This window comes from Amycolatopsis sp. NPDC059235 (assembly GCF_042754125.1).
GTDB lineage: Bacteria > Actinomycetota > Actinomycetes > Mycobacteriales > Pseudonocardiaceae > Amycolatopsis > Amycolatopsis albidoflava.
The window spans coordinates 1-51,492 of record NZ_JBHZAG010000073.1; the positions used below are offsets into that span (position 1 = coordinate 1).

Annotated in this window: 45 protein-coding genes; 22 read left to right on the forward strand and 23 right to left on the reverse strand. The window is 69.8% G+C overall.

Going from position 1 to position 51,492, the window contains the following annotated elements; genetic code table 11:
- Positions 1 to 394: 394 nt before the first annotated feature.
- Positions 395 to 1,372: a LacI family DNA-binding transcriptional regulator gene (locus tag ACFXI3_RS34985; protein WP_344286480.1), complete on the reverse strand. Its 978-nt coding sequence runs from the start codon at positions 1,370 to 1,372 to the stop codon at positions 395 to 397.
- A gap of 92 nt (positions 1,373 to 1,464) precedes the next feature.
- On the opposite strand from ACFXI3_RS34985, the gene ACFXI3_RS34990 reads away from it, so the two are divergent.
- A complete protein-coding gene (locus ACFXI3_RS34990) occupies positions 1,465 to 2,943 on the forward strand; it encodes an FGGY-family carbohydrate kinase (protein ID WP_378405407.1) in 1,479 nt (492 codons plus the stop codon).
- 144 nt (positions 2,944 to 3,087) lie between these two features.
- Here the strand turns inward: ACFXI3_RS34990 and ACFXI3_RS34995 are convergent, their stop codons facing one another.
- Complete coding sequence (locus ACFXI3_RS34995) at positions 3,088 to 3,816, reverse strand: helix-turn-helix domain-containing protein (RefSeq protein ID WP_378405409.1); 729 nt, start codon at positions 3,814 to 3,816, stop codon at positions 3,088 to 3,090.
- A gap of 39 nt (positions 3,817 to 3,855) precedes the next feature.
- On the opposite strand from ACFXI3_RS34995, the gene ACFXI3_RS35000 reads away from it, so the two are divergent.
- The 3 genes from ACFXI3_RS35000 (at position 3,856) to ACFXI3_RS35010 (ending at position 5,935) form a co-directional block, all read left to right on the forward strand.
- Positions 3,856 to 4,254 (forward strand): NUDIX domain-containing protein, encoded by a 399-nt coding sequence (locus ACFXI3_RS35000; protein WP_354744838.1) that lies wholly within the window; start codon positions 3,856 to 3,858, stop codon positions 4,252 to 4,254.
- 198 nt (positions 4,255 to 4,452) lie between these two features.
- Complete coding sequence (locus ACFXI3_RS35005; protein ID WP_344286484.1) at positions 4,453 to 4,932, forward strand: MmpS family transport accessory protein; 480 nt, start codon at positions 4,453 to 4,455, stop codon at positions 4,930 to 4,932.
- 232 nt (positions 4,933 to 5,164) lie between these two features.
- A complete protein-coding gene (locus tag ACFXI3_RS35010; protein WP_378405412.1) occupies positions 5,165 to 5,935 on the forward strand; it encodes an ABC transporter permease in 771 nt (256 codons plus the stop codon).
- Here the strand turns inward: ACFXI3_RS35010 and ACFXI3_RS35015 are convergent.
- Together ACFXI3_RS35015 and ACFXI3_RS35020 are read right to left on the reverse strand one after the other, a co-directional pair.
- Entirely contained in the window at positions 5,911 to 6,597 is a 687-nt protein-coding gene (locus ACFXI3_RS35015) for a histidine phosphatase family protein (protein WP_378405414.1), read from the reverse strand. The two genes, ACFXI3_RS35010 and ACFXI3_RS35015, sit on opposite strands and share 25 nt — an antisense overlap.
- Before the next feature lie 32 nt (positions 6,598 to 6,629).
- On the reverse strand, positions 6,630 to 8,507 hold the full coding sequence (locus tag ACFXI3_RS35020; protein ID WP_378405416.1) for a Na+/H+ antiporter: 1,878 nt from the start codon (positions 8,505 to 8,507) through the stop codon (positions 6,630 to 6,632).
- A 59-nt stretch (positions 8,508 to 8,566) separates the two neighbouring features.
- On the opposite strand from ACFXI3_RS35020, the gene ACFXI3_RS35025 reads away from it, so the two are divergent.
- Positions 8,567 to 9,976: a carboxylesterase/lipase family protein gene (locus ACFXI3_RS35025; RefSeq protein WP_378405418.1), complete on the forward strand. Its 1,410-nt coding sequence runs from the start codon at positions 8,567 to 8,569 to the stop codon at positions 9,974 to 9,976.
- 27 nt (positions 9,977 to 10,003) lie between these two features.
- Here the strand turns inward: ACFXI3_RS35025 and ACFXI3_RS35030 are convergent, their stop codons facing one another.
- From ACFXI3_RS35030 to rnhA, 4 genes are all read right to left on the reverse strand, one after another.
- Positions 10,004 to 12,643 carry an exo-beta-D-glucosaminidase gene (locus ACFXI3_RS35030; protein WP_378405474.1) on the reverse strand — a complete coding sequence of 880 codons (2,640 nt, stop codon included), beginning with the start codon at positions 12,641 to 12,643 and terminating at the stop codon, positions 10,004 to 10,006.
- 160 nt (positions 12,644 to 12,803) lie between these two features.
- Positions 12,804 to 13,178, reverse strand: a complete 375-nt coding sequence (locus ACFXI3_RS35035; protein ID WP_344286489.1) for a YchJ family protein — start codon at positions 13,176 to 13,178, stop codon at positions 12,804 to 12,806.
- Positions 13,175 to 13,525 carry a DUF1801 domain-containing protein gene (locus tag ACFXI3_RS35040; protein ID WP_378405420.1) on the reverse strand — a complete coding sequence of 117 codons (351 nt, stop codon included), beginning with the start codon at positions 13,523 to 13,525 and terminating at the stop codon, positions 13,175 to 13,177. Before ACFXI3_RS35040 ends, ACFXI3_RS35035 begins: the two co-directional genes overlap by 4 nt.
- Before the next feature lie 163 nt (positions 13,526 to 13,688).
- A complete protein-coding gene (rnhA, locus tag ACFXI3_RS35045; RefSeq protein WP_344286491.1) occupies positions 13,689 to 14,168 on the reverse strand; it encodes a ribonuclease HI in 480 nt (159 codons plus the stop codon).
- Positions 14,169 to 14,259: 91 nt separating this feature from the next.
- On the opposite strand from rnhA, the gene ACFXI3_RS35050 reads away from it, so the two are divergent.
- A complete protein-coding gene (locus ACFXI3_RS35050; protein ID WP_378405423.1) occupies positions 14,260 to 15,045 on the forward strand; it encodes a DUF1684 domain-containing protein in 786 nt (261 codons plus the stop codon).
- A gap of 33 nt (positions 15,046 to 15,078) precedes the next feature.
- Here the strand turns inward: ACFXI3_RS35050 and ACFXI3_RS35055 are convergent, their stop codons facing one another.
- Positions 15,079 to 15,744, reverse strand: a complete 666-nt coding sequence (locus ACFXI3_RS35055; protein WP_378405425.1) for a hypothetical protein — start codon at positions 15,742 to 15,744, stop codon at positions 15,079 to 15,081.
- Between the two features lie 155 nt (positions 15,745 to 15,899).
- Positions 15,900 to 16,415 carry a hypothetical protein gene (locus tag ACFXI3_RS35060; RefSeq protein ID WP_378405427.1) on the reverse strand — a complete coding sequence of 172 codons (516 nt, stop codon included), beginning with the start codon at positions 16,413 to 16,415 and terminating at the stop codon, positions 15,900 to 15,902.
- Positions 16,416 to 16,600: 185 nt separating this feature from the next.
- Between ACFXI3_RS35060 and ACFXI3_RS35065 the strand changes: the two genes are divergently transcribed.
- Both ACFXI3_RS35065 and ACFXI3_RS35070 read left to right on the forward strand, forming a co-directional pair.
- Positions 16,601 to 17,113, forward strand: a complete 513-nt coding sequence (locus tag ACFXI3_RS35065) for a hypothetical protein (protein ID WP_378405429.1) — start codon at positions 16,601 to 16,603, stop codon at positions 17,111 to 17,113.
- A 371-nt stretch (positions 17,114 to 17,484) separates the two neighbouring features.
- On the forward strand, positions 17,485 to 21,048 hold the full coding sequence (locus ACFXI3_RS35070; RefSeq protein WP_378405431.1) for a toll/interleukin-1 receptor domain-containing protein: 3,564 nt from the start codon (positions 17,485 to 17,487) through the stop codon (positions 21,046 to 21,048).
- A 648-nt stretch (positions 21,049 to 21,696) separates the two neighbouring features.
- Here the strand turns inward: ACFXI3_RS35070 and ACFXI3_RS35075 are convergent.
- Together ACFXI3_RS35075 and ACFXI3_RS35080 are read right to left on the reverse strand one after the other, a co-directional pair.
- A complete protein-coding gene (locus ACFXI3_RS35075; RefSeq protein WP_378405433.1) occupies positions 21,697 to 21,906 on the reverse strand; it encodes a hypothetical protein in 210 nt (69 codons plus the stop codon).
- Between the two features lie 94 nt (positions 21,907 to 22,000).
- Positions 22,001 to 22,678, reverse strand: a complete 678-nt coding sequence (locus ACFXI3_RS35080) for an MBL fold metallo-hydrolase (protein WP_378405476.1) — start codon at positions 22,676 to 22,678, stop codon at positions 22,001 to 22,003.
- A 78-nt stretch (positions 22,679 to 22,756) separates the two neighbouring features.
- On the opposite strand from ACFXI3_RS35080, the gene ACFXI3_RS35085 reads away from it, so the two are divergent.
- A complete protein-coding gene (locus tag ACFXI3_RS35085) occupies positions 22,757 to 23,587 on the forward strand; it encodes a YwqG family protein (protein ID WP_378405435.1) in 831 nt (276 codons plus the stop codon).
- On the opposite strand, the gene ACFXI3_RS35090 is transcribed toward ACFXI3_RS35085, so the two are convergent.
- Positions 23,571 to 24,287, reverse strand: coding sequence for an RNase H family protein (locus ACFXI3_RS35090; RefSeq protein ID WP_378405437.1), 717 nt, complete (start codon positions 24,285 to 24,287; stop codon positions 23,571 to 23,573). The two genes, ACFXI3_RS35085 and ACFXI3_RS35090, sit on opposite strands and share 17 nt — an antisense overlap.
- A gap of 340 nt (positions 24,288 to 24,627) precedes the next feature.
- Here ACFXI3_RS35090 and uvrA point away from each other — a divergent pair, with 340 nt between their 5' ends.
- Positions 24,628 to 27,489 carry an excinuclease ABC subunit UvrA gene (gene uvrA / locus ACFXI3_RS35095; protein WP_378405439.1) on the forward strand — a complete coding sequence of 954 codons (2,862 nt, stop codon included), beginning with the start codon at positions 24,628 to 24,630 and terminating at the stop codon, positions 27,487 to 27,489.
- 100 nt (positions 27,490 to 27,589) lie between these two features.
- Here uvrA and ACFXI3_RS35100 read toward each other — a convergent pair whose 3' ends face one another.
- Positions 27,590 to 28,234, reverse strand: a complete 645-nt coding sequence (locus tag ACFXI3_RS35100; protein ID WP_378405441.1) for a fibronectin type III domain-containing protein — start codon at positions 28,232 to 28,234, stop codon at positions 27,590 to 27,592.
- A 115-nt stretch (positions 28,235 to 28,349) separates the two neighbouring features.
- On the opposite strand from ACFXI3_RS35100, the gene ACFXI3_RS35105 reads away from it, so the two are divergent.
- Positions 28,350 to 28,820, forward strand: a complete 471-nt coding sequence (locus ACFXI3_RS35105; protein ID WP_378405443.1) for an SRPBCC family protein — start codon at positions 28,350 to 28,352, stop codon at positions 28,818 to 28,820.
- A 63-nt stretch (positions 28,821 to 28,883) separates the two neighbouring features.
- On the opposite strand, the gene ACFXI3_RS35110 is transcribed toward ACFXI3_RS35105, so the two are convergent.
- Positions 28,884 to 30,323, reverse strand: a complete 1,440-nt coding sequence (locus ACFXI3_RS35110) for an MFS transporter (protein WP_378405445.1) — start codon at positions 30,321 to 30,323, stop codon at positions 28,884 to 28,886.
- 116 nt (positions 30,324 to 30,439) lie between these two features.
- Here ACFXI3_RS35110 and ACFXI3_RS35115 point away from each other — a divergent pair, with 116 nt between their 5' ends.
- Entirely contained in the window at positions 30,440 to 30,841 is a 402-nt protein-coding gene (locus tag ACFXI3_RS35115) for a helix-turn-helix domain-containing protein (protein WP_116204536.1), read from the forward strand.
- 7 nt (positions 30,842 to 30,848) lie between these two features.
- Here ACFXI3_RS35115 and ACFXI3_RS35120 read toward each other — a convergent pair whose 3' ends face one another.
- From ACFXI3_RS35120 to ACFXI3_RS35135, 4 genes are all read right to left on the reverse strand, one after another.
- Positions 30,849 to 31,358, reverse strand: a complete 510-nt coding sequence (locus ACFXI3_RS35120) for a flavin reductase family protein (RefSeq protein WP_378405447.1) — start codon at positions 31,356 to 31,358, stop codon at positions 30,849 to 30,851.
- Positions 31,355 to 32,638 (reverse strand): cation:proton antiporter, encoded by a 1,284-nt coding sequence (locus ACFXI3_RS35125; protein ID WP_378405448.1) that lies wholly within the window; start codon positions 32,636 to 32,638, stop codon positions 31,355 to 31,357. The genes ACFXI3_RS35120 and ACFXI3_RS35125 overlap by 4 nt, the downstream gene beginning before the upstream one ends.
- A gap of 26 nt (positions 32,639 to 32,664) precedes the next feature.
- Entirely contained in the window at positions 32,665 to 34,218 is a 1,554-nt protein-coding gene (locus ACFXI3_RS35130) for a tryptophan halogenase family protein (RefSeq protein ID WP_378405450.1), read from the reverse strand.
- 158 nt (positions 34,219 to 34,376) lie between these two features.
- Positions 34,377 to 35,432, reverse strand: a complete 1,056-nt coding sequence (locus ACFXI3_RS35135) for a pyridoxal phosphate-dependent aminotransferase (protein WP_378405452.1) — start codon at positions 35,430 to 35,432, stop codon at positions 34,377 to 34,379.
- Between the two features lie 137 nt (positions 35,433 to 35,569).
- Between ACFXI3_RS35135 and ACFXI3_RS35140 the strand changes: the two genes are divergently transcribed.
- Positions 35,570 to 36,403 (forward strand): MBL fold metallo-hydrolase, encoded by an 834-nt coding sequence (locus ACFXI3_RS35140; RefSeq protein WP_344286515.1) that lies wholly within the window; start codon positions 35,570 to 35,572, stop codon positions 36,401 to 36,403.
- Between the two features lie 5 nt (positions 36,404 to 36,408).
- Here the strand turns inward: ACFXI3_RS35140 and ACFXI3_RS35145 are convergent, their stop codons facing one another.
- Positions 36,409 to 36,879 (reverse strand): MarR family winged helix-turn-helix transcriptional regulator, encoded by a 471-nt coding sequence (locus tag ACFXI3_RS35145; RefSeq protein ID WP_378405454.1) that lies wholly within the window; start codon positions 36,877 to 36,879, stop codon positions 36,409 to 36,411.
- A 94-nt stretch (positions 36,880 to 36,973) separates the two neighbouring features.
- Between ACFXI3_RS35145 and ACFXI3_RS35150 the strand changes: the two genes are divergently transcribed.
- Positions 36,974 to 38,362 carry an MFS transporter gene (locus tag ACFXI3_RS35150; protein ID WP_344286519.1) on the forward strand — a complete coding sequence of 463 codons (1,389 nt, stop codon included), beginning with the start codon at positions 36,974 to 36,976 and terminating at the stop codon, positions 38,360 to 38,362.
- Between the two features lie 16 nt (positions 38,363 to 38,378).
- Here the strand turns inward: ACFXI3_RS35150 and ACFXI3_RS35155 are convergent, their stop codons facing one another.
- Positions 38,379 to 39,347 carry a LysR family transcriptional regulator gene (locus tag ACFXI3_RS35155; protein ID WP_378405456.1) on the reverse strand — a complete coding sequence of 323 codons (969 nt, stop codon included), beginning with the start codon at positions 39,345 to 39,347 and terminating at the stop codon, positions 38,379 to 38,381.
- Between the two features lie 192 nt (positions 39,348 to 39,539).
- On the opposite strand from ACFXI3_RS35155, the gene ACFXI3_RS35160 reads away from it, so the two are divergent.
- From ACFXI3_RS35160 to ACFXI3_RS35175, 4 genes are read left to right on the forward strand one after another with little or no spacing between them, the layout of a single operon-like run.
- Positions 39,540 to 40,775 (forward strand): acyl-CoA dehydrogenase family protein, encoded by a 1,236-nt coding sequence (locus ACFXI3_RS35160; RefSeq protein WP_378405458.1) that lies wholly within the window; start codon positions 39,540 to 39,542, stop codon positions 40,773 to 40,775.
- Positions 40,772 to 42,262 carry an aldehyde dehydrogenase family protein gene (locus ACFXI3_RS35165; protein ID WP_378405460.1) on the forward strand — a complete coding sequence of 497 codons (1,491 nt, stop codon included), beginning with the start codon at positions 40,772 to 40,774 and terminating at the stop codon, positions 42,260 to 42,262. The genes ACFXI3_RS35160 and ACFXI3_RS35165 overlap by 4 nt, the downstream gene beginning before the upstream one ends.
- Entirely contained in the window at positions 42,240 to 43,844 is a 1,605-nt protein-coding gene (locus ACFXI3_RS35170; protein ID WP_378405462.1) for a thiamine pyrophosphate-dependent enzyme, read from the forward strand. Before ACFXI3_RS35165 ends, ACFXI3_RS35170 begins: the two co-directional genes overlap by 23 nt.
- An 8-nt stretch (positions 43,845 to 43,852) precedes the next feature.
- Positions 43,853 to 44,698: a hypothetical protein gene (locus tag ACFXI3_RS35175; RefSeq protein WP_378405464.1), complete on the forward strand. Its 846-nt coding sequence runs from the start codon at positions 43,853 to 43,855 to the stop codon at positions 44,696 to 44,698.
- An 18-nt stretch (positions 44,699 to 44,716) separates the two neighbouring features.
- Here ACFXI3_RS35175 and ACFXI3_RS35180 read toward each other — a convergent pair whose 3' ends face one another.
- Positions 44,717 to 45,358: a DUF6875 domain-containing protein gene (locus ACFXI3_RS35180; RefSeq protein ID WP_378405466.1), complete on the reverse strand. Its 642-nt coding sequence runs from the start codon at positions 45,356 to 45,358 to the stop codon at positions 44,717 to 44,719.
- 165 nt (positions 45,359 to 45,523) lie between these two features.
- Between ACFXI3_RS35180 and ACFXI3_RS35185 the strand changes: the two genes are divergently transcribed.
- Positions 45,524 to 46,549 (forward strand): BTAD domain-containing putative transcriptional regulator, encoded by a 1,026-nt coding sequence (locus tag ACFXI3_RS35185; protein WP_378405468.1) that lies wholly within the window; start codon positions 45,524 to 45,526, stop codon positions 46,547 to 46,549.
- 92 nt (positions 46,550 to 46,641) lie between these two features.
- On the opposite strand, the gene ACFXI3_RS35190 is transcribed toward ACFXI3_RS35185, so the two are convergent.
- A complete protein-coding gene (locus ACFXI3_RS35190) occupies positions 46,642 to 48,015 on the reverse strand; it encodes a cation:dicarboxylate symporter family transporter (protein ID WP_378405470.1) in 1,374 nt (457 codons plus the stop codon).
- 165 nt (positions 48,016 to 48,180) lie between these two features.
- Here ACFXI3_RS35190 and ACFXI3_RS35195 point away from each other — a divergent pair, with 165 nt between their 5' ends.
- From ACFXI3_RS35195 to ACFXI3_RS35205, 3 genes are all read left to right on the forward strand, one after another.
- Positions 48,181 to 49,785: a sensor histidine kinase gene (locus ACFXI3_RS35195; RefSeq protein ID WP_344286523.1), complete on the forward strand. Its 1,605-nt coding sequence runs from the start codon at positions 48,181 to 48,183 to the stop codon at positions 49,783 to 49,785.
- A complete protein-coding gene (locus ACFXI3_RS35200) occupies positions 49,782 to 50,450 on the forward strand; it encodes a response regulator (protein WP_344286526.1) in 669 nt (222 codons plus the stop codon). Before ACFXI3_RS35195 ends, ACFXI3_RS35200 begins: the two co-directional genes overlap by 4 nt.
- A 97-nt stretch (positions 50,451 to 50,547) precedes the next feature.
- The gene (locus tag ACFXI3_RS35205) at positions 50,548 to 51,315 is read left to right on the forward strand and encodes an SDR family NAD(P)-dependent oxidoreductase (protein WP_378405472.1); all 768 of its coding nucleotides are present in this window, start codon (positions 50,548 to 50,550) and stop codon (positions 51,313 to 51,315) included.
- The last annotated feature ends 177 nt before the right edge of the window (positions 51,316 to 51,492 follow it).

Here is a 51,492-nt window from a genome sequence, read left to right on the forward strand (position 1 = left end):
TTTCCCGCCCTGGGGTGGGGCCGGTGCTCGGCGGTCGGGGGGGTTTGCGGGGGGGACTGGGGGGGGGGGGGGCCGGGCGGCTCGGCGGATCTCCGCCGGGCCGCCAGGCACGTCGTTTCCCTCGGATTCCGTTTTCGCCCTGGGCGTGCTCGCCGGATTTCGCCGCGCGGTCCGGCGTCGGCGTTCCCCGGGGCTGTCGGCGGCAGTTGCGCGGCGTCCCTGCCGATCTAGTACGCGGGTTGCGCGACGACGGTCAGCGGCGGGTCGGTCAACGTCGTCCGCGGCGGAAGCCAGGGATGGGTGTGCCCTCGGATGTGCTTCTCGCCCGGGATCTCTTCGGATTTCGCCGCGTTTTGCCGCGCGGCATGGCGTCGGGGTTCCCCGGCGCGTCCGGTCAGCGGTGCGAGCTTTGCCGGTCGATCAGCTGTGCGTCCAGGGTGGTGGTGACCGGTTCGCGGGTGCTGTCGGCGATGCGGGCCAGCAGCAGTTGCGCGGCGACCCGGCCGATCTCGTACGCGGGTTGCGCCACGACGGTCAGCGGCGGGTCGATCAACGTCGTCCACGGGGCGTCGTCGAACGAGACTATGCCGATGTCCCGCCCGGCCCGCAGGCTCCGCTCCGCGAGCGCTTCCAGCACCCCGATCGCCATCGTGCTGTTAGCGACCAGCAGCGCGTCCGGCGGCGTCGGCTGGTCCAGCAGGTCCCCGGCGGCGCGGCGGGCGCCTTCCGCGCGGTATTCGGCGCGCCGGTAGACCGCGTTCTCCTCGCCGACCGCGTCGAAGTAGCCGGACAGCCGGTCGTCGGCGGTGCGCACGCCCGACGGCCCGGTCAGGCACGCCACCTGCCGGTAGCCGTTCGCGACGAGGTGCCGGGCCGCCTGCCGCGCGGCGCGGCGGGTGTCGACGAGCACCTGGTCGCCGTCGGTGCCGGGCAGCGGCCGGTCGACCGCGACCACCGGCGTGCCGAGCCGGCGCAGGCGGGTGACGTTCGTGGCCGGGCCGGTCGGGGAGAGCAGCACGCCCGCGACGCGTTCCTGCAGCGCGACGTCGAGGTAGCGGCGTTCCTTGTCCTCGTTCTCGTCGGAATTGCAGAGCACGACCGAATACCCGGACACCTGCGCGAGATCCTCGACCCCGCGCGCGATCGAGGTGAAGAACGGGTTCTCGACGTCGGAGATGATCAGCGCCAGCACCGCGGTTTCCTGGCGGCGCAGATTTCTCGCCAGTCCGTTCGGGTGATAGCCGAGTTCCTCGGCGGCCTCGAGCACCCGAGCGGCCAGCTCGGGGTCCACTGTGGACTTGCCGTTCAGGGTCCGCGACACCGTGGCGGTCGAGACGCCTGCCCTGGCGGCGACGTCGCTGATCGTGGCCACCGAGCCTCCTCGTCCTGGCTTTCTTGACACCCCGGTGAGCGCAGAATACCTTGCCGGTAATCGTTTACCGTCCGCTTGCCGGGGGTGCTGTGATGCGACCGGGCCCGTTGCTCGGCATCGACATCGGCACGTCCAGTTCGAAAGGCGTCCTCGTGGGTGCGGACGGCACTGTACTGGCGCGCGCCGCCCGCCCGCACAGCACCTCCCGCCCGCGGCCCGGCTGGTTCGAGCACGACGCCGAAACGGTGTGGTGGGCCGGGTTCGCCGACCTGGTGCGCGAATTGCTGGCCGGCGGCCGGAAACCGGCCGGGCTCGCGGTGAGCGGCATCGGCCCGGTGCTGCTGCCCGCCGACGCCGGCGGCCGTCCGCTGCGCCCGGCGATTCTCTACGGAGTCGACACGCGGGCCGGCGCGGAAATCGCCGAGCTGACCGCCGAACTCGGCGAAACGTCCATTGTGGAACGCTGCGGGAGCGCGCTGTCGAGCCAGGCGGTCGGCCCGAAGTGGCGGTGGCTGTACCGGCACGAGCCGGACGTCGCCGCGCGGGCCAGGCAGTTCCTGATGGCGAGCTCGTATCTCGTGCAGCGGCTGACCGGCGAATACGTGCTCGACCACCATTCGGCCAGCCAGTGCGACCCGATGTACGACCTGCGCGCGGGCGGCTGGGCGCGGGACTGGGCCGCGCTCGTCGCGCCCGGGATCGAGCTGCCGCGGCTCGCCTGGCCGACCGAGGTCGTCGGCACGGTCACCGCCGAGGCGGCCGCCGGGACCGGGTTGCCGGCCGGATTGCCGGTCACCTGCGGCACGATCGACGCGTGGGCCGAAGCGACCAGCGCCGGCGTGCGCGACCCTGGCGACACGATGGTCATGTACGGCACCACGATGTTCCTCGTCCAGGCTGTCGCCGAGGCGCGGCCGGTCGCCGGATTGTGGGCGACGCGCGGGGTTTTGCCGGGCAGCTACTCGCTGGCCGCGGGAATGGCGACGTCCGGCGCGATCACCGACTGGCTGCGGGAACTCTTCGACGGCGATTTCGCCGAACTGGTCGCCGCTGCCGGGCGCGTCCCGGCCGGCAGCCGCGGGTTGCTGATGCTGCCGTACTTCGCGGGCGAGCGGACTCCGGTGCCGGATCCGTTGGCGCGCGGGGTGATCGCCGGGCTGACCACGTCGCACGGCCGGGCCGAGCTGTACCGCGCGGCTTTGGAGGGAACGGCTTACGGGGTGCGGCACAACCTCGCCGCGATGGGCTCGCCCGCGCGCCGGCTGGTGGCGGTCGGCGGCGGTACGCAGGGGCGGGTGTGGACGGGAATCGTGAGCGATGTGACGCGGACGCCGCAGCATCTGCCGACGGAAACTGTCGGGGCGTGTTTCGGGGACGCGTATCTGGCGGCGGTGGCGGTCGGGCTGGAGCCGGATATCGAGACGTGGAATCCGGTCGCCGAGGTGATCCGGCCGGATCCGGAGCGGGCGGATCGGTACGACGAGTTTTACGTGCACTATCGGGCCTTGTATCCGGCGACGGTGGAGACGGCGCATTTTCTTGCGGGGCAACAAGATTTAGCGGCGGAGTGAGGCGTGGGGGCGAATCAGGCGGCCGGAGTGAGTGCGGGCGGCGGCGGAGTGAGGCCTGGGGCTAGGCAGACAGCCGGGTGAGTGCGGACGACAGCGGAGTCGCGCGCCTTCTTGTGCGGCAACAGGATCCGGCGGCGGAATGAGTTACGGGGCGAAGTAGGCGCTCGGGGTGAGGCCGGTGAGCGCCCGGCATTCGCGGGTCAGATGCGGCTGGTCCGAATAGCCCGCGGCGACGGCCAGGTCGGCGAGGCTCGCGGTGGCCGGTGCCAGCGCGATGGCGCGTTGCAAGCGCAGGATTCGGCGGTAGGTGGCCGGTCCGTAGCCGACCGCGAGGGTGAACAGGCGGCGCGCCTGGCGCTCGCTTCGGTCTGCTTTCCCGGGATGCCACGCGGACCGGTCGTGCGCGGCGGATTCTCGTCCGCCCGGAATCTCGGCGCCCCCGGCGGCTTCCGCGGTGAACTGCGCGAGCATCCGCTCCACCACCGGATCCGCCTGCACCTCCTGGTCGGTCGCGACGGCGGACATCGCGTCGGCGAGGTCGCGGCCGTCGAGGATCTCGTCGGCGAGGGTCGCGCCGCGGTGGTTCCACAGGTCCGGCAGGGAGACCCGCCTGTCGCGCAGTTCGTCCGCGCCCACGCCGAGCATCGCCGCCGCCGTGCCGGGCCGGAAGCGCAGGCCGCGCAGCCGGGTGCCGGGCGGGAACACCGACGTCCACGCCGCCGTGTCCGGTCCGGCGACGAACACCTCGCCGCCGCCCGCGACGAGGTCCACGCAGCCGTCCGGGACGATCCGTTTCGGGCCGGGCTCCACCGACTCCCAGCAGCACCGCACGAGGCGGCGCAGGGGCTCCGGCGGAGGGCGTTCGCTGTACACCCCGCGATCATGCCTCGCGGGTACGACAGAATGCGTCCCATGACCCCGATCGACGCCCTGGCCTGGGTCCACGTGAAGGACCGGCGGCTGCTGTCCGTCCGCACCAGCGGCAAGCAGAAGTTCTATCTCCCCGGCGGCAAGCGCGAACCCGGCGAAGGCGATGTCGAGGGCCTGTGCCGGGAGATCCGCGAGGAACTGGGCGTCGCGCTCGACCCGCTCAGCTTCCGGTTCTTCGCGCTCCTCGACGAGCAGGCCGACGGATTCGCCGACGGCCGCCGCGTCCGGATGACCTGCTACACCGCCGACCACACCGGCGAACCGGAGCCCTCGGCCGAGATCGCCGAAGCCGCCTGGCTGCGCGCCGGGGACGCCGCCGCCTGCCCGCCGGCCGGACAGCGCGTGCTGCGGATGCTGTCCGAGGCCGGGCTGGTCGACTGATCACCCAGGGTCAAGTGGGGAGTGCGCGAGCGTCATCGGCATCGTGCGTGGTGACCGCACTCGTGAGCGAACCCGCTCTACCCCCAACAGGGTGAAAAGGAGCTCATTTTCTCGGGTTGGCTAACGCCGTGTAACGGTCTGGCGAAGAACCAGACGTCGCACTCGCGGGAAGTGCGCTCGAGAAGAGAAGACCTCTCCATGGGTGTTCCTGGCGCGACCCGGCCCACGGCGGCCCGGGGGGATTCGGGCAGGCTGCGGCCGCTCGGGAGCGTGGTGGTCGTGGTCGGCGTGATCGCCGTCGCGGTCACTGTCGCGTGGTACGTCATGCCGAAAGCGACCCCGGACCGGCCCGCCCCGGCCGCGTCGGTGCCGTCGGTGACCGTCGAGCCGGCGGTCGTGCACGAGGTGAGCCGCACGGTCGTCTACGAGCTGACCGGCGGCGACGTCGCGCGCAACCTGACCTACGTCGCGACCGGCGGCGACCTCGAACAACAGGCCGAGGTCCGCCTGCCCTGGTCGGTCACGGTGGAGCGGAAGGCTCCCGCCGAGCAGCCGGTGTTCAGCAGCCTGGTCGCCCAGAGCGCGGGGGCGTTGCTGTGCCGGATCCGGGTCGACGGGCACGTGGTCGCGGAGAAATCGGTGGCGGGGGAGGGCCGGCAGCTCAGCTGCAGTGCCTGATCCGGTCCGAAGCTCCCGGTACCGCGCTCCAATGCCGCATGGGGTGCGCTCGACGCACCGAACGCCGCATGGGGTGCATCTGACGCACCCAATGCGCATCGGAGCAGCACTGGGGCATGAACGCCGCACGGAGTGCATCTCTGACGCACCCGACGCTGCATTGGGGCAACGCTGGGGCAGGAGAAGGCCCGGCACACCGCAGCGAACCCCGGCCTGCGGCAGGATCACCTCCGTGAACGGTGCGATCGGGTTCGGGCCCGCGTTGATCGCCGTGCTCGTCGTGCTGACGCTCGCGGGTGCGGCCGTCGTCCGGTTCGGGCAGCTGGGACAGGGGCGGGCGGTGCTCGTCGCGGCGATCCGCGCGGTCGTGCAGCTCGCGCTCGTTTCGCTGGTCATCACCTTCATCCTGCGTTCGGACTGGCTGACCGGCCTGTTCGTCCTCGCGATGTTCTCCATCGCCGCCGCGACGTCCGCCAGCCGGATCGGGGTGCCGCGGCGGATCGGGTGGGTCGCGTTGTCGCTGGCGTCCGGCGTCGTTCCGGTGCTGGGGCTGGTGCTGGGTTCCGGTGTCGTCCCGGCCAAGCCGATTTCCGTGGTGCCGGTCGCGGGGATCGTGATCGGCGGTTCGATGACCGCGACCTCGCAGGCGGCCCGGCGCGCGCTCGACGAGCTCAAGCAACGCCGCGGCGAGTACGAAGCCGCGCTCGCGCTGGGGTTTCTGCCGAGGCACGCCGCACTGGAGATCTGCCGTCCGTCGGCGGGGCACGCGTTGATCCCGGCTCTCGATCAGACCCGGACGGTCGGGCTGGTGACGTTGCCGGGCGCGTACGTCGGCGTGCTGCTGGGCGGGGCCAGCCCGCTTCAGGCCGGTACGACGCAGGTGCTGGTGCTGATCGGGCTGCTGGCCGCGGAATCAGTGGCGGTGCTGGTGACGGTGCAGCTCGTCGCGGCGGGGTTCATCCGCCGCGACGAGTCGGCTCAGCCGAGCGGGGCCGTCAGGTGAGAACGGTCGTTGAAGCCGCGGATCAGCCAGTTTTCGCCGTGCACCACGAGGTGTGAGATCGATCCGTTGTCCGCGCCCAGGAACGCGAATCGCTCCAGCGCGCGGCTCGCCTGGGCGAACACCTCGCCGATCACGCCGCCGTGGGTGAACACCGCGACCCGCTGATCCGGGTGCGCCGCGGCGATCCGCGTGAGTGCGGCGCGGATCCGCAGGCCGAACGCTTCGTCGGATTCCGCGCCCGGCAGGACGTCCCAGCGCTGCTCCTCCCACAGCTTCCGTGCCAGCGGATGCCCCTCGGCGGTGTTCTTGCGGAAGAGCCCGTTTTCCCATTCGCCCAGGTGGATCTCGCGCAGATCCGGCTCGACGGACGGGGTGAGGCCGAGCTTTTCCGCCAGCGGCGCCGCGGTCTGCGCGGTGCGCCGCAACGTGGTGACGTACACCGCGTCGATGCGTTCGGACGCCAGCCGTTCGCCCACGCGCGCGGCGTGGTCGCGGCCCTCCGGCGCGAGGTCCGGGTCGGCCTGTCCGTCGACGAGGTCGAACGGCTCGCTGAGCCGTTGCGGCATCGATTCCCCGTGGCGCACCAGGAAAATCTCGGTGGCGCCCGAGGGCGGGCTGAAGCGGTGCTGGCGGTACTCGACTTCCTGTTCGGGCGTGGTCATGCCCCGACCCTAACCGGCCCTGACCGGTGGGTTCAGCCGAGCTGTTTGTCCACGAAGCACCATCGCCAGGTCTCGCCCGGTTCGAAGCTGCGCATCACCGGATGCCGGGTTTCGTGGAAGTGCTGCGAGGCGTGCTTGCCCGGCGACGAATCGCAGCAGGCGACGTGCCCGCACTTGAGGCACATCCGCAGGTGCACCCACGTCATCCCGGCCTCGACGCACTCGGCGCAGGAATCCGGGGAGCTGGGCTCTTTGCTCGGCCACTCGTGGCTGAGGTGCTTGCACGACCCGGCCGTGGCGGCGGGGGTGCTGAGTTCGCGTTCGGCCACCGGGGGTTCCTCCTCGTCGCGGTCGAGCATGGATTCTTCGATGTCGAGGCGGGCCAGCACGCGGCGCAGCACGGCGTCGTCGGCGGTGCCGCGGTCGCGCGCCTTCAGGAACTGTTCGCGTTCGGCTTCGAGCAGCTGGACACGAAGCCGACGGTAGGCGTCGCTCGGGGTTTCGGCGAGCGCGCTTTGCCGGCCAAGCTGTTCCCACGCGGCGTCGGACCGGCCCTGCAACCGGTCGCGCAGCCGTTCGATCACCTCGGGCGGGTCTTCCGGACGACGCAGCTCCTCGAGTTTCGCGAGGGCGACGCGGGTCATGTCGTGCAGCACGGCGGCCTCCTGCAACGCGTCCTCCGCCGGGTCCGGACGAGGCAGCCGCAGGCGGCGGATCAGCGGCGGCAGCGTCATGCCCTGCACCAGGAGCGTCCCGGCCACCACGACGACCGCGGCCAGCACGAGCACCGCGCGCTGCGGGGTGTCCGCGGGCAGCACGAACGCCGCGGCGAGCGTGACCACGCCGCGCATCCCGGCCCACGAGATCACCGCCGAGTAGCGCCACGGCCACACCTTGCCGCGTTCCAGGCCCAAGGAGTTCAGGAGGCGTTTCACCACGCCGATGCCGACCATCCACAGCATCCGGGTGAGGATCGTCGCGGCGAGCACCGCGGCGCAGATCCCGACCAGCTGCCACAGCGACAGCCCGCTCTTGCCGACCTCGTGCAGGATTCCCCGCACCTGCAGGCCGATCAGCAGGAAGACCATGTTCTCCAGCAGGAACTGGACGGTCTCCCAGTTCAGCCTGCTGGCCAGCCGCGACGGCCCGGACTGGATCCGCGGCGTCTGGTGTCCCTGGATGAGCCCGGTGACGACGACCGCCAGCACACCGGATCCGTGCACCGCTTCAGCCAGCAGGTACGCCGCGAAGGGCACTGCGAACGACAGCGCGGTGTCGGTGAGCGTGTCCTCCAGCTTCGCGCGCACGTACGTCACGATCAGCCCGACCAGGAAGCCCACGACGATCCCGCCGACGGCCGCGAGCAGGAAGTCGAGACCGACCTGCCAGAGGCTGACCGCGCCGGCGATCGCCGCGATCGCGGTCCGCAGCGCGACGAGCGCGGCGGCGTCGTTGAAGAGGCTTTCGCCCTCCAGCAGCCGGACGAGCTTGCGCGGCATCCCGACCCGGCGCGCGACCACGCTCGCCGCCACCGCGTCCGGCGGCGCGACGACCGCACCGAGCGCGATCCCGGCGGCCAGCGGCAATCCCGGCACGACCAGCCAGGCGACCAGCCCGACGCCGAACGCGGTGAACACCACCAGCCCGACCGACAGCAGCGCGATGGGCCCGCGCAGCTTGCGGAACGCGACCAGCGAGGTCTGCAACGACGCCGAGTACAGCAGCGGCGGCAGCAGTCCGATGAGGACGATCTCCGGGTCCAGTTCGTACTGCGGCACCCCGGGGATGAACGACACCCCGACGCCGACCGCGACCAGGCACAGCGGCGCCGACCAGTCCATCCGGCGCGCGACGACGGTCACCAGGAGGACCGTCAGGACCAGCGCCACCAATTCCGCTGCGATTTCCACGGCGTAATCATCGCCCGCGGCTTTCTGGCCCGCGAGGGGGCCGGGGTTAGGCTGCGATCGTGACGACGGTGGAGACGCGGGCCGGTGCCGTCCGCGGCGAGGTGCGGGACGGAGTCGGGCGTTTCCTGGGGGTGCCGTTCGCGGAGCCGCCGGTGGGGGAGCTGCGGTTCCGGCCGCCGGTGCCGGTGGCTTCCTGGACCGGAGTGCGCGACGCGACGGAGTTCGCCGCCAAAGCGCCGCAGCCCGACGTGACCGGGAAACGCTTCGTCGGCGACGAGGACTGCCTGTACGTCAACGTCTACGCGCCCGAAGCGCCCGGCTCGTATCCGGTGCTGGTGTGGATCCACGGTGGCGGCGGGGTGATGGGTGCGCCGCACCAGTTCGACGCGTCCGCGTACGCCCGGCGCGGCGTGGTCGTCGTGACCGTCGCGTACCGGCTCGGAGTGCTCGGCATGCTCCGGCTGCCTGGGGTTTCCGACGGGAATCTCTCGCTGCAGGACCAAGTTCTGGCGCTGGAATGGGTCCGCGACAACGTGGCCGCGTTCGGCGGCGACCCGCGGCGCGTCACGCTCGCCGGGCAGTCCAACGGCGGCCGCACGGTAGGGACGTTGCTGGCGGTTCCGGCCGCGAAAGGGCTGTTCAGCCAGGCGATCGTGCAGAGCGGCACCGGCGTCGGGTCCGTCGTGCACACCCCGGCCGAGGCGGAAGCGGTCGGCGAGGCGGTGCTGGCTGAGCTAGGCCGCGGAGATCTGTCGACGCTGCCCGTCACGGAGATTTTGACCGCGCAGCAACGGGTCACGGCTCAGCTCGGCACGCTCGTGACGTACCGCGTGGTGGTCGACGGAGATCTCCTGCCGCAGCGGCCCGGCGAAGCGGTCGCGGACGGCGCGGCGCGGGAAGTTCGGATCCTCACCGGCACCACGGCCGACGAGCAGGACCTGTTCTCCTGGCTGCAAACCGGCGGCGCGAAGCTGCTCGGCACCGGCTCGACGATGCTCGAACCGGACGACATCGCGCGGATGACCGAGGCGTACCGGGAGCTGCTGCCGGACTGGCCGGAGGACCAGCTGGTGAACCGCGTCCGCACGGCGGGGGACTGGTGGCTGCCGGCGATCCGGCTCGCGGAAACCCAGCACGCGGCGGGCGGCACGGCGTGGATGTACCGGCTCGACTGGCGGATCGCGCCGCGCGGGAAGGGCCTCGGCGCGGCGCACGGGGTGGACCTGCCGTTCGTGTTCGACGACGTCCGCAACCCGAACTGGCGCTTTATGTTCGCCATCGCCCGCCCCGATCCGGAGCGGCTGCGGGCGATGGCGGAGGAGATGTTCGCGACGTGGGTCCGGTTCGTGGCGACCGGCGATCCGGGGTGGGCTCGCTATACGCCGGAGGACCGGGTGACGCGGGTGTTCGACGACGTCAGCACGACGGTGTCCGATCCGGATTCCGGACAGCGTCGGCTGTGGGACTAGCGGGCGAACCCGCTAGTCCCACAACGCTTACGCGTGGACGGTCTGCGTGCCGGTGTTCCAGCCCGCGACCCGCACCGAAGGCGCGGAGCCGTGCAGATCGGCCGTGCGATAGGTGGCGGTGAGCGTCACCGATTCGCCCGGCCACAGGCTGACCTGGTTGTCCGACCAGCTGACCGGGAGCACCGGAGTGCCCGCGCTGTCCACCAGGTGCGTGTCCACCATGAACGCCGGCGTCTTGCCCGACGAGGTGTTGGTGAGCTTCACCGTGGTGACAGTGGTGCCGTCCGGACCCGGCGCGGAGGTCGCCGTGGTGGCCACCTTCGCCGCGCCCAGCTTCGACAGCCCGGACAGGTCGGCGTACGACGAGGTCGGCGTGTAGTACCAGTCCGACTTGCTCCAGTTGAGCTTGTCGTCCTTGGTGGACAGCCAGTACACGTTCCGGCTGACCTCCTTGCCCGCCGAATCGGTGAGCACCAGCTTCGCCAGGTAGGTGGACGAAAGCCCGCTGACCGAACCGATGTCGAGCGCCTTCGCGTGCGCGCCGCCGCCGTTGACCGACAAGTCCTTCTTGGTCTTCGAGAACTTCTTCGTGCCGTCGGTGTTGAAGAGCTCGACGGTGGCGGTCAGGCCGGACGCCTTCGTCGTGGTGGAGTTGACCACCTCAGCCGACTTGGTGTCGTACGAGTACTGGATGTGCAGCGGCTCGTTCGCCTTCTTGGCCCCGAAGTAGGAGCCGTTCTGGTCGAGGTAGGCGTCGAACAGCTGCCAGTGCAGCGACGTCCAGCCGCTGTTGAGCATCCAGTAGATGAGCCCGGTCGACGGGTCCTTGGAGTCGGTGAAGTTGCGGGAGTGCGATTCGAACTCCGCGCGGACGTTCTCGTACTGCGCCAGCTGCGCCTTGCGGACGAAGTCGTCCAGGCCGGTCGGCTTGCCGTAGCGGCCGGCCAGCGCGTCGCCGAAGATCTTCAGATTCGCGAAGGTCTCCGACTCGGAGCGGTGGTACTGCGGCGCGGCCGGGTTCTTCCAGAGCGTTTCCAGCTCGGCGGGCGTCATCATCCGCTTGAGCGTGTCCATCGTCGGGATGTCCGGCCCGGCGCTGGTCTCGGAGTTGAAGTTCCACGCGCCGCCCGCGTCCTTGTGCGCCTTGTCGTACCAGTAGTTCGGCGGGACGTAGTCGTACGGGCCGTTCATCTTCATCCCGGACGGGCCGAGCTTCGGCGACGCCTTGGCCGAGGCCGCGGAGATCACCGCCGCGGGCCAGTCCGCCGCGGACAGCGCGTCGAGGTAGCCCTTTTCGATCCGCGCGTCGGGCGCGAAGTCGCTGCCGATGTGGAAGGACAGCACGCTCGGGTGGTCGCGCAGCCGCTCGGCTTCGGCGGTCATGGACGCCTTGGCGATCGGGTAGTCCGCCTCAGTCCACGGCTCGCCCTTCTCGTCGCCGTTGACCTGGCCTTCCCACTTGTCGCAGCATTCCCAGCCGGGCATGGTCAGCACGCCCATCCGGTCCGCGAGGTCGAAGAACGCGTCGGGTTCGATGTGGCCTTCGAGGCGCACCGTGTTGAGGCCGAGGTTCTTGACGTAGGCGAGCTTGTCGGCCGCGCGGCCCGCGTCCCAGCGCAGCAGCAGGTCGGGGGACCAGCCGCCGCCCTTGATCATCAGCGGCTTGCCGTTGACCAGGTACTGCCGCCCGCCGCTGGAGTTCAGCGGAGCCTTGACGTCGCGGATGCCGAAGCTGGAGTGGCTCGCGTCGGACGTCGTCCCGCCGACGGTCGCGGTGAGGTCCAGCTGCTGCATCGGCTGCCCGCCCATGCCGGCGGGCCACCACACCTGCGGCTTGTCGACGCCGATCACCGGGAACGAGACGGTCTTCTTCTCGTGCGCGGCAAGGGAAACGTCCTGGCTCACCGGTTTGCCCGCGACGGTGCCGGACACCGTGGCGCGGACCGCGGAATCGGAGTCGTTGCGGACGTCGGCCTTGGCGGTGAGGTCGGCGTGGTCGAGCGCGGGCACGTTCAGCTTCGTGACCACGTGCGCGCCGCGCAGCGCGACCGGCCCGCTGTGCCGGACGACGATCTCGCGGGCGAGGCCCATGTTCTGGTCCGGCGGGGTCTGCGCCCAGTCGATCCAGCCCATCGACAGGTCGTTGTTCGGGTCGTTGGGGTAGACCTTGAACGCGACGCTGTTGACGCCCTCGTGCACCTGCTTGGTCACGTCGAGGTCGTGCCGGGTGTAGGGGCCGTTGACGTCGTCCTTGGTCGCGACCCGGGCGCCGTTGACCCAGATGTCGGCCTTGGACAGCACGCCGCTGATGTCGAGATAGGTGCGCTGCGAGGGGTCGGCGACCTTGATGTCGGCGCGGTACCACCACGGGACCTTGAAGTCCGCGGTCGGCACGTTCTTCATGTTCGTGGAATAGAACGGGTCGGAGTAGCGGCCGTTGGCGAGCAGCCCCGCGTAGACCGTCGACTGCGAGCCGACGGGGTACCAGCCCTTGGCGTCGAAGCCGGGCTTCGACACCGAGGCGTCGTCGGACACCTTGGCCGAGGACTGGATGAGATAACCGGGGATCGCGGCCTGGCCGGGCTCCGGCCCGGCCGAAGCGGCTCCGGCGACGCCGGGGATCAACGCGGCGGTCAGTGCGGCGACTGCTAACAGCCGTCCGGGCATTCTTGGCCGGCGTGGGGTCACGAGCGGTCCTCCTCGGGCTCCTGGCGGCGGCGATTGTTAGTAAAGTTCCTTAACGATTGCCGGTGATGGTAGCCGTCCGGAGCGTCCGGGAACAGACCTCGACGGGGTCTTTTCGCCCGATTTTCGCCTGCGGTTCCGCTTAGCGGGCGTCGACGTAGTACCAGCGCCCGCCCTCGCGGACGAACCGGCTGTTCTCGTGCTGCGAGTCGTCGCGACCCTGGTGGCGGTAGTGCGCGCGGAACTCGACGGTGCCCTCGTTCTGCAGCAGCGAGCCGCCGGTCTGGCCGAGGATCTCCAGCCGGGTCCACTCCTGGGCGGGATCGAGCCGCAGCCGCTTCGGGCGGGTGTCCGGATGCCAGGTGTCGAGCAGGTATTCGGGCTCCCCGACGGCGAACGCGCAGTACCGCGACCGCATCAGCCGCTCGGCGGTCGGGGCGTGCTGGTCGCCGCGGTGGAACCGGCCGCAGCAGTCGGCGTAGGGCTCGGGCAGGCCGCAGGGGCAGGGGTTGGTCACGCCGCTGATTCTGTCTCCAGCGCGAGAGCCTGCTGCACCCAGGCGGCGATCTGCTTGGCGTCGACGTCCTCGGCGCCGCGCAGCTTCACGTGGGCCATCTCGCGTGCGCCTGGTTCGAGGCCGCCGTCGAACAGCTGGCCGCGCCAGAAGGCGAGCGTCACGTACGAGCTGTACGCCTTCGCGAGGCAGACCGGGTTTTTGCCCGCCTTCCAGGTGGGAGCGCCGTGGTAGAGCGCGGCTGGCTCAGGCATCGCGTCGTCGAGCACGGGCAGGAGCGCGGTGTAGACCTCGCGGAGCGCTTCGGGCTGAGCGGCGACGTACTCGGCGACGGTCGTGAACTTCGGCATGGCTTGTCCTCTCGGCTTTCTGATGCTGCCGAGCTTGCCAACCGATGGTTCTTATTGTCAAGACGAATTTTGTTGTCGGTGGCACCGAGCGTTCCGACTAGATCGAAGCGGTGGTTGCCTTCGCGGGCGCAGCACGCCGCCGTCTCGTGGCAGCGCGGCGCGCTCAGCCGCGAGCCCGGCGCACCCCGGACGCCGCGGCTTCCTGCGATCCCTTCACCGCGAGCTTGTCCGCGCGCTCGTTCTCCGGAAGCCCGGCGTGGCCCTTGACCCACAGCCATTCGACCTCGTGCCGTTCGCAGGCGGCGTCGAGGCGCTGCCAGAGGTCGGCGTTCTTGACCGGCTGCTTCGCCTGCGTCTGCCAGCCGTTCTTCTTCCAGCGCGGCATCCACTGGAGGATGCCGTTGCGGACGTACGTGCTGTCGGTGTAGATCCGCACCACGGCCGCGCGGGTGAGGCTTTCCAGCGCGCGGATCGGAGCCATCAGCTCCATGCGGTTGTTGGTGGTGACGGTGTCCTCGGCTCCGTACAGCTCGCGCTCGTGCTTGCCGTAGCGCAGGAGCGCGCCCCAGCCGCCCGGTCCGGGATTGCCGCTGCACGCGCCGTCGGTGTAGATCTCCACGGTTTGTTCCGTCTGCTCCGCCACCCGGCGACCCTACCGTTCCCACGTGCTGGGAGCCGGAATGCCATGCCGGGGCCGGCGTTGTGCCGTGGACACTCTCTGAAGGGATCCGGACATGGCGGTGGAGTTCGCGCAGGCGTGGCAGGACTGGAAAGCGGAGCGGGAAAAGACGCTGGCCGATCCATACGGCTGGCTGGCGCTGGTGTCGCTCGACTGGCTCGAGAACGCTCCTCGGACGTACCCCGGCCTGCCCGGTCGCTGGTGGCAGGACGCCGAAGCCGCGTACGTCGACCCGGACGGCGGGGAGTTGCGGCATGAAGGCACTTTGCTGACTGATGTCCACCGCTTCGAGCTGGTGAACAGCGGCGCGGGAACCCGCGTGACGGCGGGCTCGGTAGAGATCGAAGTCGCGCGCCGGTCGGGCTACTTGATCCGCGTGCACGACCCGAAAGCCCCTGTGCTGCACGACTTCCATGGCGTACCCGCGTACGAACCCGACCCGGCTTGGGTTCTGACTGGCCGTTTTGAAGCCTTCGACGAGCCCCGTCCGACGACTGTTGGCGCGGTAGTAGAAGGACTGTCGCATGTCTACACCGCGCCTGGCCGGGTTGTCTTCGAGCGCGACGGTGTCGAGCACACGCTCACTGCGTTCAACGGCAAGACCGGTGGGTACAGCATTCTTTTCACCGACTCGACCAGCGGCGTGACGACGTATGCCGCCAACCGTTCCCTGCCGGTGGCCGAGGCTGCTGCGGACGGGGCCGTGACGCTGGACTTCAACCGGGCGGTCAATTTGCCTTGTGCGTTCACGGACTTCGCGACGTGCCCGTTGCCGCCGGAGGGGAATCACCTGCCGTTCGCGGTGGAAGCGGGGGAGAAGCTGCCCTTCGAGCGGCAGTGAGGTTCGGCTGATCGGGTCTGAGCGTCGCGGCCCTTACTTGATCGGCTCGGCGCTGTCCCCGGCCAGGAGCAACTGCGGCACTTGAGCGAGTGCCCAGCCGGACCCGGCCGGGGTCAGCACCCAGACGACGTCGAACCGGTCGTCCGGCCACTTCTGCGGCGTCGTCGCGCCGAACGCCGCGGCGAGCGCGGGAATTTCCTCGTGCTGCCAACTGATCAACGTCGGCTCCGTCCGCCGGGCGACCTCCGCGGCGAGCGCGCTCTCGCTGCCCTTGGCGTAGGTGGTCAGGACGGTTTTGCCCAGCCGCTCCGCCACCGGCCCGGCCGTTTCCCTCGGCCGGGTGCCCTCGCCGCCGTTGCCGCCCGCCGCGTAGACAGCGGTCGGCCGGGCGAGTCCGTCCCGCAGCGCCCCGGTCGCCGGCGCGAACAACTCGACGAGCGCGCCGGCCCGGGTCCAGCCGCGGACGGTCAGCGAATGCGAATCGGAGTTGCCGTTCACGTCAATCCCTTGCGGCCCGGTCGAACCGGACGGTTTCTCGGCGTGGCGGATGATCATCACGCGTGCCCCGCCGGGCTGGGCGGGCGGCAGAGCCGCGGCCGTCGCTTTGGCTTGCTTCGACGCGCAACTGGTGATGAGCAGCGCCGCACTGCCTGCCGCGCCGCCTAGCAACGTTCGTCGTGACCACAGCTGCGCTGTCATGCCGCTCCCCGAATCCTATGTCGCGAAAGTTGACCTTCGCCTGAGTACTCGGTGGCGGCGGGCTGGGCAACACGCCGCGCACGGTTACGGGAGAATTCCCTTGGCGGGCTTGGGATTTTCCGTACTGTCCGGGTCGAGACGGGACAAAACGACGGTCATTCCCGGAGGTCGCGGTCCGCGGGCGGAAGCCAGTCGCGATCGGGCAATGGGAGGCGTCCGCAGCGCACGTCCAGGTCGGCCCGGGCGTGCACGTAGAACTCGTCCCGCTTGGCGCCGATGACGTGGTAGAGCCCGATGAAGTCGTCGTGGCTCATCGCTTTCCCCCGGGCGACCCAGCTGAGCTTCCAGACGCTCTCGTGCCAGCGGCGTCCGGCATCAACCGCAGCAGGGGAGCCGAGAAGCAGCACGGATTCCCATTTGGTCGTGCGCTCGTTCTCGGCCTCCGCTAGTGCCGCCAAACCCTCCTCGAGATCGACCGGCAGCGCACCCGCCGGGTAGCCGCGGGCCGCAGCGATCCGGTACGACAACTGCGCGCATGATTTCAACGCGGTGGCGTACTCGGCATAGGCGCTAAGGCGTTTGTCATCCCATCGCGTCGAGTATTGGCGCCGCCACTTGCTGCGCTCGACCAGCGTCGTGGCGGTGAACGAGGCCGCGGCGCCCATCAGCACCGCGGCCAGCGTCAGGAGCTGTCCCGCGGTGTCGTGACGGACGCGGTGGGGATCGATTCTGCAACCGTACGTTCCGATACCGGCCGGTTGGCCAGGATTCTCCGGCGTTGGCACAGCCATCCAAAGGTGCGTTCGCTGGAACCCGTCCTGACTCTCGCTCTGCGGCGGCAGATCTAGCATCCGGTTTGGCCGGACCAGTGATCGGCCCGTCGGAAGTACTCGAGCAGTTTGCGTTCGGCGTGCTCCCGAGCCTTGTCTCCCTGACCGGGCGGAAACTTGAGTTCACGGGCCACGACGGGCAGAGGAAGGCCTTCGATGCGCGTCCGCGCGATGAGTTCGGCTTCGGACCGAGTCAGGAAGTGGTGGGCGACGGCGTCGGCGAGAACCAGGTCTACGTGCCCAGATCGTGGTACAAGGGGCACCGTTCGCACCTGCAGGCAGCGGTCGGAACTCGTGGCCCGAACGGACGAAGCGTGGACGGCTCGGGCACGCGCCATCCGCTTCAGGTGGGTGGAGAGCCGCCGCATTCCAGGGTCTGCGGACTGCAAGGCCTCGAGGAATCCCACAAGGAGGTCACCCTCGGTATCGTCGAGATCGTCGTCCCCGCGTTCGTCGGCGACCTGCCGCGCTATAGCAGCGAGCGAGGGTGCCATCAGCACCACGGCCACCAGCCGCCATGGCTGGGGATCAGTCTGTGATAGCCGCACTACTTCGGCCCAGATGGTTGCCTTGGCTTCCGGAGAAGTCGTCGTCAGGCGAGCCAACTCGACGAGTTCGGTCACAGAGAGCACCCGATCAGGCAGATCGCTGGAAAGGTTCCAGCCGTCGAGGACGGTTGGCGAGGCACTGATCGTTAGGTGGAACCGACGCTGGATCTCCCGCAATGACCGGGGTCGGCCTATCGAGCTCATGACGAACGCCTCCTCTTTCGCGGATCTCGTCCCTCGAGTTTCTCGTGTGTCCGGTAAGTCAGCTGGTGTTTCCTGTTTCCTATATCCCTGGGGTCCGGCGGATCCGGGAAATGTCGTGAATCATGAGGCCAGTTGGGATCCTTCGTGAAAGGACAGTCATGAGCGCCTTCCGAGGCACGGTTTTCGTGAATTACCGCGTGGGCGACGAGGCAGCGGTCGCCGGCCTGCTGGTCGAGCAGTTGAAGGTGAAGCTGGGGCAGGGCGAGGTGTTCCACGTGTCGCAGGACGCGGTAGCTGGAAGCCTGTTCGCCGAGGAGATCGAGGGGGCACTCCGCCAATGCTCGGTCGTGATCGTGGTGATTGGCGAGAAGTGGCTGGACGACCTCCGCCATCGTCGGCTGCATGACCCGGACGACTGGGTGCGCCGAGAGATTCGGCTCGCGCTTGAAGGGGGGAAGCGGCTTGTCCCGGTCCTCATCGATGATGCGACCCTGCCCGCTCGCGAGAAGCTGCCGGTCGACATCAGGGCATTGTTGGACCACCAGTACCGCCGACTCCACCGGCGCAGCATTCCCCAGGATATCGATCGCATCGTCGCCGAGTTGATTCACGAGGTTCCGGAACTGGGTGCCATCCGGCTGCCTGGTGCACAGGAGCTCGCTGCCTGGTGGGACACCTGGTCCCATTACACAGATCCAGCCTTGCCAGCCGCTGGGTTGCTCGCCGGGCGCGCTGAGCAAACCGATGGGATTCTGAGGCTTCTCGAGGAGCCGGCGGCGTGCACGGCGATCCAGGGCGAATCCGAAGAGCAGGCTTTGGCGTTCCTCGCGGCAGTCGTCGTTGCCAGCGCTCCGGAGAGTCTGCGAGCACTGGTGGTCGACGACGCAGAGGCCTGGTCCAGGTGCGTCGCAATTGCGCGCCCGTGTGTCCTGATTCCCCGTCATGAGGATGCAGACATCAGCACAGCGCTCCTACGAGGTCACCACGTTCTGCTCCCGTCGGGATCAGATCGGCAGCCGACCTCGGTGGCGATCTCGCTTCCGGGCCTCCAGCTCGACGAAGTCCGTGTGGCGTTCGAAGCAGCCGGTATCGCGCCCGCGTTCGCGCAGTCCTACGCCGTGGTGATGTGCCGTTCCCTTCAGGAGTTCCGTGGCAGGTTCTCCGTCGACTGGCGTCCTGCCTCGGAGGCCGAGCCGTTGCCGAGCACTGACCGCGAAGTGTTGGCCAACGCCGTGACCCAGGGACCGCTACGCCACCTGAAGGTCGACCTGCTGGCCGCGGAAGCCGATGCCATGGCAGAAACGGAGCCTGCTGAGGCGGCTGCCCGGTACGCGAAGGTGGCCAGCGTCCTGTTTGAGGCGGGATTCGAGGTACACGCTCGAGACATCCGATCCAAGCAGGCCCGAGCGCTGATCCAGGCTGGCCGGTTGGACCAGAGCGCTGAAGTTCGCCTCGACCTGATGTGGACGGGAATGAATGGAACCGGTGAGTCCGCCGAACATCTCTCTTTCGCTGATCGGCAGAACGAGGTACATGCCGAAGGATGCCAGTTCCGCCGTGCGCTCACCTTCGCGCGGGCCGCTGAGCGGGTTCTCACTGGCCTGACCGGTATCCGGGAGGAGCTGGCCGGTCCGTTCGATGCACTGTGCGACGCCGATCCCCATTTGCTCGACGCTGCGGTCTTCATGGCCGAACACGCTCTTGCGGAGATGGAGAAGGGCTTGGTCGAAGAGCGTCTCAACCGGCTTGCGGGTCTGGCTCTTAAGCTTGAAACAAGCGGGTCACGCGAGGAGGACCTGGTGGTCCGGTTGAGCATGTGTATCGCGGAGGTCACGGGCGAGTGGGCAGAACTGCAAGCCCGAGCAAAGCTGTTCGGTCCGGTTCACCGGATCTGGATCCTGGCCCGCCAGGCTCGGTACCTTTCCTTCACAGATGACTTCCGCGGAGCTTTCCGGTGCTATCAGGACGCGATCTCGTGGGCTCTTACCGAGAGCATGAACGATGAAGCGGTCGACTGGCTGTACGCCCTTCGAGGGATCCGGGTGCGCCAGGGCTTGTTCTTGGCGAACGGGGACACGGAACACCCGTTCGCACAGCACCTGCGGAACGGGACCTGGTCACACCGGCTACCTGGCAGCCCGACGATAGAGGAGCGGGCGCTCCGGAGCATTGGCGAAAAGAGGGGCCGAGGTTCGGTGCGGCTGTTCTCACAGTGGCGCTGGCAAGCTTGTATCCGCGCCGATCTCGCCGGGGAGAACGAGGCGACCAAAGCTCTCGGCGCCGTGCTGAGAGACAACGGCGAGCCGTTGGCCGGCTTGGAGCAGTTTGTCCGGGCTGAGTCTGGGAAGGAAGCTGCAATAGCGGCAGCAGCGCTTCCAGAGGCTCCGGTCCACTGGCCGGTTCCCACTGCAGGCAGCACTGCGGGCCAGCTCGGTGCGGCCCTTGAAGTCGCCGCTAAGGTGGCCGACCTGCTCGACGACGACGATGCCGCCGCTTGGATTGTCGTCGCTCTGGACGCGATCGAGGGCGGCGGTCCGCAGCCGACTTTCTTCAGTCGCCTGGTGCAGCGGGGGCTCAAAGTCCTCGTTTCACTGGCCCCGTGCTTAGACGAAGCACAAGCGCGCTGGGCGATTGACGCGACGACAACGTGGCTTCCTCAAGATGTCAGCACTGGCCACCGCACGGATACCGACCATGCACGGCTACTGGTCAAGATTGCCCACGTTCACCCTGCCCTAGCCGGGTGTGCCGTCGAACAGCTTCTCGGGGGTGCCGTCTTCAATGATGACTTCGGTGAGGTGGCTTTGACCTCGGGGTTGTCTCTCGTCGAGCAGCACAAAGCCCGCGCCGTCGCAATGCTGACTGGGCCAGCCGAGGCCGGCAACCGTTGGGCGTGTTCGGTTCTCGCGATGATCGGGGCAACTACGGACCGGATCCGTGAACACGCGGAGGCGACCGCGCGGGCGGTGATCGAGCGTGAGGCCCCGCAGCCTGGCGTCATGCCGATATGGAGTTTCAATACGACATTGGTCGCCACCGCCGGGTTGCTCGACGAGGAACTCATGGCCGCACTTGTGTCCTCGCTACTGCATCGAGCTCTCGATCCCGCAGACTCGGTCGTCAACCGGCGGGACACGCTCAGCGAGCTTGCTGGCATCGCGACGGACCTGTCTCCGGACGAACGAAGGCGCACGTTCGACGCTGTGCTGCCGTTGGTCGGCGGAAACCTGCCGATGGGCGAGTACGACCTGCTGGTGTCCGGGATGCGGCATCCACTGAGCTTCCTTCATATGGACCTGGGGCCGGACACAACCGCCGACGTAGCGGTCTTGGCGTGCGCGAAGCTGGCTGAGACGGATGAGGACCGGCAGACTGTCCGGTACCACGCGGTACGACTGCTTGGCCGTCCAGACGAGATCGAAGTGGCGAAAATCGTGGAAGCGTTGCTGGTGGTGAAGTCGTCGGCCGATGATCTGCCACCCGCCCTGCTGGCAGCACACGCACATCCCGACGTTCGAGCTCTCGCAGCCGTCCTTTGGGCGCAAGACCCTACGGGATCCGAGCCCGGCCTATCCTTGGCCCGCGACCCGGCGCGGATCGTGCGGGTCAGTCTCGCCGATGCACTCACAGATCGGATGGAACACCTGCCGGTACGAGAGGTTCTGGCGGCTGACCCTCGGCGGAGCATCCGCGGCGCGTTGGTGCCGCTCGAAGAACTGTGACTGTTCTGGCGTTGCTCAGCACCAAGCTGGTGGCGTACATCGTGCAGGATTCGGTTGCTTCGTCGCACGAATGTGTGCCATGAACAGTCGAAGCGGAGTTGGCCCCAGCGTGATCAGTCAGCGTTTACGCTGTGGCGTCAAGCGTTCTCTGGCAGTAACTCCTGTTAAGTCGATGCTGCGGCCGACAGTTTCGACGCCCAAACTGTCGGCCGCTGTGCTCCACTGGATGACGCGGAAACTGCTTCGCACCTAGTTTGAGGTGGACGTCATGTCTGAAGTGAACCGGTGAATTGTGCAGGTTCGGAAGCCGGGCGCGTCCCGTGGCAGTGCCATCGTTGACAACCAGAGCCAAGGCATCGAGCGGTCTCGTGAAATTCTCGCCTACGACGGGGCGGTGAGCTCTAGGTCCGCAGCTTGAAGGGGCCCATCCGGAAGCAAGAAACAGTTGCGCCAGCCAATGATCCTCGGCCAAGCAAGGGCTGACCTCCAGCGCATACGATAATAGATCGCGGACCTCTCGGCGTTGGGCCAGCGCGTTGCATCGGTCTGGTACGGCGTGGTTGGCCAGGACGATCGCCAGAAACGAAGTGTCTCGGCGATCGCTGGGAATGGGTGCTGTGTTCAGCGCCCAGGCGATGGCTTCGATGCTCAGAGCGCACCGCCACAGGTGCACGGGGTGATGTTCCAGGTCCGACGCTGAGCAGCGCTCTGTCCGGAGAGGAAGTTGGTGGCGTCGCGGAGTCTTTCGGCTGCCTCACGGGATTCCACGCACTGCGGCGGGGACGTCCAGCCGTGCGGCTCCGAATAGGTGAGGTGCACTGCCGAGAAGTCGTTGGTGCTGCGAGGATCTGGTGCCATGGCGGATCTCCGGTCCGTCAAGGCCCCGGATCGCTGCCGCTAACAGCGATCGGGGCCGCCTGATAAGCCACAGGCAGCCCCGATCGGGTGAAACTCACCAGCCGCGCTCGCGCCACTCTCCGAGCTTCTGACGCTCGTCGCCAAGTGTGGTGTCGTCCCCGTGACCGGGGTAGATCCACGTGTCATCCGGCAACACACCGAATACCCTTGACTCCAGGTCGTCCATCAGGCTGCTGAAGTCCTCGGGATTTGTTGTCCGCCCAGGACCGCCTGGGAACAGCGAATCCCCGGTGAACAAGTGGCCGTGCCCCTTCGGGTCCCGGTACAGCAGCGCGATCGATCCCGGCGTGTGGCCGCGCAGGTGGATCACTTCCAGCGTCACCTCGCCGACCTTCAGCGTGTCGCCGTGTTCGACCAGGAAGTCCGGGGGCACCGGCAGCGGTTCCGCGTCCAGCGGGTGCGCCGCGGTGTTCGCGCCGTTCGCTCCGGCGACCGCGCCCAGTGCCTGCCAGTGGTCGGCGTGCTGGTGGGTCGTCACGACGGTGCGCAGCGCGGGCCGGTCGGGGCCGTGGCCGATCAGGTCGGAGATGCGCTCCGGGTCGTTGGCCGCGTCGATCAGCAGGGCTTCGTTCTCCGCGCGGCACACGAGCAGGTACGCGTTGTTGTCCATCGGGCCAACGGAGAGCTTGGTGATGGTGAGCCCGTCCAGCGTCCGGCGCGCGGCGTCGCCGCCCGGTTCGACGTGTCCGGTGTAGGTGTCGGCGATGTTCACGAGTCCCCACGGTAGCCGGATCACCCGCGCGGCGGCCACGTGGCCGGTTTTGTCGGTGCCTGCTGTCAAGATCGTCGCATGACCTCTTGGATCGACCCGCTCGCCAAGCTGGCGCGCGAGAACCTTCCGCCGGACGTGGCCGAGGCGTGGGAAACGGTGTTCCGGCCCGCGGTCCGGCTCGCCGTGGGCGGGAGCGGCGCGCGCGTCGGTTATCTCGGCGGGAGCCCGGCGTTGCCCGCGGACGTCGAATGGCCAGTCTGGCGGGGCGAGCTGCCGATGAACTTCGTCGCGTCCGTGGACTGCGCGGCGCTGCCCCGCGTGCCCGGCGGGATCGAGCTGCCCGCGTCGGGTTCTTTGCTGTTCTTCTATTGCGACGACTGGTTCCAGGCCGAGGCCCCGGTCGACCTGACCGCTCTCGGCGGGGTCGTGGTCGTTCCGGCCGGCGCCGAGACCGCCGAACGGGCCGCGCCGGAGGGAGTCGACGTCTATCCGCGGCTCGAGGTGTCCGCGGAAATCACCGGGACTTTCCCGAACTCCGAGCAGGAGGTGCTGCGCCGCACGCTCGCCCGCGACGGGCTCCCGCTGTCTGATCCGGGCAACTGGTCCGAGGAGTTCTTCGACCGCCTCCGGGAGTCGACGGCCGCGCCGTACCACCAGATCGGCGGCTGCTCCTGGCCGATCCAGGGCCCGCCGGAGGACGAGGTCGCCGCGGCGGTCTTGCCGGACGACGCGGGCGAGGGAGAGCTCGCCGACGAGGCGCTGCGCTGGGCTTTGCTCGCCCAGATCGACAGCGACGGCGACGCGGGCCTGATCTGGGGCGACGCCGGCGTGCTGTACTGGCTGATCCGCGAGGACGACCTCGCCGCGGGCCGGTTCGACCGGGTCCGGTGCGTCATGCAGAGCGGCTGAACCCTCCGCCGCGCCGACGCCGCTGCAGCCACTCCGGCGTGCAGCAGTGCTCGCACGGTGCGAGCTCGCCCGGGATCACCGACGCCCACGCGATCCGGACGATCTCGTGAGTGTCGCGGCCCATCCGCTCCTGCCGCTGCTGGCCCCTGCGCAGCCAGTAGCAGTCGGCGTCGTTGTGGTAGGCGGTGCCGCCCGCCGTCCGGTATCCGTTCGGCAGGACTCCCGCGTCGAGCTGACGGCAGTCGGCGCAGTACGCCTTGGTCATGCCGTGCCTGCACTCGTCGTCCTCCGGCGGCGCGACCGGCCGTCCGGTCGGGCGCGCTTCCGCCGCGCGGCCGGCCAGTTCGGCGAGAAGGGCGCGGGCGTCCGGATCCTCGGCCGCCCGCCAGGTGATCCGGTGGCGAGCGGCGCAGGTGCGGAGCCGGGCGAGGAGGTCGTCGGACGCCTGGTCGTCCAGCGCGGTGCGCAGGTACTCGCTGTCGCTGTAGAGGTGCACGCGGACCGGCCGTTTCAAGCTTTCGAGCGCTTCCAGCGCCGCCGTTACCGCCATCCGTCCGGCGGTCGTGTCCGCCGCTCCGCCAACAAGGGATTTCTGATGCTCGCCGTACTTCAGCACCGCGGACCAGCCGCCCGGTCCCGGGCTGTCGCCGCCTTTCCCCGCCGCGTAGATCCGCACCGCTCCGGCTTCGTCGCTTGCCACGCCCGGAACCTATCGGCCGGGTCCGACAAATTCCGGAAAACCCGCCGCGGCGCCCTGCCCCCGGCCGGTCCCCGGGGGCCGCGCACCCGGGCCGGGCGGCCTTCGCCGACCTGTATCGTGGAACCGGGCCAGCCCGCGCACCCGCTCCGCCGCGCGGGGCCTCCGACAGCGTCCGGCGACCCCGCCGCGGGCCGCTTCCCCAGGCCCCCGGCGAGCGGAAAAGCCCAGGCAGAACACGTGCGGTCCGGTTTTTGTCGGTGGTCGTCCCTACCCTGGGCACGTCCGTCGGCACCGGATCTCCCGGCGGGCCACCGAGCAGAACGATGGAAGGGACGAAGGCGTGGCTGATCGCCTCGTTGTTCGCGGAGCGCGCGAGCACAACCTCCGCGGCGTGGATCTCGATCTGCCCCGCGACAGCATGATCGTGTTCACCGGCCTGTCCGGATCGGGCAAGTCGAGTCTTGCCTTCGACACGATCTTCGCCGAGGGGCAGCGGCGGTACGTGGAGTCGCTGTCGGCGTATGCCCGGCAGTTCCTCGGGCAGATGGACAAGCCGGACGTCGACTTCATCGAGGGCCTCTCGCCCGCGGTGTCGATCGACCAGAAGTCGACCTCGCGCAACCCGCGGTCGACCGTCGGCACCATCACCGAGGTCTACGACTACCTGCGGCTGCTCTACGCCCGCGCCGGCAAGGCGCATTGCCCCAAGTGCGGCGAGGCGATCAGCAAGCAGACCCCGCAGCAGATCGTCGACCAGGTGCTGGAAATGCCCGAGGGCACCAAGTTCCAGGTGCTCGCGCCGGTCGTGCGCGGGCGCAAGGGCGAGTACCTCGACCTGTTCCAGAACCTGCAGCAGCAGGGCTACGCGCGCGTGGTCGTCGACGGCACGGTGCATCCGCTCACCGATCCGCCGAAGCTGAAGAAGCAGGAAAAGCACCAGATCGGCGTGGTGATCGACCGGCTCGCGGTCAAGACCAGCGCCCGGCAGCGGCTCACCGATTCGGTGGAAACGGCGCTGCGGCTGGCCGACGGCCTGATCGAACTCGACTTCGTCGACCTGGACGAGAACGACCCGCACCGGGTGCGCGGCTTCTCCGAGAACCTGGCCTGCCCCAACGGCCACCCGCTGGCGATCGAGGACCTCGAACCCCGGTCGTTCTCCTTCAACTCGCCCTACGGCGCGTGCCCCGAGTGCACCGGCATCGGCATCCGCAAGGAGGTCGACCCGGAGCTGGTGGTGCCGGACGACGAGCTGTCGCTGGCCGAGGGGGCCATCGCGCCGTGGGCGGGCGGGCAGAGCGCCGACTACTTCCTGCGGCTGCTGGAATCGCTGTCGGAGGCGGTCGGGTTCCGCATGGACACGCCGTGGCGGCGGCTCCCGGCGAAGGTGCAGAAGGCGGTGCTGCACGGCGTCGACGAGCAGGTGCACGTCCGCTACCGCAACCGGTACGGCAGGCAGCGCTCGTACTACGCGGCCTTCGAGGGCGTCATCCCGTTCCTGGAGCGCCGCCTCGAGCAGACCGACTCGGAGTACATGCGCGAGCGGTACGAGGGCTACATGCGCGAGGTGCCGTGCCCGGCGTGCCAGGGCACCCGGCTCAAGCCGGAAATCCTCGCGGTCACGCTGGAGCACGCGACGCAGGGCGACCGGTCGATCGCCGAGGTCTGCGCGCTGTCCATCGCGGAGGCGTCGGAGTTCCTCGACCACCTGGTGCTCGGCAAGCGCGAGACGATGATCGCGGGCGCGGTGCTGAAGGAGATCCAGGCGCGGCTGCGCTTCCTGCTCGACGTCGGGCTCACCTACCTGTCGCTCGACCGCGCGTCCGGCACGCTGTCCGGCGGCGAGGCGCAGCGCATCCGGCTGGCGACGCAGATCGGCTCCGGCCTGGTGGGCGTGCTGTACGTGCTGGACGAGCCGTCGATCGGCCTGCACCAGCGCGACAACCACCGGCTCATCGAGACGCTGACCCGGCTGCGCAACCTCGGCAACACGCTGATCGTGGTCGAGCACGACGAGGACACCATCCGGGCCAGCGACTGGGTGGTCGACATCGGCCCGGGGGCGGGCGAGCACGGCGGGCACATCGTGCACAGCGGCCCGTACAAGAAGATCCTGAAGAACAAGGATTCGATCACCGGCGCGTACCTGTCCGGGCGGCGGCAGATCGAGATCCCGGCGATCCGCCGGCCGGTCGACAAGAAACGGCAGCTCACCGTGGTGGGCGCGCGCGAGCACAACCTGCGCGGCATCGACGTGTCGTTCCCGCTCGGCTGCCTCGTGTCGATCACCGGCGTGTCCGGGTCGGGCAAGTCGACGCTGGTCAACGACATCCTCGCGCAGGTGCTGGCGAACAAGCTCAACGGCGCGCGCCAGGTCCCGGGCCGCCACACCCGGGTCAACGGCCTCGCGAACGTCGACAAGCTGGTGCGCGTCGACCAGTCGCCGATCGGCCGCACGCCGCGCTCCAACGCTGCCACCTACACCGGCGTGTGGGATCACGTGCGCAAGCTGTTCGCCGCCACCACCGAGGCGAAGGTCCGCGGGTACCAGCAGGGCCGCTTCTCGTTCAACGTCAAGGGCGGGCGCTGCGAGGCGTGCGCGGGCGACGGCACGATCAAGATCGAGATGAACTTCCTGCCGGACGTCTACGTCCCGTGCGAGGTGTGCAAGGGCGCCCGGTACAACCGGGAAACGCTCGAGGTGCACTACAAGGGCAAGACGGTGTCCGACGTGCTGGACATGCCGATCGAGGAAGCCGCCGAGTTCTTCGAGCCGATCAAGGCGATCCACCGGCACCTGCAGACCCTCGTCGACGTCGGCCTCGGCTACGTCCGCCTGGGCCAGCCCGCCCCGACCCTGTCCGGCGGCGAGGCCCAGCGCGTGAAGCTGGCGAGCGAACTGCAGAAGCGCTCCACCGGCAAGACCGTCTACATCCTCGACGAGCCGACCACCGGCCTGCACTTCGAGGACATCAGCAAGCTGATCGGCGTGATCAACGGCCTGGTGGACAAGGGAAACACGGTGATCGTGATCGAGCACAACCTCGACGTGATCAAGACGTCCGACTGGATCGTGGACATGGGACCGGAGGGCGGTTCCGGCGGCGGCACGGTGATCGCCGAGGGCACGCCCGAACAGGTCGCGGCCACCGAGGGGAGCTACACCGGCGAGTTCCTCGCGGATGTGCTGAACCCGGCCTGACGCGGCCTGCCCGCACCCAGCCGCACTACGCGATGACGCGAGACGGCAAAGAGCCGCCCGGTTCCGTATCGGGCGGCTCTTTGCTGCGCGGCGGAAGGAATCAGTCCTTTCCGGTCGTGCGCTCGACGACCGGGGAGAGCGGGCCGTAGGAGAGGGCGCGGACCCGGAAGACCGAGCCTTGTTCGCCAGGCAAGAGTGACAGCGCGCATTGCGTCGCGTTGGGATCGGTCACCTCGACCGGGGTGAAGTCCGATGTGTCCGGACGGCGGATTTCCAGCAGGAAACCGGCTTCGTCGGCCGAGCGGTCGGACCACGCGAAGTGCAGGCTCTGGTCCGGTGCGGGTGTCGCGGTCAGGTTGGCCGGGGCGGACTGCGAAGCCGACGTCGCCGGAGGAGCAGCGGTGCCGGGTGCCGGCGTGCCGCCCGTCGAAACGGTCTCCGATACCGGACCGGCGAAAGAACGGACTCGGTAGTAGAACGGCGTTTCCGGGATCAGGTTCGGATGGGTATAAGAAGTCTGGCCGTGCGGAAGGTACTGCAGCGCGGTCCACAGGCCGTCGGCGGCGTTGGCGTATTCGAGGAGGTAGCCCGCCGCGGCCGGGTCGGGCGGCCAGTGCAGGACGACGTCCGTCGGCGAGGTGAGGGTCGCGGTGAAAGTCGGCGCGGCTGGCGGCGCGGGGGAGCCGCAGCCGACTAGCGTCGCGGTCAGCAGTGCGGCCAGGGCGATTCGGGCGGCTGATGGCACGGCCAAGCCTCCTCGACGGTTCAGGCGGCGGCGTACCCAAGGGATGGCCAGCCTAGGAAACGACGGTCAAGATCGACAAGCGCGTGTTCCGCTGATCGGGAGAGAGGGGCGGACTGTGGTCCTTGAGAAGAAGGACGCCGAGTACTCGTTCCGGAGCGACTGGTGGCTGCCGACTCTCCCGGGACGGGTGTTCGACGCGATCGTCGACCTCGAGTCCTATCCGCGGTGGTGGCCGGACGTCCAGTCGGTGCGCCGGGTCGACGACGACACCGCCCAGATCGTCTGCCGTTCCCGGCTGCCGTACCGGATCGTCATCGCGATGCGCCGGGAGCAGCAGGACGCCGCGGGGCTGCGGGTGCGGGTCCGGTTGAGCGGGGACCTCGACGGGGTGCTCGCCGGGGCGATCCACGCCGAGGGCGAGGGCTCCCGGCTGGAGATCACGCAGCACGTTCAGGTGCGGAAACCGTTGCTGCGCAGGCTGGACGTGGTCGCCCGGCCGTTCTTCCGCGCCAACCACGCGTGGATGATGCGGCGGGGCCACCACGGGCTGGCCGGCTACCTCGCGGCGACCGGGCGAGCGACTTAGCGCCGCGGTCTCGTGAGTGGCGATCCCGGTGGGAGCCGGCATCGCCACTCACGACGCACCAGGTCAGGATGCGACCGGTTCGGCGGGGGTGTCCGCGGGAGCCGCAGCGACTCGGCGGCCCAGGATCACTGCGGCGAGGATCGCGGCGAGCGCGGTCAATCCGGCGCTGAAGCCGTACGCCACCCGGAATCCCGACGCCAGCGCCTCCTTCTCCGAAGCACCCCCGCTCAGCATCTCGGCCGTCCGGGTCGCGGCGGCAGTGGCCAGCACGGCCGTCCCCAGCGCGCCGCCGACCTGCTGCGTCGTGGTGATCAACCCGGACGTCACGCCGGAGTCCTCGGGGGTCGCCGCGGACATCGCCAAGCCCATCAGCGCCGGGATAGCCATCCCCGCCCCGGCGCCCATCAGGATCAGCGACGGCAGCACGTGCGACGCGTATCCGCCAGAAGTCTGGACCTGGGTCAGGTACAGGAAAGCGACCGACGTCGTCAGCAGGCCCGCGACCAGAACCGCGCGCGGGGAGAAGCGGGTGTTCAGCCAATCGGCCAGGCCGAGCGAGAACGCGGCGATCATGACCGGCGTCGGAACGAAGGCGAAACCCGTTGTGAGCGCGTCGAAACCGAGAACCTGCTGCAAGTACAGCGCGGTGACGAACTGGAATCCGAGGAACCCGGCGACCATCACGACCATGGTCAGGTTGGCGCCGCTGATCGCGCGCACCCGGAGCAAGCGCAGCGGCAGCAACGGGATTCGCGTCCGGGCTTGGCGCAGCAGGAAAAGCAGGAGCAAGACCACGGCGGACACAAGCGTCGCGATCGTCAGGAACGTCCAGCCCGCGTCGCCTGCTTGCACGATGCCCAGCACCAGCAGCATCACGCCGGCGGTGACCAGCAGCGCGCCCAGGACGTCGATGCCGGTGCGCAGGCCGAGACCACGGTCAGAGGCGACGACCAACGGCGTCAGCACAAGCGCGGCGATGCCGATGGGCAGGTTGATGTAGAAGGTCCAATGCCAGTCCAGCCCCTGGGTAAGCGCGCCTCCGGCGACCATCCCGATCGACGCGCCCGCGGCCTGGGTGAAGCTGTACACGCCGATCGCGCGGACCCGGGCGCGCGGCTCGGGATAGAGCGTCACGATCATTCCCAAGACGACCGCCGACGTCAGAGCCCCGCCGACGCCTTGAACAAACCGCGCGACCACCAGCGTGGTCGCGTTCGGCGAAAGGCCGGCAGCCAGCGAAGCGGCGGTGAAAACCACGATGCCGACGAGGAAGACCCGCCGCCGTCCGGCCAGGTCGCCCAGGCGTCCGGAGAGCAGGAGCAGGCCGCCGAACGCGACGAGGTAGGCGTTGACCACCCAGGCGAGCCCGGGCGCGCTGAACCCGAGGTCGGTCTGGATCACCGGCAGGGCGACCGCGACGATCGAGCTGTCGAGCACCACCATCAGCGAGGCGGCCGACAGCACGGCGAGCGCCGCGCCGCGATGCCGAGCGGTTTCGGGCATGACAAAGTCCTCCATAACCGGCACAGGGGAGAGTTTCCGCTGGTCGTGGCCAGGGCATCTCTTGTTACAGTGCCCATCATGTGTGACCATGGAGGACTGCGGAAGGAGGCACTTTCATGTCCCAGGGGAACATCGCTGTGACCGACGAGGCCACGGACTTCGACCCGGCGAAATTCGCGGTGTGCACGGTGATGGAGGTCGTGAACCGGATCAGCGGGAAGTGGGTGATCGGCATCCTGCTGGAAGCGACGCGCGGCCCGGTGCGGTTCACCGAACTCGAACGCTCGGTGCAGGGGATCAGCCGCCGAATGCTCACTCTCACCCTGCGAAACCTGGAACGCGACGGCCTGCTGACGCGCACGGTCTACCCGACGGTCCCGCCGCGCGTCGAGTACGAGGCGACCGAGATGGCCCGCGAACTGTACGACTCGCTGTCCGGCCTGGTCGACTGGGCGGAACGACACCGCGAGGCGATCGCGGTGTCGCGGCAGGGATACGACGGCCGCACTGCTTGCTGAAAGGGGCTCAGTGCGAAGGCCAGGCGTGATAGCGCCGGCGGCCGTAGAGCAGCGGCCGGTGCCCGTCCTGTTCCTCGACGGTCTCGACCTCGCCGAACACCACGACGTGGTCGCCGACCGGCTCCGTCTTGCTCACGCGGCAGCACGCGATCACGTGCGCGTCGCGGACGAGCCGGGGACCGCCGTTCGCGCCGGCTGCCCAGGTGACGTGGTCGAACCGGTCGGCGGCGCCGGAGGCGAAGAGCTCGGCCACCGCGCGGGCCTTGCTGTGCAAGAAGTTGACGGCGAAGATCTTGCCGCCGGTCACCGCCTTCAGCGTGGGCCCGACGCGCAGGCAGACCAGCAGGGTCGGCGGGGCCAGCGTCACGCTGCACACCGCTGAGCATGTCATGCCGACCGGCTCGCCTGCCTCGTCGAGCGCGGTCACCACCGCGACCCCGGTGGGGAAACTGCGCATCATCGACCGGAAGCCGTCCAGCAGGCTCTCGTCGGTGAGCTTCTTGAGGGAGTTGGTCATCGCACACCGCTTCCGGACGAAGGGTGCGCCGGCACCGCGGCGCCCCGGGTTTCGATTCTGTCGGCGAGCGCCAGCAGCGGGCCCGTCATGGCGGTGGCCGCCAGTGCCAGCACCAGCAGGGAGAAGAAGAGCGCGTCGGAGATGATTCCGGCGCTGTAGCCCACTTGCAGCACCACGAGTTCGGTCAGTCCCCGGGTGTTCACCAGTGCCCCGAGCCGAAAGGCCGTCAGCCGGGAGTGCCCGCCCAGCCGCGCGCCCGCGTAGCCGCCCAGCAGTTTCGCCAGAAGGCCGGCGACGAGCACCGCGACGACGAGCAGCGGGGGAGTGGCGCCGAACGCGGTGAGGAACACGTTCACCCCGGTGATCACGAAGAACAGCGGCACGAGCCCGCGCCCGGTCGCCGCCACGGGCCGGACCGCATCCCGCCACGGGGACGAGGCCTCGGCCGGGAGCACCGCGCCGACGAGCACCGCGCCCAGGATGGCGGTCATTCCCAGCCGTTCCGCGGAGAACGCCGCGGCCAGTGCCAGCACGGCGAGGACCGCCGCGGCGCCGCGCGGCGACCGGGCGCACCAGGCACCGGCCTTGCCGGTGCGCAGCAGGCGGTGCAGGATCGCCGCCACGACCGCCGCACCGGCCACGACGACCAGCGCCCGGACGAACCCGGCCGAACTTCCGCTGGCGAGCCCGACCGCGACCGTCAGCAGGAGCCAGGCGGCGCTGTCGACGAGAAGCGCGGTCTTCAGCGCGATCCGGCCCACCGGCACCTCGACGAGCCCCCGGTCGGCCAGGATCCGCGCCAGCACCGGCGCGGCGGTGACCGAGAACGCGACCGCCAGGAACAAGACGAACGCGCCGGCCGGGGCCGTGCCCCGCAGCGGCGGCTGCCCGGACGCGCAGATCCACCACGCCAGTGCCGCGCCCGCGAGCAGCGACGGAACGAACGCGCCCGCCGCCGTCCACGGAAGCGAGCGGCGTTCGGCGGGGCTGGTGCTGACCCGGGACCCGTGGGTCAGGCCGGTCAGGAACAGCACCACCCCGGCCGTGGCGAGGATCTTGAGCACCTCGAGAACGTCGGGCGGGAGCACCGTCCGGAGCGCCGCCGGTCCGGCGAGGCCGACGACGACCGGCCCGGCGAGCACCCCGCACAGGATCTCGCCGACGACCTCGGGCTGCCGGAGCCGCCGGGCGGCGAACCGGCCGGCGGCGGCCACCAGAAGGACCGCGGCGACGGCCGCGCCGACGTGGAGCGAGCGGGCGAGCAGCCCGAGGATGTCCATCGCGGTCCTTTCGACGACCCGGCCGCTCAGCCGCGCATGTGGGCGAAGTAGTCGTACGGGGTGGGCAGGGACCGGACCAATTCGTCGCCCTTCAGCCGGATTTCCTCGAATTCCTTCTTCGCGCTGCTCACGTCGGCGAGATCGAGTGCGGGGGAGTGCCGGAGGGGAATCCCGCCCATCCCGAGCAGGATGCACATGTACGAGTAGGGCGGAAGTCCATGGTAGTAGGGGAAAACCGTTTCACTGTCGGGCAGTTGGGTCTTCCACATCTCGATGCGCTCTTCGAGCCCGTCCGGGGCGACCCGCGTTTTGGCGTCGCGCCAGTACTGCGTGTCCGACCGCGCGGCGGCCTTGTAGTGCAGGACCAGGAACTCGCGCACGCCGTCCATCACGTGTGCGACGGCGTCGTTGTAGCGGGCGGTCTGCACGGGATTCCACCCGGCGGCGGGGAAGTTCTTCACCAGCTGCTCCACCGCGTGGTGGATGAAGAAGATGCCGGTGGATTCGAGCGGTTCGACGAAACCGCTGGAAAGGCCGACGGCCACGCAGTTGCGCACCCAGGAGTTGCGAGTGCGGCCGATCCGCATCCGGATGTGGTTGGCCTCGACCTCCGCGGCCTCCGGCCCGACGTGCGCGCGCAGGGTGCGCTCAGCCTCCTCGGGCGTGCAGTAGTCCTTGGCGTAGACGTAGCCGGTGCCGATCCGGCCGAAGAGCGGGATCGTCCAGATCCAGCCCGCGTCCTGCGCGGTCGCCGTGGTGCACGGGCGGATCCCGCGTTCGCGCATGTCGAACGGGACCTGCAGGGCCACCGCGCTGTCGTTGGGCAGCATGTCCTGATAGGACTGGAACGGCTCGTCGAGCGCCTTGTTGATCAGCAGGCCGCGGAAGCCGGTGCAGTCGATGAACAGGTCGCCTCCGACGATGCCGTGCTCGGCGGTGCGGACGCCGGTGATCCAGCCGCGCTCGTCCAGCAGCACCTCCTGCACGTCGTCCACGATGTGCTTCGCGCCGCGGTCGGTCGAGTACCGGGTGAGGAACTTCGCCAGCAGCGCGGCTTCGAAGTGGTAGGCGTAGGGGAACTGGGTCTTTCCCTGGTGCTCCGACATCGTGAGCCCGCGCGGTTCGGCGGCGTGCTCGTCGTAGGACTGTTCGAGCATCAGGCCGTTGAGGTGGCGCGGGCTGCGTTCGGCGTCGCACACCGAAGCCATGACGAAACAGTCCTTGTCGAAGCGGTCGGTCTCGCCCGCCTTGAGCCACCAGTCGGTGAGCGGGAATCCGTCGACCGAGCCGACCTGTTCGAACGGGTGGTAGAAGTGGTGACCGGGCTTGCGCCAGTCCTGGAAGCGCACCGCGAGCTTGTAGGTGGCGTTGCACTCGGGCATCCACTCCTCTTCCCTGAGGTCCAGGAACTCGAAGAAGTGCCGGATGTCGCTGAACGTCGCCTCGCCGACGCCGATCGCGCCCACCTTGCCGGATTCGACCAGGGTGACGGAGACGCGGTCGCCGAACGCCGCCTTGAGGTACGAGGCCGTCATCCAGCCCGCGGTCCCCCCGCCGACGATAACCACGTTGTTGATCATGCGTTTCCCTCCAGTAGGTGACCGGTCGGCCGGTCGTTTCCGGTAGAAAGCCTTGCGACCGCACGCGAGCGCGGCCGGTCTCCGGACGCTCGCGTTCCCGGGCGCACGGCTCGGCGCCCCGCGAGCGGAACTCGCGGCGGCGCGGGGGATGCCTGGCGTCAGCTGTCCGCGGGAATCCTCCGCGCGACCCTGCCGAACACTTCGGCGAACCTGTCCATTTCGGACGGTGGACCGATGGTGACCCGGATGCTGTCCGGGGCGCCCCACGACCCGAGCGGCCGGACGAAGACGCCCTCGGCCGCCAGCGATTCGGCGACCGCGCGAGCGTCGCCGACCCGCACCTGGACAAAGTTCGCCACGCTCGGCAGCGGGGCGAAGTCGAGCGCGCGCAGGCGGGACACCAGCAGCTCCCGGCCCGCGGCGGTGGCCGCGCGGCGTTCGGCTATCTCGTGCTCCGGCGCGTCGAGGGTGGCCAGCGCCGCGGCCGCCGCCGGCCCGTTGACGTCGTAGGGGACCTGGATTTTCCGGGCGGCTTCGGCGATTTCCGCGGGCAGCACCCCGAAACCGACCCGGAGGCCGGCGAGGCCGAAGATCTTCGAGAACGTCCGGAGCACCGCGACCGGCCGGTCCTCCGAGCAGAACTCCTTGATGGAGTCGGGATATCCGGGATCCTCGACGTAGTCGAAGTAGGCTTCGTCGATCACCGGGAGCACGTGTGCCGGCAGCGCGTCGAGGAAGGCGCGCACCTCGTCGCGGGCGACCATTCCGCCGGTGGGGTTGTTGGGATTGGTGACATAGGCCAGTTTCGTCCGCGGCGTCACCGCCGCGAGCAGGCCGTCGAGATCGTAACTGCCGTGTTCGGTCAGCGGCACCGGAACCGCGGTGGCGCCCCGGTTCGCCGTTTCGAGCCGGTAGGCGACGAACGTCGGATGGCCGAACACCACCTCGTCGCCGGGGCCGAGCAGGCACAGGGACAGGTAATGGATCACCGCCGTGCTGCCCGCGGCCACCACGATCCGCTCCGCCGGGATCCCGTACCGCGCGCCGATCGCCCGGCGCAGGGCGCCCGTGCCCGCCTCCGGGTAGCGGTTGCCGCGCTCGGCCGCCTCGGCGATCGCGCGCCGGGCGGCGGCGACCGGGCCGAAGATTCCCTCGTTCTGGGCAAGGTGCGCCACCGGGACCGGCGCCGGTTCACGGCGGGGCTGTTCGGGCATGCGCTAGCCTCCGAAGGTCGGGGGAGATCGTCACCCCATTTGAACCCGGAGCCGGCGGCTCGGCGACGGTTGTTCGCAAAATCCCATGCAGTCCGCATTTTTCGGCTGCTCCTCGCGATGAACGCACAGGAGGACGGATGCGCACCGAAGTCGTGACACTGGGAACCGGAGGGGGACCGACGCCGAAGCCCGGCCGCAGCGCGCCCTGCCACGCCGTCCGGGCCGGGCAGGCGACCTATCTGGTGGACTGCGGCAATGGCGTCGCCCGCCAGCTGGTGGCGGCCGGGATCCCGCTCGGCTCGCTCGCGGCGGTGTTCGTCACGCACCTGCATTCCGATCACACGGCGGATCTCGGATTCCTGTTCCAGGCGGCGTGGTCCCGGCTGCGCGCGCCGGTCGACGTGCTGGGGCCGCCGCCGCTGGCGGACATGGTCGGGCACTTCTTCGGTTTCCAGGCCTACGACATCGCGACCCGGATCCGGGACGAGGGGCGCCCGCCGCTGCGGCCGTTCCTGCGGGAGCGCGAGATCTCCGGCCCCGGGGTCGTGCACGAGGACGCCCGGGTGCGGGTCACCGCCGCGCTCGTCGACCATCCGCCGGTGGTCCCCGCGTTCGGCTATCGCTTCGACACCGAGGACAGGTCGGTCGTTTTCTCCGGCGACACCGCGTACTGCGCGAACCTGGCGAAGCTGGCCGAGGGAGCGGATGTGCTTGTCCACGAAGCGGTTTACCCGCCGGCGCTGGAAGACGGCGCGGGCGGTTTCGGGGGACCGGCGTTCCGCGAACGCATGCTGCGGGCGCACAGCACGGTCGGCGACGCGGCGCGGACCGCCGAGGAGGCCGGGGTCGCGACGCTGGTGCTGACGTCGTTGTTCCCGCCGGACGGAGTGCCGGACGAGGTGTGGAAGTCGGCCGCGCGCCGGGAATTCGGCGGCGAGGTCGTGGTGGCGACGGACCTGATGGTGCTGTGAGCGCGTCAGGCGCTCGTGGTCCACCGCGTCGACAGCTTGTCCAGCAGGCCGCGCAACTGCTCGTACTCCGCCGCCGACAACGCGGCGAAGACGTCGTGGCGCAGGCCGCCGACTCGTTCGTCCGCGGCGGCGAGCAGGCGCTGCCCGCTCTCGGTGAGCTCGACCAGGTAGACCCGGCGGTCCTTCAGGTCGCGGCGGCGCTCGGCCAGGCCGCGGCCCTCGAGCTGGTCGACGAGGTCGACGATGGTGCTCGAGTCCACGCGGAGCCGGGCGGCGAGATCCTTCTGCGCCAGCGGCCCGCACACGCCGAGCATGCGCAGCACGCTGTGGTGCGCGCCGCGGATGTCGAGGGACGCGAAGGTCGCGTCGGTGTCCTTGCGAACGGCTTCGGCGACCTTGCTCAGCAGACAGTCGACCCGGTCCGAGAGCTCCTCGGGGACGAGCGGCCGCCCCTCGGTCCCGGTGGTTCGAGTCATGTGTCCTCCGTTCGACTCCCAGATTGAACCACAGCGACATCGGAGGACAGTCCAATCGTTGTGCACCCAACTATTGGGTGTTAATCTCGCCGTCGTGGTCAACGACACTGGGGTACGACCGGGCAAGGTGCTGGCCGCCGTCTGCCTGGGATACGGCATGATCATCGTGGACACCACGATCGTCAACGTCGCCATTCCGACGATGCAGGCCAGCCTGCGCACCGGCATCGACACCATGCAGCTCGTGGTCGACGGGTACGTGGTGATCCTGGCGAGCCTGCTGCTGGCCGGCGCCGCGCTGAGCGACCGGTTCGGCGCTTCGAAGATCTTCCGCGCGGGCGTAGCGCTGTTCGGCATCGCCTCGGCGCTGTGCGGGGTCGCGCCCAACGGGCCGTTCCTGGTGGCGGCGCGGATGCTGCAGGGACTCGGCGCGGTCCTGCTGGTTCCGTCCTCGCTGCTGGTGCTCACCGCGGCCTACACCGACGCCAAGGCGCGGGCGCGGGCGATCGCGGTCTGGGCCACGGTGGCCGGCAGCCCCGCGGCGTTCGGCCCGATCCTGGGCGGGCTGGTCGTCGACACCCTGGGCTGGCGAAGCATCTTCTACGTCAACGTCCCGCTGGCGGCGATCGCCCTGCTGCTCACCCAGCGGGGCCTGCCTGCCTTGGCTCCCAACAAATCCCGCCGGCAGGACGTCCCCGGCCAGCTGCTGGCCGTCCTGATCCTGTCGGGCCTCGCCCTGGCGCTGACCGAGGGCCATCAGCAGGGCTGGACGGCTCCGCTGCCGGTGATCGCGTTCGCCGTCGCCGTGGCCGCCGGAGCGGCCTTCGCGGTCCGGCAGCGGACGGCCGCCGAGCCGATGCTTCCGGCGGATCTGTTGCGGGCGCCCGGTTTCCGCGGTTTCGCGTCGGTGGGCGTGCTGCTTTTCGCCGGCTACTACGGCATGGTGTTCGTGCTCAGCGTCTATCTGCAGGACGTGCGGCATTTCGCGCCGTGGCAAGCGGGGCTGAGCTTCCTGCCGTCGGCGCTGCCCATCACCCTGATGCCGTTGGTGGCGGGGCGGCTCGTCGGCCGGATCGGCCCGGCCAGGGTCCTGGTCGCCGGGCTGGTCCTCACCGTGGCGGGCGGGGCGGCGCTGGCGCTGTTCGGCGGGAGCGGCATGGTGCCGTTGAGCGTCGCGCTTTTCTTGCTGGGCTGCGGGTTCGGGCTTTCCGCGGTTCCGCAGATCACCCTGGTGATGGAGACCGCGCCCGCCGGCCGCACCGCGCTGGCGAGCGGGCTGCTCAACGCGGCGAGGCAGTCGGGCACCGTGCTCGGCGTCGCGGTGCTCGGCGGGCTCCAGACCGGCGGCGGTCTCGGCACACCGTCCTTTGTGGCCACCGCGATGTTCGTGGCCATGCTGGTGTTCGCGCTCGCGGCCGCCCGGGCGCTGCGTCAGGCCGCCGCGCGCCGGGCGGAACGGGAACAGTTGGCCGAGAAGGTCTGACCGGTGCACGGCGCGCTCAATGAACCTCGGCGAGCGCGCCGTCCCGCCGCGGCGTCGCGGCGGGAGTTTCGACATGGCTGCGCGCGAGGATCGAGCGCAGTGCCGTGACGAGCGCGCGGGAACTCCGGCTCGGCCGGGAGTCCGCCATCATCGTCACCCCCATGGAGATCGTCGGCACGTCGTCGAGGATCTCGACCACTGAGACCCGCCCGCCGTCGTAGGTCATCGGAGTCGCCACCCGTTGATTGAAGATGGCGACGCCGACGCCGCCCGCGACCAGTCCGCGCATCGTCTCGAAGCTGGTGGTTTTGGCGGCGGGCGGCAGTTTCGAACGGGTCTGGCTGATCAATTGTTTTTGCAGCTGGTGCGTGTGCGGCAGGTCCAGGATGACGAACGCCTCGCCGGCCAGGTCGGCCAGCCGCACGCTTCCGGACCGGGCCAGCGGATGCGAGTCCGCCATCAGCACGTGCGGCCGCAATCGGACCAGTTCGGTGAATACCAGTTCGTCGCTCAGCCCGAGATTGTAGGTCAGCGCGATTTCGCACGCGCCTTCGCGCAGCATCCGGTGCAGCGGGTCGACGTCGGCCTCGTGAATCCGGATCGACAACTGCGGATGGCATTCTCGCATCCGGCGGACCAGCGGGGGCACGAGAAACGGCGTCAGCGTCGTAAAGCACCCGATGTCCAGATGTCCGCGAACCTCTTCCTTTGTTTCTTCGCGGTACTGCTGGAATTCTCGCGCCGACCGGAGCATTCCCCTGGCCTGCGCCAACAGCCTGCGGCCGTGCGAGGTCAGCACGATTCCCTTGGCGCGCTGGCGAAGGAAGAGCTGTGTTCCCAGTTGTTGTTCGAGCCGCTGGATCGCGGCGGACAGCGTCGACTGCGAGATGTGCAACCGCTTCGCGGCGTTCGAGATGCTACTGGTCTCGGCCGCGGTGACAAAATACTGCAACTGGGTGAAGCTAAAATTGATCTGACCGGTCACGGTTCCCCCCATGGAACATCATCGCTTCGATCGATGCGGGCGTGCGGAATTTTCGGTTTGACTCCTCCGATTTGGTGCTCAGTATAGTGGAAAAGCGGTCGCGACGGTGCTTCCGGGACGACGTGACAAGGGTATTGCGTTCTGTCTTTCCGTGTGATCCGCACTTCATCTTTCCGGTTTCCTGGAGGCGTAATGCGGCAGTGCCTGACCGAACGTCAGCGTCTTTTCGTCCGAATGGCCGAAGAACTGGCCGAGAAGTTCGCCCCGCGTGCGGCCGGCCACGACACCGACAACACGTTCCCGGTCGAGAACTACGAGGATATGCGGGAATCCGGTTTTCTCCGGTTGTCCGTTCCGGGGGAATTCGGGGGGTTCGGCGCCACCCAGGCCGAGATCCTGCCCGCGCTGGAACGTCTCGCCATGGGAGACGGGGCGACCGCGCTGGCGGTGACGATGCACATCTCGCCGCTCGGCCAGTGGGCGGCGGTGTGGCGCCGGACGGGATCGGAGAAGGTGGCCGAGATTCTCCGGCTCGCCGGCGCGGACAAGCTGGTGTGGGCCTCGCTGGGCGCCGAGGCGGGCGCGCCCAACCGGATGTCCGACGCGCGCTCGACCGCGGTCAAGGTCGACGGGGGATATCTGGTCAACGGCAGGAAGACCTTCGGCACCAACACCGCCGTGGCCACCCACTGCTCGACGACGGCGCGGCTGGAGGACGCCGAAGGCGGGCCCCGGCTGATGCTGTTCTGCGTCGCGCTCGACGATCCCGCCGTCCGGATCCACCCGACCTGGGACGTCATGGGAATGCGGGGCACGCAGAGCAACGACGTCGAGTTCGCCGACCTGTTCGTGCCCGACGACGCGGTGCTGCACTCGCTGCCGGTCGGCCATCTCGACGGGCACATCGTGGAGACGGTCTTCGCCTGGTCGATGCCGGCGTTCGGCGCGGTGTACACCGGGGTCGCGCTCGGCGCGCTGGAGTGGGTCAAGGCTCAGGCCGCCGGGCGCGGCCGGACGACCGATCCCTTGGTGCAGAACACTATCGGCGAATGCGAGATCCTCGTCGAGACCTCGCGGTCGGTGCTGAGCCGGCACGCGGCCGACTACGGTTCGCGGGCGCTGTTCGACCAGCTTTCGGTCCAGGAAAGCCTGGCGCGCAGCGCGTTCGCGAAGTACGTGTGCGTCAACAACGCGGCCAGAGTGGTCGACCTCCTCGTCGAGGTGGCCGGCGGTGCGGGCTACAGCCGCAGGCTCCCGTTCGAACGCATGTGGCGCGACGTCCGGGCCGGCCTGATCATGCCGCTGTCCAACCAGCCCGCGCGGCAGTTGATCGGCCAGACCTCCTTCGGCATCGAGACCGCTCCCACGGTCGCCGTCGCGGAGCCCGCCCCGGAACCGGCGACGGGTCTGTCCGCGGTGACCGGATGACGGGGCGGCCGGAGGAGGATCCGCGGATCGCGAAGCTCGCGTCGTCGGTCTACATCGGCGGTCGCTGGGAGGCTTCGGCGGACGAAACGCCGATGGCCGTGGTCGATCCGTCTGACGGATCGACGGTGGCCGAGGTCCCCGCGGGCGACCCCAGCGACGTCGACCGGGCGGTCGACGCCGCCCGCGCGGCGTTCGGGAGCTGGTCGGCGCTGCCGGTGCGCGAACGGGCGGAAATGGTGGCACGACTGGGAGAAGGCCTGCGGGAGCGCGGCGAAGAGCTCGCGCGCACCATCACGCGCGAGATGGGGACGCCCATCACCGAGAGCAGGCAGGCGCAGGTTCCGCTCGGGGTGCGGACGTTCCGACGCACGGCCGAACTCGCCGCCAGTTTCGCCTTCGAGGAACGGCTCGACGACTGTGTCGTGCGGCACGAACCCGTCGGTGTGGTCGCCGCCCTCGTGCCCTGGAACTACCCGCTCTACCTGACGGCAACCAAGGTCGCGCCCGCGCTCGTCGCCGGGTGCCCCGTCGTGCTCAAGCCGAGCGAGATCGCCCCGTTGAGCGCGGTCCACCTCGCGGACGTCGCCGACGAAGCGGGACTGCCGCCCGGTGTGCTGAACGTGCTTTCCGGCGGCGCGGCGGTGGGCGCCGCGCTCGCCGGGCATCCCGGGGTCGACGCGGTGTCGTTCACCGGCTCGGCGGCGAACGGGCGCTCGGTCGCCGCGGCCGCGGGGGCCGCGTTGTCGCGGGTGACCCTGGAGCTGGGCGGGAAATCCCCCAGTGTCGTGCTGCCCGGCGGCGACCTCCCGGCCGCCGTCGCGGCGACGGTGCGGAAGGGATTCCAGAACGCGGGACAGACCTGCGCCGCGCTGACCAGACTGCTGGTTCCGCGCGCGAGGCTGGCCGAGGCCGAGGAAATCGCGGAAGCGCAGGCTTCGCGCTACGTCGCGGGCACACCGCTGGATCCGGACACGACGTTGGGCCCGCTGGGCTCGGCCGCCCAGCGCGACCGGGTCGAGACGTTCGTCCGCTCGGGGATCCGTTCCGGCGCGCGGCTGGTGACCGGCGGCCCCGGCGCTCCGGAGGGCTTCGGCGGCGGCGCCTACGTGCGTCCGACGGTTTTCTCCGACGTCGATCCGGGCGCGGAGATCGCGACCGAGGAGATTTTCGGGCCAGTACTGGTGATTCTGGCTTACGAGACGGAGGAACAGGCGGTGGCGCTGGCGAACGCCACGGCCTCGGGGCTGGCCGCGGCGGTCTGGGCCGCGGAGGAGGAGCACGCGATGCGGGTCGGGCGGGCGATCCGCGCGGGCAGCGTGGCGATCAACGGCGCTCCGACGCACCCCGACGCTCCCTTCGGCGGTTTCAAGCAGTCGGGCTTCGGCCGGGAGCGCGGCCGGTACGGGATCGCGGAGTTCCTCGCCACCCAGACGACGCACAGGACACGGACGGAAGGGACTGCCGATGCGGGCGCTCACCGGAGGTGAGGCGGTCGTCGAGGCGTTGGCGGCCGAGGGGTTCGACACGCTGTTCGGCCTGCCGGGCGTGCAGAACGACTGGCTGTACAACGCTTTGTTCGACGCACAGGACCGGATCCGGGTGGTGCACACCCGGCACGAGCAGGGCGCGATGTACCTCGGCCTCGGCTACGCGCTGGCCACCGGACGCCCGGGGCTGGTCAACGTGGTGCCCGGCCCCGGGGTGCTGAACGCGGGCGCGGGGCTGGCCACCGCCTACGCGCTCGGCGCGCCGGTGCTGTTGCTGGCCGGGCAGATCCCCTCGGCGTCGATCGGCCGCGGGGCCGGCGTGCTGCACGAACTTCCCGACCAGCTCGGGATGTTGCGCTCGCTGACCAAATGGGCCGCGCGGATCGACAGCCCGGCGGGCGCGCCGGGGCAGGTGGCGCTGGCCCTGCAGCAGCTGCGCTCGGGCAGGCCCCGGCCGGTCGCCCTCGAAGTGCCGATGGACGTGCTGGAGCGCAGAGCACAGGTGACGCTGCCGCCGCCGCGGCTGCCGGAGCTGACGCTCCCGGTGGACACCGACCGGATCGAAGAGGCGGCGAAACTGCTGGGCGCGGCGACCTCGCCGATGATCATCGTGGGCGGGGGAGCGCACGGCGTCGCACCCGGCGTACGGCGCCTGGCCGAGCTGATCGAAGCACCCGTGGTGAGTTACCGCAGCGGCCGGGGAATCGCCGACAGCCGCGACTATCACAGCCTCGCCCAGCCCGCCGCACGGCCGTTGTGGCCGGACGCGGACGTGGTGCTGCTGCTGGGCACCAACGCGAGGGTGCCGTTGCAGAAGTGGCCTGCCGACGCGGAACGGAAGATCGTCCGCGTCGACGTGGACGCGGCGGCCATGGCCACCATCCGCCGGCCGGACGTCGGGATCACCGCCCGGCTGGAGGACGCGCTCCCGCTGCTGACCGACCGGGTCGAGGCGCACAACCGGGCACGCCCGTCCCGCGCCGACGAGCTCCTCGCGGCGAGGAAGGCATGGGAACAGCGCAGCGCCGTCCTGGAGCCGCAGCTTTCCTACCTCGCGGTGATCCGTGACGCGCTGGGCGAGGACGGCGTGTTCGTCGACGAGCTCACCCAGGTGGGATTCGCCAGCCGCATCACGTTTCCCGTCTACCATCCGCGCACGTTCATCACCACCGGCTACATGGGGACGCTCGGCTACGGATTCCCGACCGCGCTCGGGGTCAAGGCGGCGCGGCCGGACGTGCCGGTGATCTCGGTGACCGGGGACGGCGGGTTCCTGTTCGGCTCCTCGGAGCTGGCGACCGCGGTCCAGCACGGGATCGGCCTGGTGACGGTGGTGTTCAACAACAACCAGTACGGCAACGTCCAGCAGATGCAGCGCCGGGTCTACGGCAACCGGGTGATCGCCACCGATCTGGTCAACCCGGACTTCGTCGCGCTGTCCGAGGCGTTCGGCGCGGAGGCGTTCCGGGTGTCCTCGCCGGGCGAACTCGCCGTGGTGCTGCCGAAAGCCGTGGAGTCCGGCCAGCCGTGCGTCGTCGAGGTCCAGGTCGGGGACATGCCGAGCGTCGACCAATTCCGATGAGGAGTCCTGTGCGCCTGAAGCCGTTGATCGAGCCCGGTTCGGCGATCGGGAAGGCCTTCGCCGGGGCTGCCGCGCAGCGCCGGTTCGTCTTCTTCGCCGGGCTGCCCGGGGTCGGCAAGTCGTTGCTGATCCAGCAGTTCGCGTTGTCCGCCGCCGCCAGGGCGAGGCAGGTGCACCTGGTGCGCTGGGACGTCGTCCGCACGGTCTTCGAATCGCACCCGGCGGCGGCGCCGTTCGCCGAGGAGGCCGGGCAGACCCATCCGGTGATCCGCGCGGCCGCAGGGGCGTGGATGCGCGGCGCGCTCCGGCGGTGGCACCTCGCCCATCCCGGCCCCGCCGACCTCCTCGTCGGGGAGACACCGTTGCTGGGCAACCGGTTCCTGGCGCCGTCCCGGCGGGAACGGGATCCGGCCGAGGACCTGCTCGGCCCGGAGTCCGCGGAGTTCTTCGTGCCGGTCCCGTCGATCGCGGTGCGCCAGGGCATCGAACTGGCCCGCAGGCGGGACACGGCCCGGCCCCGCCACGCGCTGGAGCGGGCCAACGCCGATCCGGAGCTGCTCACCGGGCTGTGGCGCGAGATCGAGCGGGCGTGCGCGGCGCTCGGCATCCCCGCCGGGCCGCCCGGCTCGGGGTACCGGCCCGAGGTCTACGCGGCGTTGTTCGGCCGGGTGCTGCGGGCGAGGCGGCACGCGGTGCTGTCGATCGACGAGCTGCTTCCGGTCGAGATTTCGGCGCAGGAGCTGGGAAAGCACACCCGCGAGCTGGTGCCCGGCGACGGCGAGGTGGCGTCCGCGCTGTCCGAAGTGGACGAACGGGCCGCGGAGACGGCGGCCCGGGACTGGTTTCTCGGGTGAGCGCGGGCGGGCCGCCCGCTACGGCCGGGCGACCAGTTCGGACAGCTGCGACCGGACCCGCGCCGGGATGGCGGGGGCGAACTCCGCGAGGTAGGCGTCCACGTTGTCCCGGTTGCCGGCGAGGAAGGGAAGGTCGAAGGGAACCATGGTGCGCATGCCGAGCACCGGCAGCGGGGCCCGGAGCGGCCGGAAGTCGCTGTTCCACAGCCCCGGTTCGTCGCAGTGCGGGTGGAACTGGCCGATCATCAGGCCCTGCGCGACGAAGTCGCCCTGCAGCCGCGCCTGCAGGGCGTTGAGCTCCGCGGGGTCGTCCCGGTCGAATCCGGGCAGCACGATGACGATGGTGAGGTACGGCCGGTCCTTGTCGGAGAGTTCGGCGGACAGTTCGGCGTGCCAGTCCCGGTACCGCAGCACCTGCTTCGCGGTGCTTTCGCCGTCCCCGGCCTCGACCTTGGCGAGGAAGAAGAGCGAACGGTCCATTGACGGCTTCGAATACGGGCAGACCGGCCCGGTGCGGCCGAGTTCCGGGTGCCCTGGAACCAGGAAGTCCTGGCTCCAGCGGGCGATTTCGGCCAGCGCGTCGTCCGCCGCGGACGGCGGGGCGCCGCCGTCGCTCGCGTCCGCGATGGACCAAAGCGTCAAGTCGTCGCGTACCAACATGATTGCCCTCGTTCCCCCGTGTACGGGACACCCCAGCAGGACGGTTCGGCTGTGTGCCTTTCCCAGATTAGCGAAGAAATCCGCTGTGGAGCTGGACCGGCGCTGGATCGCGGCCGCCCGCCGGCCCGGCCCCCGGAACGGCCGTTGACCACGGTGAACACGGCCGTGGCAGCCGTCGGAAAGAGGCCGACCGGCAAGAGCGGAGGCAAAGCGGACGGTCCAGCGGCGTCCGCCTCTCCGCAGTTCGGCGAGGCCGTGCGCCTGCGGCGGGCGCGTGCCGGGATGACGCAAGAGGAACTGGCGCGGCTGGCCGGGCTGAGCGTGCGCGCCCTGCGGTACATCGAGCGCGGGCAGGTGCACCGGCCCCGGGCAGGCTCGGTGCGGCGGCTGGCCGCCGTTTTCGGCCTGGACCCGGACGATTGGGCGGAGCCCCGGCCCGCGCACCTGGCGATCCTCGGCCCGCTGGAACTCCGGCTAGGCGGACGTCCGGCGGATCCCGGGCCGCGCAAGCAGCAATGCCTGCTCGCGTTGCTCGCGCTGAAGGCGGGAGAGGTCGTCGGCACCGGGGAGATCATCGACGCGCTGTGGGGCGACGACCCGCCCGCCTCCTGTCACAACCTGGTGCACACCCACGTCGCGAGGTTGCGCAAGATCCTCGGCGCCGACGCCGGTGCGCCGGGGATCGAGCTGCGGACCGTCGGCGGCGGGTACCGGCTCGTCGCCGGCGTCGATCAGCTGGACGCGTTCCGGTTCGGCGCGCTGGCCGAACAGGCCGCCCGGGAACGCGGGACCGCTGCCGGGGAAACGCTCGCCCGCGCACTGGGGTGCTGGCGCGGCCCGGTGCTCGCCGGCCTGCCCGCCGGGATTCGCCGTCATCCGGCGGCGGTGGCGCTCGCCCAGCGCCGGATCTGGGCGGTGATGGCGCTCGCCGACCGGGAACTGGAGGGCAACGGCGCACCGCGAAGCCTGGCCGCGCTCCGGGAGCTCGCCGCGGAAGAGCCGTTGCACGAGGGCCTGCACGCCCGGCTGCTCCTGGTGCTCGCGGGCACCGGCCAGCAGGCCGAAGCCGTGCGATTGTACGGCGACGTCCGAGCCCGGCTGGTCCGCGAACTCGGCATCGAGCCGGGAGCGGAGTTGCGCACCGCCCATCAGCGCGTACTCCGGCAGGAAGTGCGGACCGGCCGGGGCTGACGCCCGTCTGGCCGCTGGAACAAAGAAGTGTGCCGTGGCGCGAGCAGGGGGAGGCTCGCACCACGGCACACTTCGCGGCCGCGCGGGTGACGCTAGGTCAGCGCGGCGCTCTTCTCCTGCTCGCGGCTGTCCCCGGGGGATGGGGCGGGGACGTGCTCGTCGAGCAGGGTGGCTTCGTCGAACGGCGCCTGCCCGGCGAACACCTGCTGCGAGCGTTCCCGGTCGAATTCCTTCATCCACGATCCGATGAGGACGGTCGCGACCGCGTTGCCCGCGAAGTTCGTCAGCGCTCGGGCTTCGGACATGAACCGGTCGATGCCGAGGATGAAGCCGACGCCGTCGACGAGTTCCGGGCGGTGCGACTGCAGGCCGCTGGCCAGGGTCGCGATGCCGGCGCCGCTGACGCCCGCCGCGCCCTTCGAGGCGATGATCATGAACAGCAGCAAGGTGATCTGCTCGCCGAGCGCGAGCGGCTGGTCCTGCGCGGTGGCGATGAACAGCGTCGCCATCGTCAGGTAGATCGCGGTGCCGTCGAGGTTGAACGAGTAGCCGGTGGGCACCGTGATGCCGACGACCGGCTTGCTGACCCCGAGGTGCTCCATCTTCGCGATCAGCCGCGGCAGTGCGGATTCCGAAGAGGACGTCGAGAGGATCAGCAGGAATTCGCGGCCGAGATAGCGCAGCAGGCTGAAGATGTTGACCCGCGCGCCGAGCCACAGCACCGCGCCGAGGACGCCGAACACGAACACCAGGCACGTCAGGTAGAAGCCGAGCATGATCACCAGCAGGCTGCGCAGCGCGCCCCAGCCGGTCGCGCCGACCACCGCGGCGATCGCGCCGAACGCGCCCACCGGGGCGGCCCACATGATCATCGACAGGATGCGGAACACCAGCCGCTGGATGTGCTCGATGCCGCGCAGGATCGGCTCCCCGCGCTTGCCGAGCTTCTGCAGCGCGAACCCGGCCAGCAGCGCCACGAGCAGCGTCTGCAGCACCTGGCCCTCGGTGAACGCGGACACGAAGGTCTTCGGGATGATCCCGAGCAGGAAGTCGACCCCGCCCTCGCCCTTGGCCTGCTGGTGCACCTTCGACACGTCGGCCGGGTTGAGGTGCAGGCCGCTGCCCGGGTGCAGCAGGTTGCCGACGACGAGCCCGATCGCGAGCGCGAACGTCGACATCACGATGAAGTAGACCAGCGCGGTGATGCCGACCTTGCCGACCTTCGCCGCCTTCGCGACCGAGCCGATGCCCAGCACGATGGTGCAGAAGATGATCGGCGAGATCATCATCTTGATCAGGTTGACGAAGCCGGTGCCCAGCGGGGCGAGGCTCTTGCCGACGGACGGCCAGAGCAGCCCGACCGCGACGCCCAGCACTACGGCAGCGATCACGGCCAGGTACAGGTAACGCGTGCGGTCGCGCTTGGGCGCGGCCGCTGTGCGGGACTCGGGGGTCGGTGTAGGCACCGTTGCCTCCAGCTCGGGTGGGGGGAACGCGGGTCACTATGCGGGGCGGATATGACCGGCGTCACCGTTGTGTTCATTGAGTTCGCGGCGGGAGGAGTCCGGTGTGGACTTCCCGGCGGCGGTGCCGGAGTGCCGCCGGACCCGGGTGTGTGCTGGTATGAGCGGGTGCCCCCGACACCTCGGATCCGGACGAGCCGCTGGAGCCTGGCCCGTCAGCTGCTTGTGCTGCAGCTGGCGATCTTGCTCGTGCTCGTCTCCGGCGGGATCACTATCGCCTATCTCGACGCCCGGCGCACGACGACCGACCGGGCCGGGGAGCAGTCGCTCGCGGTGGCCCGTTCGATCGCCGACGCGCCGGACGTCGCGCGGGCAGCGGCCACCGCCGACCCGACCGCGGAGCTGCAGCCGTACGCGCAACGGGTGCTCGTGGACACGCGGGTGGACTTCGTGACGATCATGTCGCCGCAAGGAATCCGTTACACGCACCCGAATCCGGCGTTGATCGGCCAGCGATTCCTCGGGCACATCGAAGCGGCGCAACAGGGCGGCGTGGTGTCTGAGACGTACACCGGTTCGCTCGGTCCGTCGGTGCGCGTGGTGGTGCCGGTGTTCGACGCGAACCATCGGGTGGTCGCGCTCGTCGCGGTGGGCATCACGATCGCGGCGATCTCGGCCGAGGTGCAAGAGCGCGTCTGGCCGTTGCTCGGGGTCGCGGCGGCAGTATTGCTAGTGGGCGCCTGCGGGGGCTGGCTGGTGAGCGCGCGGCTGAAGCGGCAGACACGCGGCATCGCGCCGGCTGAGCTGAGCAATCTCTTCGAGTACCACGAAGCGGTGCTGCATTCGGTCCGCGAGGGCGTGCTGCTGGTCGACCGAGACGGCCGGGTCGGGCTCTGCAACGACGGCGCCCGCACGCTCCTCGGGCTGAGCGGCGACCCGGTCGGGCAGCCGCTCGCCGACCTGGGGCTGTCGCCCGAGCTGACGGCGGCGTTCACCGCGCCGGAAAACCGCACCGAGGAACTGCATCTGACCGACTCGCGGGTGCTGGTCGTGAGCACCACGCTCGTCAGTTCCGGCGGTCGCGCGCAGGGCACCGTCGTGATCCTGCGCGACCACACCGAACTTCAGACGCTCACCGGTGAGCTGACCACCGCGCGCAGCCTCGCCGAAGCGCTGCGTTCGCAGGCGCACGAGGCCGCGAACCGGCTGCACACGGTCGTGTCGCTGGTGGAATTAGGGCGTCCCGAGGACGCCGTGGACTTCGCGACCGCCGAACTCGCGCTCGCACAGGAGCTCACCGATCGCGTGATGACCGCGGTCGCCGAACCGGTGCTGGCCGCGTTGCTGCTCGGCAAAGCCGCGGAGGCGAGCGAACGCGGCGTGGAGTTCACCATCACGCCGGACACGATGATCGACGACCTCGGCCCCGGCGTCGCCGGACGGGATCTGGTGACGATCCTCGGCAACCTCATCGACAACGGAATCGACGCGGTGGTGCGGGAATCCGGCGCACGCCCGGCGGTGGTGGTCACCGCACGGTCCGAAGAGGACGGTCTGCTGCTGCGCGTCGCGGACAACGGGCCGGGCGTACCGGAGGAAGCGGTGGGGGAGATGTTCCGCCGGGGCTGGTCGACGAAGGCGGGCGACGAGCACGGTCTCGGGCTGGCGCTGGTCGTGCAGGCGGTCCGGCGCTACGGCGGCACCATTGACGTCGGACGCGACGGCGGCGCGGTGTTCACCGTACGGTTGCCGAGGCAGGAGGTGTCGGCGTGATCCGGGTGCTGGTGGTGGAAGACGAGCCGGTGGCGGCCGAGGCGCATCGGCTGTACGTCGAGCGGCTGTCCGGATTCGTGGTCGCCGGGGTGGTGCATTCCGGCGGCGAGGCGCTGCGGTTCTGCGAACGCGAGCCCGTCGACCTGGTCCTGCTGGACTTCTACCTGCCGGACACGCACGGCCTCGCGGTCTGCCGTTCGCTGCGCGCGGCCGGGCTGCCGATCGACGTCATCGCGGTGACGTCCGCGCGTGACCTCGCGCTGGTCAAGGCGGCGGTCTCGGTCGGGGTCGTGCAGTACCTGCTGAAGCCGTTCACGTTCGCCTCGCTGCGGGACAAGCTGGAGCGCTACGCGTCGTTCCGCGAGGCGTCCGGCGAGGTCACCGGGCAGGCGGAGATCGACCGTGCGCTCGGCACGCTGCGCACCACCGAGTCCGCGCCGCTGCCGAAGGGCATGAGCGCGGAGACGCTGGACGCGATCACCGACGCGCTGGCCGGCGCTGGCGAAGGGCTGTCCGCCGGTGGTGCGGCGAGCGCGATCGGGGCGTCTCGCGTGACCGCGCGGCGGTATCTGGAGTACTTGGCGGACAACGGGCTGGCACAGCGCGAACCGCGATACGGGCAGGTCGGACGGCCGGAAGTCTGGTACCGGCTGAAGCCTGGCTGAGCGCTGACCGGCCCCGTCAGCGCTTCGTGCGCAGCCGGTAAGCGGACTCCCCGAAAGTGTGGACATCGAAGTTCACACCACTTCAGGGGAGCAAGAAATGACGAAGAAGATCGCACTGGTCACCGGCGGCGGCAAGGGCATCGGCCGGGCCATCGCGACGCGGCTGGCGAACGACGGCGCGCTGGTCGCCGTGCACTACGGCAGTGACGAAGCGGCAGCCAAGGACACTGTCGCGGCGATTGAAGCAAGCGGCGGGCAAGCGTTCGCGGTGCAGGCGACGCTGGGCGTCGACGGGGACGCGGCGACGCTGGTTGACCGGCTCTCGGCGGAGCTGCGCGAACGCACCGGCGAGGTCGCGCTCGACATCCTGGTCAACAACGCAGCGACCGGAGCCGGTTCGATCACCACGGCGACGCCGGAGGACTTCGACCGGGTGTTCGCGGTGAACGTGAAGGCACCGTTTTTCTTGGTGCAGCGGCTGTTGCCGGTCCTGCGGGACGGCGGCCGGATCGTCAACATCTCGTCCGGGGACACGCGGATCGCGTTGCCGTTCGAGCTGGCCTACAGCATGACGAAGGGTGCGCTCGACGTGTTCACCCGCACCCTGGCGCAGGAACTCGGCCAGCGGGGGATCACGGTGAACGCGGTCGCGCCCGGCCCGACGCCGACCGAACGCACCGCGCACATGTTCGCCGACGAGCGCATGCGGGCGGGGACGGCGGGGGCGTCCGCGCTGCGGCGGGTCGCTGATCCGGCTGACATCGCCGATGTGGTTGCGTTCCTGGCTTCGGCGGATTCGCGGTGGGTGACTGGGCAGGTTGTGGACGCTACTGGCGGGACGTTTCTTGGGCCGGCGGGGGTGTGATGGGTTATATGGCTCGGGTTTGCTGTCGCGGAGGTTTGGTGGGGTTGGGTTGGGGAGGTAGGTCACCAGCTGTGTTTTTGGCGCCGACTTCGTCGTCGCGGCGGGATCGCCTTTAAGTCGGCGTCTGGAGGTGCAGTGCACCCGGCCCGGGGGGCCGTGCGCACTGCACCTCCAGAC

Excerpts from the sequence above, each read along its gene's own strand:
- ACFXI3_RS35120 (WP_378405447.1), bottom strand. The coding sequence starts at position 31,358 with ATGACCAACTCCCTCAAGAAGCTCACCGACGAGAGCCTGCTGGACGGC.
- ACFXI3_RS35165 (WP_378405460.1), top strand. The coding sequence starts at position 40,772 with ATGACGGGGCGGCCGGAGGAGGATCCGCGGATCGCGAAGCTCGCGTCG.
- ACFXI3_RS35075 (WP_378405433.1), bottom strand. The coding sequence starts at position 21,906 with ATGGCACCAGATCCTCGCAGCACCAACGACTTCTCGGCAGTGCACCTC.
- ACFXI3_RS35140 (WP_344286515.1), top strand. The coding sequence starts at position 35,570 with ATGCGCACCGAAGTCGTGACACTGGGAACCGGAGGGGGACCGACGCCG.
- ACFXI3_RS35070 (WP_378405431.1), top strand. The coding sequence starts at position 17,485 with ATGAGCGCCTTCCGAGGCACGGTTTTCGTGAATTACCGCGTGGGCGAC.
- ACFXI3_RS35005 (WP_344286484.1), top strand. The coding sequence starts at position 4,453 with ATGGGTGTTCCTGGCGCGACCCGGCCCACGGCGGCCCGGGGGGATTCG.
- ACFXI3_RS35135 (WP_378405452.1), bottom strand. The coding sequence starts at position 35,432 with ATGCCCGAACAGCCCCGCCGTGAACCGGCGCCGGTCCCGGTGGCGCAC.
- ACFXI3_RS35110 (WP_378405445.1), bottom strand. The coding sequence starts at position 30,323 with ATGCCCGAAACCGCTCGGCATCGCGGCGCGGCGCTCGCCGTGCTGTCG.
- ACFXI3_RS35145 (WP_378405454.1), bottom strand. The coding sequence starts at position 36,879 with ATGACTCGAACCACCGGGACCGAGGGGCGGCCGCTCGTCCCCGAGGAG.
- ACFXI3_RS34990 (WP_378405407.1), top strand. The coding sequence starts at position 1,465 with ATGCGACCGGGCCCGTTGCTCGGCATCGACATCGGCACGTCCAGTTCG.
- ACFXI3_RS35125 (WP_378405448.1), bottom strand. The coding sequence starts at position 32,638 with ATGGACATCCTCGGGCTGCTCGCCCGCTCGCTCCACGTCGGCGCGGCC.
- ACFXI3_RS35205 (WP_378405472.1), top strand. The coding sequence starts at position 50,548 with ATGACGAAGAAGATCGCACTGGTCACCGGCGGCGGCAAGGGCATCGGC.
- ACFXI3_RS35180 (WP_378405466.1), bottom strand. The coding sequence starts at position 45,358 with ATGTTGGTACGCGACGACTTGACGCTTTGGTCCATCGCGGACGCGAGC.
- ACFXI3_RS35170 (WP_378405462.1), top strand. The coding sequence starts at position 42,240 with ATGCGGGCGCTCACCGGAGGTGAGGCGGTCGTCGAGGCGTTGGCGGCC.
- ACFXI3_RS35085 (WP_378405435.1), top strand. The coding sequence starts at position 22,757 with ATGACCTCTTGGATCGACCCGCTCGCCAAGCTGGCGCGCGAGAACCTT.
- ACFXI3_RS35040 (WP_378405420.1), bottom strand. The coding sequence starts at position 13,525 with ATGCCGAAGTTCACGACCGTCGCCGAGTACGTCGCCGCTCAGCCCGAA.
- ACFXI3_RS35050 (WP_378405423.1), top strand. The coding sequence starts at position 14,260 with ATGGCGGTGGAGTTCGCGCAGGCGTGGCAGGACTGGAAAGCGGAGCGG.
- ACFXI3_RS35030 (WP_378405474.1), bottom strand. The coding sequence starts at position 12,643 with ATGCCCGGACGGCTGTTAGCAGTCGCCGCACTGACCGCCGCGTTGATC.
- ACFXI3_RS35055 (WP_378405425.1), bottom strand. The coding sequence starts at position 15,744 with ATGACAGCGCAGCTGTGGTCACGACGAACGTTGCTAGGCGGCGCGGCA.
- ACFXI3_RS35000 (WP_354744838.1), top strand. The coding sequence starts at position 3,856 with ATGACCCCGATCGACGCCCTGGCCTGGGTCCACGTGAAGGACCGGCGG.
- ACFXI3_RS35115 (WP_116204536.1), top strand. The coding sequence starts at position 30,440 with ATGTCCCAGGGGAACATCGCTGTGACCGACGAGGCCACGGACTTCGAC.
- ACFXI3_RS35015 (WP_378405414.1), bottom strand. The coding sequence starts at position 6,597 with ATGACCACGCCCGAACAGGAAGTCGAGTACCGCCAGCACCGCTTCAGC.
- ACFXI3_RS35160 (WP_378405458.1), top strand. The coding sequence starts at position 39,540 with ATGCGGCAGTGCCTGACCGAACGTCAGCGTCTTTTCGTCCGAATGGCC.
- ACFXI3_RS35130 (WP_378405450.1), bottom strand. The coding sequence starts at position 34,218 with ATGATCAACAACGTGGTTATCGTCGGCGGGGGGACCGCGGGCTGGATG.